General features: G+C 70.9%; 49 protein-coding genes, 3 tRNA genes and 3 pseudogenes (2 of these 55 cut by a window edge). 25 read left to right on the top strand and 30 right to left on the bottom strand.

Translation table 11 applies throughout. The annotated features are described in order from the left end of the window. On the top strand, positions 1-859 hold the 3' portion of the coding sequence (locus ACFYZQ_RS30165) for an AMP-binding protein (protein WP_389154375.1). Its footprint begins 854 nt before the window's first position; 859 of the gene's 1,713 nt are visible here — the last part of the coding sequence; its start codon lies beyond the left edge, outside the window; its stop codon occupies positions 857-859. A gap of 126 nt (positions 860-985) precedes the next feature. On the opposite strand, the gene ACFYZQ_RS30170 is transcribed toward ACFYZQ_RS30165, so the two are convergent. From ACFYZQ_RS30170 to ehuB, 6 genes are all read right to left on the bottom strand, one after another. Continuing rightward, a tRNA-Lys gene (locus ACFYZQ_RS30170) sits at positions 986-1,059 on the bottom strand. 87 nt (positions 1,060-1,146) lie between these two features. After that, a complete protein-coding gene (locus tag ACFYZQ_RS30175) occupies positions 1,147-1,905 on the bottom strand; it encodes an IclR family transcriptional regulator (protein ID WP_389154378.1) in 759 nt (252 codons plus the stop codon). A gap of 206 nt (positions 1,906-2,111) precedes the next feature. After that, positions 2,112-2,894 carry an ectoine/hydroxyectoine ABC transporter ATP-binding protein EhuA gene (gene ehuA / locus ACFYZQ_RS30180; RefSeq protein ID WP_389154381.1) on the bottom strand — a complete coding sequence of 261 codons (783 nt, stop codon included), beginning with the start codon at positions 2,892-2,894 and terminating at the stop codon, positions 2,112-2,114. 10 nt (positions 2,895-2,904) lie between these two features. Next, the gene (ehuD, locus tag ACFYZQ_RS30185; RefSeq protein ID WP_389154384.1) at positions 2,905-3,555 is read right to left on the bottom strand and encodes an ectoine/hydroxyectoine ABC transporter permease subunit EhuD; all 651 of its coding nucleotides are present in this window, start codon (positions 3,553-3,555) and stop codon (positions 2,905-2,907) included. Then, positions 3,552-4,280 (bottom strand): ectoine/hydroxyectoine ABC transporter permease subunit EhuC, encoded by a 729-nt coding sequence (gene ehuC, locus ACFYZQ_RS30190; RefSeq protein WP_389154387.1) that lies wholly within the window; start codon positions 4,278-4,280, stop codon positions 3,552-3,554. The genes ehuD and ehuC overlap by 4 nt, the downstream gene beginning before the upstream one ends. Further along, entirely contained in the window at positions 4,277-5,194 is a 918-nt protein-coding gene (gene ehuB / locus ACFYZQ_RS30195) for an ectoine/hydroxyectoine ABC transporter substrate-binding protein EhuB (protein ID WP_389154390.1), read from the bottom strand. The genes ehuC and ehuB overlap by 4 nt, the downstream gene beginning before the upstream one ends. Before the next feature lie 306 nt (positions 5,195-5,500). Between ehuB and ACFYZQ_RS30200 the strand changes: the two genes are divergently transcribed. Continuing rightward, complete coding sequence (locus ACFYZQ_RS30200) at positions 5,501-5,779, top strand: hypothetical protein (protein ID WP_389154392.1); 279 nt, start codon at positions 5,501-5,503, stop codon at positions 5,777-5,779. 195 nt (positions 5,780-5,974) lie between these two features. Here the strand turns inward: ACFYZQ_RS30200 and ACFYZQ_RS30205 are convergent, their stop codons facing one another. Continuing rightward, complete coding sequence (locus ACFYZQ_RS30205; protein ID WP_389154395.1) at positions 5,975-6,718, bottom strand: alpha/beta hydrolase family protein; 744 nt, start codon at positions 6,716-6,718, stop codon at positions 5,975-5,977. Positions 6,719-7,045: 327 nt separating this feature from the next. Here ACFYZQ_RS30205 and ACFYZQ_RS30210 point away from each other — a divergent pair, with 327 nt between their 5' ends. The 6 genes and pseudogenes from ACFYZQ_RS30210 to ACFYZQ_RS30235 all read left to right on the top strand — a co-directional run bounded on the left by ACFYZQ_RS30210 (position 7,046) and on the right by ACFYZQ_RS30235 (position 13,975). Beyond that, the gene (locus tag ACFYZQ_RS30210; protein ID WP_389154398.1) at positions 7,046-8,503 is read left to right on the top strand and encodes an NF041680 family putative transposase; all 1,458 of its coding nucleotides are present in this window, start codon (positions 7,046-7,048) and stop codon (positions 8,501-8,503) included. Between the two features lie 111 nt (positions 8,504-8,614). Next, a complete protein-coding gene (locus tag ACFYZQ_RS30215) occupies positions 8,615-9,226 on the top strand; it encodes a DUF998 domain-containing protein (protein WP_389154401.1) in 612 nt (203 codons plus the stop codon). A gap of 42 nt (positions 9,227-9,268) precedes the next feature. Beyond that, positions 9,269-10,031, top strand: a pseudogene (locus ACFYZQ_RS30220) (transposase). A gap of 197 nt (positions 10,032-10,228) precedes the next feature. Further along, positions 10,229-11,902 (top strand): IS200/IS605 family accessory protein TnpB-related protein, encoded by a 1,674-nt coding sequence (locus ACFYZQ_RS30225; RefSeq protein ID WP_389154404.1) that lies wholly within the window; start codon positions 10,229-10,231, stop codon positions 11,900-11,902. Continuing rightward, positions 11,899-12,630, top strand: coding sequence for a decarboxylase (locus tag ACFYZQ_RS30230; protein WP_389154407.1), 732 nt, complete (start codon positions 11,899-11,901; stop codon positions 12,628-12,630). Before ACFYZQ_RS30225 ends, ACFYZQ_RS30230 begins: the two co-directional genes overlap by 4 nt. 256 nt (positions 12,631-12,886) lie before the next feature. Then, entirely contained in the window at positions 12,887-13,975 is a 1,089-nt protein-coding gene (locus ACFYZQ_RS30235; protein WP_389154410.1) for an LLM class flavin-dependent oxidoreductase, read from the top strand. On the opposite strand, the gene ACFYZQ_RS30240 is transcribed toward ACFYZQ_RS30235, so the two are convergent. Further along, on the bottom strand, positions 13,954-15,843 hold the full coding sequence (locus ACFYZQ_RS30240) for a putative bifunctional diguanylate cyclase/phosphodiesterase (RefSeq protein ID WP_389154413.1): 1,890 nt from the start codon (positions 15,841-15,843) through the stop codon (positions 13,954-13,956). The two genes, ACFYZQ_RS30235 and ACFYZQ_RS30240, sit on opposite strands and share 22 nt — an antisense overlap. Positions 15,844-16,109: 266 nt before the next feature. Here ACFYZQ_RS30240 and ACFYZQ_RS30245 point away from each other — a divergent pair, with 266 nt between their 5' ends. Next, entirely contained in the window at positions 16,110-17,498 is a 1,389-nt protein-coding gene (locus ACFYZQ_RS30245) for a M6 family metalloprotease domain-containing protein (protein ID WP_389154415.1), read from the top strand. A gap of 45 nt (positions 17,499-17,543) precedes the next feature. Here ACFYZQ_RS30245 and ACFYZQ_RS30250 read toward each other — a convergent pair. The 7 genes from ACFYZQ_RS30250 to ACFYZQ_RS30280 all read right to left on the bottom strand — a co-directional run bounded on the left by ACFYZQ_RS30250 (position 17,544) and on the right by ACFYZQ_RS30280 (position 24,007). Beyond that, positions 17,544-17,617, bottom strand: a tRNA-Lys gene (locus ACFYZQ_RS30250). Beyond that, a complete protein-coding gene (locus ACFYZQ_RS30255) occupies positions 17,608-18,168 on the bottom strand; it encodes a hypothetical protein (RefSeq protein ID WP_389154418.1) in 561 nt (186 codons plus the stop codon). Before ACFYZQ_RS30255 ends, ACFYZQ_RS30250 begins: the two co-directional genes overlap by 10 nt. 121 nt (positions 18,169-18,289) lie before the next feature. Beyond that, the gene (locus ACFYZQ_RS30260) at positions 18,290-18,661 is read right to left on the bottom strand and encodes a hypothetical protein (protein WP_389154421.1); all 372 of its coding nucleotides are present in this window, start codon (positions 18,659-18,661) and stop codon (positions 18,290-18,292) included. Between the two features lie 194 nt (positions 18,662-18,855). Continuing rightward, a complete protein-coding gene (locus ACFYZQ_RS30265) occupies positions 18,856-20,205 on the bottom strand; it encodes an AAA domain-containing protein (protein ID WP_389154423.1) in 1,350 nt (449 codons plus the stop codon). A 181-nt stretch (positions 20,206-20,386) separates the two neighbouring features. Then, positions 20,387-21,982 (bottom strand): hypothetical protein, encoded by a 1,596-nt coding sequence (locus tag ACFYZQ_RS30270; protein WP_389154426.1) that lies wholly within the window; start codon positions 21,980-21,982, stop codon positions 20,387-20,389. Then, the gene (locus ACFYZQ_RS30275; protein ID WP_389154428.1) at positions 21,973-23,157 is read right to left on the bottom strand and encodes a hypothetical protein; all 1,185 of its coding nucleotides are present in this window, start codon (positions 23,155-23,157) and stop codon (positions 21,973-21,975) included. The genes ACFYZQ_RS30270 and ACFYZQ_RS30275 overlap by 10 nt, the downstream gene beginning before the upstream one ends. Continuing rightward, on the bottom strand, positions 23,054-24,007 hold the full coding sequence (locus tag ACFYZQ_RS30280) for a phosphatase PAP2 family protein (protein ID WP_389154431.1): 954 nt from the start codon (positions 24,005-24,007) through the stop codon (positions 23,054-23,056). Before ACFYZQ_RS30280 ends, ACFYZQ_RS30275 begins: the two co-directional genes overlap by 104 nt. Positions 24,008-24,217: 210 nt before the next feature. Between ACFYZQ_RS30280 and ACFYZQ_RS30285 the strand changes: the two genes are divergently transcribed. Next, entirely contained in the window at positions 24,218-24,817 is a 600-nt protein-coding gene (locus ACFYZQ_RS30285) for a histidine phosphatase family protein (RefSeq protein ID WP_389154434.1), read from the top strand. Between the two features lie 177 nt (positions 24,818-24,994). Then, on the top strand, positions 24,995-25,330 hold the full coding sequence (locus ACFYZQ_RS30290) for a hypothetical protein (protein ID WP_389154437.1): 336 nt from the start codon (positions 24,995-24,997) through the stop codon (positions 25,328-25,330). Between the two features lie 89 nt (positions 25,331-25,419). Here ACFYZQ_RS30290 and ACFYZQ_RS30295 read toward each other — a convergent pair whose 3' ends face one another. Next, positions 25,420-26,871, bottom strand: a complete 1,452-nt coding sequence (locus tag ACFYZQ_RS30295) for a hypothetical protein (RefSeq protein WP_389154439.1) — start codon at positions 26,869-26,871, stop codon at positions 25,420-25,422. Between the two features lie 242 nt (positions 26,872-27,113). Here ACFYZQ_RS30295 and ACFYZQ_RS30300 point away from each other — a divergent pair, with 242 nt between their 5' ends. Both ACFYZQ_RS30300 and ACFYZQ_RS30305 read left to right on the top strand, forming a co-directional pair. Continuing rightward, entirely contained in the window at positions 27,114-27,518 is a 405-nt protein-coding gene (locus tag ACFYZQ_RS30300) for a hypothetical protein (RefSeq protein ID WP_389154442.1), read from the top strand. Positions 27,519-27,554: 36 nt separating this feature from the next. Continuing rightward, positions 27,555-28,424 carry a spermidine synthase gene (locus tag ACFYZQ_RS30305; protein WP_389154444.1) on the top strand — a complete coding sequence of 290 codons (870 nt, stop codon included), beginning with the start codon at positions 27,555-27,557 and terminating at the stop codon, positions 28,422-28,424. 119 nt (positions 28,425-28,543) lie between these two features. On the opposite strand, the gene ACFYZQ_RS30310 is transcribed toward ACFYZQ_RS30305, so the two are convergent. The 5 genes from ACFYZQ_RS30310 to ACFYZQ_RS30330 form a co-directional block, all read right to left on the bottom strand. After that, positions 28,544-29,182: a DJ-1/PfpI family protein gene (locus ACFYZQ_RS30310; protein WP_389154447.1), complete on the bottom strand. Its 639-nt coding sequence runs from the start codon at positions 29,180-29,182 to the stop codon at positions 28,544-28,546. After that, positions 29,173-30,153, bottom strand: a complete 981-nt coding sequence (locus tag ACFYZQ_RS30315; protein WP_389154450.1) for a GlxA family transcriptional regulator — start codon at positions 30,151-30,153, stop codon at positions 29,173-29,175. Before ACFYZQ_RS30315 ends, ACFYZQ_RS30310 begins: the two co-directional genes overlap by 10 nt. A gap of 252 nt (positions 30,154-30,405) precedes the next feature. Beyond that, positions 30,406-31,014, bottom strand: coding sequence for a TetR family transcriptional regulator (locus ACFYZQ_RS30320; RefSeq protein WP_389154453.1), 609 nt, complete (start codon positions 31,012-31,014; stop codon positions 30,406-30,408). Beyond that, positions 31,011-32,564, bottom strand: coding sequence for an MFS transporter (locus tag ACFYZQ_RS30325; protein WP_389154456.1), 1,554 nt, complete (start codon positions 32,562-32,564; stop codon positions 31,011-31,013). Before ACFYZQ_RS30325 ends, ACFYZQ_RS30320 begins: the two co-directional genes overlap by 4 nt. Before the next feature lie 110 nt (positions 32,565-32,674). Next, positions 32,675-33,175: a hypothetical protein gene (locus tag ACFYZQ_RS30330; protein ID WP_389154459.1), complete on the bottom strand. Its 501-nt coding sequence runs from the start codon at positions 33,173-33,175 to the stop codon at positions 32,675-32,677. Between the two features lie 98 nt (positions 33,176-33,273). Here ACFYZQ_RS30330 and ACFYZQ_RS30335 point away from each other — a divergent pair, with 98 nt between their 5' ends. From ACFYZQ_RS30335 to ACFYZQ_RS30350, 4 genes are all read left to right on the top strand, one after another. Beyond that, a complete protein-coding gene (locus ACFYZQ_RS30335; protein ID WP_389154462.1) occupies positions 33,274-33,981 on the top strand; it encodes a response regulator transcription factor in 708 nt (235 codons plus the stop codon). Then, a complete protein-coding gene (locus ACFYZQ_RS30340; RefSeq protein ID WP_389154465.1) occupies positions 33,978-35,414 on the top strand; it encodes a sensor histidine kinase in 1,437 nt (478 codons plus the stop codon). Before ACFYZQ_RS30335 ends, ACFYZQ_RS30340 begins: the two co-directional genes overlap by 4 nt. A 107-nt stretch (positions 35,415-35,521) precedes the next feature. Then, the gene (locus ACFYZQ_RS30345) at positions 35,522-36,973 is read left to right on the top strand and encodes a cellulose binding domain-containing protein (protein ID WP_389154467.1); all 1,452 of its coding nucleotides are present in this window, start codon (positions 35,522-35,524) and stop codon (positions 36,971-36,973) included. A 69-nt stretch (positions 36,974-37,042) separates the two neighbouring features. Next, positions 37,043-37,453: a hypothetical protein gene (locus tag ACFYZQ_RS30350; RefSeq protein ID WP_389154470.1), complete on the top strand. Its 411-nt coding sequence runs from the start codon at positions 37,043-37,045 to the stop codon at positions 37,451-37,453. 51 nt (positions 37,454-37,504) lie between these two features. Here ACFYZQ_RS30350 and ACFYZQ_RS30355 read toward each other — a convergent pair whose 3' ends face one another. Then, positions 37,505-38,929, bottom strand: a complete 1,425-nt coding sequence (locus ACFYZQ_RS30355; protein WP_389154473.1) for a GH1 family beta-glucosidase — start codon at positions 38,927-38,929, stop codon at positions 37,505-37,507. Between the two features lie 591 nt (positions 38,930-39,520). Here ACFYZQ_RS30355 and ACFYZQ_RS30360 point away from each other — a divergent pair. From ACFYZQ_RS30360 to ACFYZQ_RS30380, 5 genes are all read left to right on the top strand, one after another. After that, on the top strand, positions 39,521-40,840 hold the full coding sequence (locus ACFYZQ_RS30360; protein ID WP_389154475.1) for an ABC transporter substrate-binding protein: 1,320 nt from the start codon (positions 39,521-39,523) through the stop codon (positions 40,838-40,840). 387 nt (positions 40,841-41,227) lie between these two features. Continuing rightward, the gene (locus ACFYZQ_RS30365; RefSeq protein WP_389154478.1) at positions 41,228-42,220 is read left to right on the top strand and encodes a carbohydrate ABC transporter permease; all 993 of its coding nucleotides are present in this window, start codon (positions 41,228-41,230) and stop codon (positions 42,218-42,220) included. Between the two features lie 14 nt (positions 42,221-42,234). Next, on the top strand, positions 42,235-43,155 hold the full coding sequence (locus ACFYZQ_RS30370) for a carbohydrate ABC transporter permease (protein ID WP_389154481.1): 921 nt from the start codon (positions 42,235-42,237) through the stop codon (positions 43,153-43,155). Positions 43,156-43,295: 140 nt separating this feature from the next. Beyond that, on the top strand, positions 43,296-44,750 hold the full coding sequence (locus ACFYZQ_RS30375) for a GH1 family beta-glucosidase (protein ID WP_389154484.1): 1,455 nt from the start codon (positions 43,296-43,298) through the stop codon (positions 44,748-44,750). 171 nt (positions 44,751-44,921) lie between these two features. After that, complete coding sequence (locus ACFYZQ_RS30380) at positions 44,922-45,977, top strand: LacI family DNA-binding transcriptional regulator (protein ID WP_389154487.1); 1,056 nt, start codon at positions 44,922-44,924, stop codon at positions 45,975-45,977. A 120-nt stretch (positions 45,978-46,097) separates the two neighbouring features. On the opposite strand, the gene ACFYZQ_RS30385 is transcribed toward ACFYZQ_RS30380, so the two are convergent. The 4 genes and pseudogenes from ACFYZQ_RS30385 to ACFYZQ_RS30400 all read right to left on the bottom strand — a co-directional run bounded on the left by ACFYZQ_RS30385 (position 46,098) and on the right by ACFYZQ_RS30400 (position 48,881). Next, a tRNA-His gene (locus tag ACFYZQ_RS30385) sits at positions 46,098-46,170 on the bottom strand. 117 nt (positions 46,171-46,287) lie between these two features. After that, positions 46,288-46,890, bottom strand: coding sequence for an oligoribonuclease (orn, locus tag ACFYZQ_RS30390; RefSeq protein ID WP_389154489.1), 603 nt, complete (start codon positions 46,888-46,890; stop codon positions 46,288-46,290). Between the two features lie 117 nt (positions 46,891-47,007). Then, a pseudogene (locus ACFYZQ_RS30395) lies at positions 47,008-48,179 on the bottom strand (helix-turn-helix domain-containing protein). 378 nt (positions 48,180-48,557) lie between these two features. Further along, positions 48,558-48,881 carry a hypothetical protein gene (locus tag ACFYZQ_RS30400; RefSeq protein WP_389154492.1) on the bottom strand — a complete coding sequence of 108 codons (324 nt, stop codon included), beginning with the start codon at positions 48,879-48,881 and terminating at the stop codon, positions 48,558-48,560. A gap of 344 nt (positions 48,882-49,225) precedes the next feature. Between ACFYZQ_RS30400 and ACFYZQ_RS30405 the strand changes: the two genes are divergently transcribed. Both ACFYZQ_RS30405 and ACFYZQ_RS30410 read left to right on the top strand, forming a co-directional pair. Beyond that, positions 49,226-49,753, top strand: coding sequence for a universal stress protein (locus ACFYZQ_RS30405; protein ID WP_389154495.1), 528 nt, complete (start codon positions 49,226-49,228; stop codon positions 49,751-49,753). Positions 49,754-49,889: 136 nt separating this feature from the next. Next, positions 49,890-50,453, top strand: a complete 564-nt coding sequence (locus ACFYZQ_RS30410; RefSeq protein ID WP_389154497.1) for a GPR1/FUN34/YaaH family transporter — start codon at positions 49,890-49,892, stop codon at positions 50,451-50,453. Between the two features lie 138 nt (positions 50,454-50,591). Here the strand turns inward: ACFYZQ_RS30410 and glmS are convergent, their stop codons facing one another. Together glmS and ACFYZQ_RS30420 are read right to left on the bottom strand one after the other, a co-directional pair. Then, complete coding sequence (gene glmS, locus ACFYZQ_RS30415; RefSeq protein WP_389154500.1) at positions 50,592-52,409, bottom strand: glutamine--fructose-6-phosphate transaminase (isomerizing); 1,818 nt, start codon at positions 52,407-52,409, stop codon at positions 50,592-50,594. Positions 52,410-52,433: 24 nt separating this feature from the next. Then, complete coding sequence (locus ACFYZQ_RS30420) at positions 52,434-52,691, bottom strand: hypothetical protein (RefSeq protein ID WP_389154621.1); 258 nt, start codon at positions 52,689-52,691, stop codon at positions 52,434-52,436. A 165-nt stretch (positions 52,692-52,856) separates the two neighbouring features. On the opposite strand from ACFYZQ_RS30420, the gene ACFYZQ_RS30425 reads away from it, so the two are divergent. After that, positions 52,857-54,422, top strand: a complete 1,566-nt coding sequence (locus ACFYZQ_RS30425) for a purple acid phosphatase family protein (RefSeq protein ID WP_389154502.1) — start codon at positions 52,857-52,859, stop codon at positions 54,420-54,422. 34 nt (positions 54,423-54,456) lie between these two features. Here ACFYZQ_RS30425 and ACFYZQ_RS30430 read toward each other — a convergent pair. Both ACFYZQ_RS30430 and ACFYZQ_RS30435 read right to left on the bottom strand, forming a co-directional pair. Beyond that, positions 54,457-54,711, bottom strand: a pseudogene (locus tag ACFYZQ_RS30430) (Tat pathway signal sequence domain protein); the annotation flags it as partial. 293 nt (positions 54,712-55,004) lie between these two features. After that, positions 55,005-55,568, bottom strand: partial view of an IucA/IucC family protein gene (locus ACFYZQ_RS30435; RefSeq protein ID WP_389154505.1) — the final stretch only. It continues 1,206 nt past the right edge of the window; the window shows 564 of its 1,770 coding nt (coding positions 1,207-1,770); its start codon lies off the right edge, out of view; the stop codon is at positions 55,005-55,007.

The following is a 55,568-nucleotide window of genomic DNA, read 5'->3' on the forward strand; positions in this document are numbered from 1 at the left end:
GGCCTTCGAGCGGCGGTTCGGGGTGCGGCTGGTGGAGGGGTACGGCTCCTCGGAGGGCGGGGCCGCGATCCAGTGGTCGCCGGGCACACCGTCCGGGGCGGTGGGGCGGGCGGCACCGGGACTGGTCGTCCTCGACCCGGACACCCGCGAGGAGTGCCCGCGGGCCGTCTTCGACGACGCCGGCCGGCTGCTGAACGGGGCCTCGGCCATAGGGGAGCTGGTCAACCGGGCCCCGAACCCCTTCGAGGGCTACTGGCGCAACCCGGAGGCGGAGGCCGAGCGGCGCAGGTGGGGGTACCCCCGCTCATGGGGGTCCCCCCGCGCGAGCGAAGCCGAGAGTGGGGGAGAAGCCGAGAGTGGGGGAGGCTGCTACTGGACCGGCGACCTCTTCTACCGGGACACCGACGGCTACCTCTACTTCGCCGGCCGGGCCGACGACCGTCTCCGCGTCGACAGCGAGAACCTGGCGGCCGCGGTGATCGAGAACATCCTCGCCCGGTACGAGGGTGCGCGTGCCGTCGCCGTGTACGCGGTGCCGGACCCGGTGGCCGGGGACCAGGTGATGGCGACCCTGGCGGGGCACTTCGACCCCCTGGCCTTCGCCGGGTTCCTGCTCGCCCAGCCCGACCTGGGCACCAAGATGGCGCCCCGGTTCGTGCGGGTGGTGGAGCGGATGCCGGTGACCGCCACCAACAAGATCCGGCGGGCGGGGCTCAGACGGGAGGGCTTCCGGTGCGGCGATCCGGTGTGGTGGCGGCCACCCGGGGAGGACGCGTACCGGAGGCTGACGGAGGACGACGTCGCGGGGCTGGTCGAGCAGTACCGGGAGCGGGGGCGGGAGGAACTGCTGAACCGGTGAGCCCCGGCCGCGTGAAGGAGGGGGTGTGGGTGGCGGAGCCCCCACAACGCGCGGCGAAGCCGCGCAGAAACGACGATGGCGACCCCGGTCCGCGCTTTTTGCGGACCGGGGTCGCCATCGTCATCGTGCGCCGCCAGGGACTCGAACCCCGGACCCGCTGATTAAGAGTCAGCTGCTCTAACCAACTGAGCTAGCGGCGCATGACTCCCGCCTTCCGCTTTCCGCGGTCGGCGACGAAGAAAATACTACCTGGTCCCGAGGGGTGCTCGTGACCAGGTAGGTCCGTGTTAGATCGCCAGCGACAGCAGCACCGGCGCCGCGTTCCGGTTGAGGGCGTCCGCGGCCTGGCGCAGCCGGTGGGCGTGCTCGACCGGGAGCGACAGCGCCAGGCAGCCGACCGAGGCGCCCGCCGTGATCGGGACCGCCGCGCAGACTGTGCCGACCGCGTACTCCTGGAGGTCCAGGACGGGCACCGTCGGCGGCTGGGACTCCAGACGGGAGAGCAGGAGCTTGTCGCTGGTGATGGTGCGCGAGGTGAGGCGGGCCATCTTGTGGCGGGAGAGGTGGTCGCGCCGGCCGTTGTGGTCGAGCTGGGTGAGCAGGCTCTTGCCGACCGCGGTGGCGTGGGCGGAGTAGCGGAAGTCGACCCACTCGTTGACCGCGGGCGTGGCCGGGCTGTCCGCGTACTGGGTGACCTTGACCTCTCCGTCCAGGTACCGGCTCATGTAGACGGCCGCGCCGACCGAGTCGCGCAGCCGGTCGAGGGTGTGCTGCAGTTTCTCGCGCAGCGCGCCCTCGCGGTCGTGGGCCGAGGAGAGGCGGGTGAGGGCCGCCCCGGTGACGTACGCCCCGTCGGCGACCTGCTCCACGTACCCCTCGCGGCGCAGCATGCGCAGCAGGGCGGTCAGGCGTTCGGGTCCCAGACGGGTGTGGCGGGCCAGTTCGGTGTCGGTCACCCCGGTGGTGTGGCGTGCCACGGTCTCCAGGACGCGCAGGGCGTCCTGTGCGGAGTGGTACGGGGCGGTCGGCTCGTGCTTCAGCGCCACGGTGTTCCCCCTGCGCTCGCTCTGTGGGCCGCGATCCGGACGGCGGATCCCTCTCACGATAACCGGCAAGAGCCGCAGGGGGAGCGGTTGTTGTCGAGAAAGTGGCCCGCGCGTGGCCTCCCAACTGCGGCGCAGGCTCATTGGCATATGCCACAGTCATGTCGCGACGTCGGGACCTCGGGTGATGGTGCGTTCACATCTTGTAGTCAGAGGACCGCGCTGAGAAATTCCCGGGTGCGGTCCCGCTCCGGGTCGCCGAAGATCCTCTCCGGCGGCCCGGACTCGATGATCCGTCCGCCGTCGAACATCAGCACCTGGTCGGAGATGTCCCGCGCGAAGCCCATCTCGTGGGTCACGCAGAGCATCGTGATGTCGGTGGAGTGCGCGATGTCCCTGAGCACGTCGAGCACACCCGCGACCAGCTCCGGGTCGAGCGCGGAGGTCACCTCGTCCAGGAGCAGCACCTTGGGCCGCATCGCCAGCGCGCGGGCGATCGCGACCCGCTGCTGCTGGCCGCCGGAGAGCTGCGTCGGCCGGGCGTCGCACTTGTCGGCCAGGCCCACCAGCTCCAGCAGCTCCTTGGCCCGCGCCTCCGCCTCGTCCTTGGACATGCCGAGCACGGTCACCGGGGCCTCGGTGATGTTGCGCAGCACGGTCATGTTCGGGAACAGGTTGAACTGCTGGAACACCATCCCGATCTTCTTGCGGATCTCCCGCACCTGCTTCTCGGGCGCCGGGAAGAGCTGCTCCCCGTCGACGGTGATCGTGCCCTCGTCCGGCTCGGCCAGGGTCATCAGCAGCCGCAGGATCGTGGTCTTGCCGGATCCGGACGGGCCGATCAGGGTGACGTGCTTGCCGGCGTCGACGGAGAAGTCGAGCTGGTCGAGCACGGTGTTCGTCCCGAACCGCTTGGTGATCCCTTCGAGCCTGATCAGCTCGCCCCCGTCGGCGGGCGGGTTGGCACGGGTGCCGGACTCCGGTTCTTTCATCAGAGGGGTGTCAGCGGACAAGGCGTCGCTCCAGGGTTCGCAGAAGAAGGGAGGCCAGATAGGAGACGAGGATGAAGGCCACACCGATCACGGTGAGGGGCTCGGTGAACTGGAAGTGCTGCTGGGAGTAGAGCCGCGCCTGCCCGAGCATCTCCAGCACGGTGATCACCATCAGCATCGGCGTGTCCTTGAGCATCGAGATCACGTAGTTGCCGAGGGCGGGCACGACGCGGCGGATCGCCTGCGGCAGGATCACCGCGGTCCAGGTCCGCCGCCGGGGCAGGTTCAGTGCCGTCGCGGCCTCCCACTGGCCGACGGGCACCGCCTCGATGCCGGCCCGGTAGACCTGCATCGTGTAGGTCGAGTAGTGCAGGCCGATCGCGAAGACGCCGGTGGCCAGCGCCGAGAAGGTCAGGCCCCACTCGGGCAGCACGTAGAAGAGGAAGAAGAGCTGCACCAGCAGCGGGGTGTTGCGGACGAACTCGGTGACGACCCCCACCGGCCAGCGCACCCACCGGGTCGGCGTCCGCATGAGCAGCGCCCACACCAGACCCAGCGCGAACGAGATCAGCGAGCCGAGGGCCAGCGCCTGCAGAGTGACCTGCAGGCCTTCCCAGAACTGCGGCATGAAGCCGCTCACGGCGCTCCAGTCCCACTTCATGCGGCACCTCCACTGGCGGCACCCACGCCGGTCGTCTGCGCGCGCTTGAGCTCACGCGCCTTCTTCTCCGTCCCGACGTCCTTGCCGATCCCGGCCCGCAGCCGCTTCTCCAGGGCCCGCATGAGCCGGGTGAGCACGAAGGCGATCGCGAAGTAGATGAGCAGGACGTACGTGTAGATCTCCGCGCTCTGCTGGAGCGCCAGCCGCACCAGGTTGGCGCTGAAGGTCAGATCGCCCATGCCCATGACGGAGACCAGCGCGGTCCCCTTGAGCAGCTCGATCAGCAGGTTGCAGAAGGACGGGATCGTCTCCGGCACGGCCTGCGGCAGCAGGATCAGCCGCAGCCGCTGCCACGGCGTGAAGCTGAGCGCGATCCCGCCCTCCAACTGCGCCGGGTCGACGGCTTTCAGCGCACCGCGCACGATCTCCGAGCCGTACGCCCCGTAGGTGAGTCCGAGCGCCAGGGTGCCGGCCCACATGGGCACGAGCTGCCAGCCGAAGGCGATCGGCAGCACGAAGAACACCCAGAAGATCATCACCAGGGCCGAGGTGCCGCGGAACACCTCGGTGTACAGGCCGGCGAGGAACCGGACGATCCACAGCCGGTGGGTGCGCGCGACGCCCGCGACGAAGGAGACGACGGCGGCCAGCAGTGCGCTGAACACCAGGAGCTGGACGGTGGTCCAGACGCCCTCGAGTACGAGTTTCCAGAGCCCTGTGGTCATTCGCCGCACAGCTCCTTCGCGGTGAGATCGGTCATCTCCGCCTTGGTGAAGCCGAAGGGCCGCAGGATGCGGAACAGCTCACCGCTCTTCTTCAGCTTGCGCAGCTCGACGTTGAAGGCGTCCCGGAGCCGGGTCTCGGTCGGCCGGAACGCGAACGCGCCGCCGTCCACGTGCGGTTTGCCGTCGACGAGCGGCGCGAAGGGTTTGGTGGCCTCGGCCTTGGCCGATTTCTTCACCACCTCGCGGGTGGTGAGGGCGGTACCGGCGAACACGTCGACGCGTCCGGCCTCCACCGCGTTCAGTCCCGCGACCTGGTCAGGGACGATCAGGATGTCACTCTGCTTGTACCCCGCGTCCACGGCGTACTGGATCTCGGCGTATCCGGTCCCGGTGGCGAACTTCGCCTTCTTCTCCACGCAGTCCTTGTAGTTGTGCAGGCCTTTCGGGTTGCCCTTGCGCACGATGAAGGAGTCGAGCATCTGGTAGTCGGGATCCGCGAAGATCACCTGCTTGCAGCGCTCGGCATTGACGTACATGCCGGCGGCCACGACATCGAACTGCTGGGAGTTCAGGCCGGGGATGAGCGAACCGAACTCCGTCGGCACCGGCTGCACCCGGTCCACTCCGAGCCGCTTGAAGATCACCCGGGCCAACTCCGGCGCCTCGCCGGTGAGCTGCCCGTTCTTGTCTATGTACCCGAAGGGGATCTCGCCCGCGATGCCGAGGCGTACGACGCCCTGGCCCCGGAGCCGGTCGAGCAGTTCGCCGCCGTTGGTGCCGGCCGCGGTGGCCACGCGCGTGCAGCCCGCCGCGCCCAGCGCACCGGCCGCCGCGAGGCCCGCGAGCACCGAACGGCGGGTGTGTCTGCGTTCGTATCCGCTTGTGTGATCGTCGTACCCGAGTGGTGGAGCCATGGCGGCGCGGCTACCCAGACGCAAGCCACTTATGCGCCACGGTTTTCACGCCCCGCGGCGGTACCCCGCCCCTAGGGGGTTGCGAACTGCTGCTGAACGACTGTGCGCGAACGCGTTGTGGCGAGCGTAAGTGGGGTGTGACCCAGATACGCGCCAAAGGGGCAATGAGTTGATCTTGAACTCCTGGCAGGACGCCGGACGCCGGAAGCAAAGCGACAGCGCGCTGGACGGCCCGCTTCCCCGACGCCTTGACGTGACGTGCTGCTGGTGCCGACAAAGACCGCTGAAGGCCGACGACGCTCGGCTGTGGGATCCCTGCCTGACAGCGAGCACCAGGAGCTACTCCTCCCGAGCCGTCTCGCCGGCCGCCCACGAAGCCCTGGTGGCCTGTCGGCACAGCTCGCGAAGCACGGTCTGCCCACTCTCGCGGCCCGCAACACGGCCCTGTTCGGCATGGCCGGTGAACTTTCGCCGATCATCATGTGCGACCTGTTCGGGATCCACAGGAACACCGCCACTCAATGGGCGGCGCTGGCCCAGGACAGCTGGGCCGGCTACCTCGCGGCCCTCAGAACCCGCCCTTAGTCCTTGCCGCTTTCCTGCGCCCACGGGCAGGGACAGGTACTCCGGGCCCGGGCGTGGGCGCCGCGCAGGGGCAGCCAAGGTGCTGCTGGAAGAAGGTGGCAGCTTCCCTACCGACCCGGACGCGGACGGCCGGGTCAGCAGGTTCCGGCGCGAAGAAGTCGTCGTGGCGAACGTTGGGGCCGGCCGAGCGGCCACTCACCGTAGGAATGTGCTCCAGGTACGGCTTGATGTCCACGTCGTACAGGCTGATCGTGTCCGCTCCGCCCAGCGGATGTCCACCGGAACTTGCACGGTTGCCAGGCTCTCCGGGGTTACGAGACCGCCGACGCCTGGAGCCACTTGGAAGACCGCTCGCACTCGGGGATCCGAGAGGTCTGCTGCTGCAGCGTCTAGCGCACGCCGCGACGACTCGTCCTCTGGGTACATCTTCCGCAGCGCTTCGAGTGCGCCGGGGAACTCGGGGATCTCCGGCAAAGGGACCGCACCCGTCAGCACGGCCCACAGGCTTTCCGGATCTACACGGGCTCCGGCAAGCGCCACCGCCGTGTAGCCGCCTAGGGAGAAGCCTGCGGCGCCTACTGGACCAAGGGACTGTTCCCGAGCGAGTGCGTCGAGGGCGAAGGAGACATCCCGGGGCCGTTCCCACACATGGAGGAAGCCCTCCGGTTCGTAGCCATCGACGAAGTTGTTGCCGTGGTGGTCAAGGGCCATCACTCGGAAACCTGCCTCGCGCAGCGGACGTACCAGCCATTGCATGTCGCTGCCCGAGCCCCCGGTGCCGTGCGAGACGACGACCAAGGGGGCAGGTACGGCTAGCGGATGGTCCGGCTCCCACAGGTAGAGACGGACCGGACGCGGAAGAGTCCGGTCTCGCAGGTCATGGCGGGACACGTCGTAGAGGACGCGTATCAGCGGTTGTTCCTGCCCAGAGACCGTCATGGCGACATCGTAGAGAGATCGCCTGACCTCACATCGCTGTCCGGCCTGAGCCCTTGGCCCGGTCGATCGCGAACATAAAGATCAAGATCGGAGCTAAGGGCTTGCAGAGGAACAACATGCGGGCGCGTGGTGCGCTGACCTGTGATGTCAAGTCGCAGAACCCGCAAGTTATTTCCCGGTAAGCCCTAACTTGATCTTTAACCTCTGGCCTCGAACGGCGTGTCGTACTTGATCACTCGCGTCGGTAACTGCCGTACACGCAGGCGGCCTTCGACTGACCATGTGTTCCGACCAAGGAATACACGTGATCAGCACGAAGGCCGTGGGATGAGTCTGTTGCACCAAGCCGATCCGCAGGAGCCGTTCGCGGAATTGTCACGCTTCCGGGGCGAGTTCTACTCCTGCCTGGCCAGGCGTTCGGATGCGCTGTTCGAGCTGGCCGATGCGGTGCTGTGTGCGGATGGCCCGGTCCGCTCGCTGGTGGAGCTGTCGCTGGTGGGCGAGCATCGCCGCGGACACGGCGGGCTGTATGACGCCCTGGCGGCGGGGCGGGTGGACATCGTCCGGCTGCGACGGGCACTGGCCTCGGTGCCGCTGCCACGGGCGGCGGACGGCAGGCTGGTCCTGGCCGCCGACATCACCTGCTGGCTGCGCCCTGATGCCCACACCTCACCCCAGCGGATCCTGTGTCACACCTACGGACGCGGCAAGGACCAGCACATCCCCGTGCCCGGCTGGCCCTACTCGGTGATCTGTTCGCTGGAAGCAGGCCGCAGCTCCTGGACCGCGCCGCTGGACGCCCTGCGTCTCGCGCCTGGGGACGACGCCGCCACCGTCACCGCCCGGCAGATGCGCGAGCTCATCGAGCGGCTGATCGAGGCCGGGCAGTGGACGGACGGCGATCCGGACATCCTCATCGTGGTGGACGCCGGATACGACGTGCCCCGCCTGGCCTTCCTGCTCAAGGACTTGCCGGTGCAGGTGCTGGGCCGGATGCGCTCGGACCGGGTCCTGCGCCGGGCGGCCCCGCTCCGCGAGCCGGGTACTCGGGGCCGTCCGCCGCGTCACGGCGCTGAGTTCGTCTTCGGCGACCCGGCCACCTGGAACACTCCCGATGCGGCGACGGTGACCGAGACCCGTCTGTATGGCACCGCCACCGCCAGGGCCTGGGACCGGCTCCACCCCAGGCTGACTCACCGTTCTGCGTGGGTCTCCCAGCTGGGCGCTCTGCCGGTCATCGAGGGCACTGCGATCCGTCTGCAGGTCGAGTACCTGCCCAGCGGCGCGACACCGAAGCCGGTGTGGCTGTGGTGGTCGGGCACCGATGCCACCGACACCCAGGTCGACCTGCTCTGGCAGGTCTTCCTGCGGCGCTTCGACATCGAGCACACGTTCCGCCTGTTCAAGCAGACGCTGGGCTGGACCTGCCCGAGGATCCGCACTCCTGAGGCGGCTGACCGCTGGACCTGGCTGATCCTCGCCGTCTACACCCAGCTGCGGCTGGCCCGACCCTTGGCGGCTGACCTACGCCGGCCGTGGGAGAAGCCGAGCCCGCCCAACAGGCTCACCCCGGCCCGCGTCCGCCGCGATTTTCGGCACCTGCGCCCGCAGGCCGGCTGCCCCGCCAGAGCACCAAAATCCTCCCGCCCCGGCCCAGGACGGCCACCTGGCCGCAAGAACACCCGGCCCACCCCGCGCTACGACGTCCACACAGTCCGCAAACCCGACACCGCGAAACGACGAACGAAGAAGTCAACAACCCCACGGCCCCGCCGCACAGGTTAAAGATCAAGCTAAGGGCTGTCCCGCAAATGATCTTCCGCAGATGACTGATGCCGACCCACCCTCACGTCAACGAAGGTTGACGCGACCATCTTGTCAACATAGGTTGACGTGATGGGTAATCAAACGCTGCTTGCCTGCGGGATGGCCGCCGGCCCGCTCTTCACCGTTGCGTACCTACTGGAAGGCGCCAGCCGTGTGGACTACAAGCCCTTCCGCCATCCCGTCAGCTCGCTCGCCCTTGGCCCCGCCGGGTGGGCGCAGACCGTCAACTTCCTCTTCACGGGGTTGCTGTCGCTGCTCTTCGCCGTGGGCCTGTGGCGTACTGGGCCTTCCCACTGGGGTGCACTGCTGATCGGCGTATGGGCGGTCGGTCTGCTGGGTGCAGGCGCCTTCCGCACGGATCCGGTGAGCGGTTACCCAGTCGGCACCCCCGATCAGCTTCAGCACCGCACCCGCGTCGGGGTTCTGCATGACTTGTTCTCCCTCATCGGATTCCTCGCCCTTGCCGTAGCCTGTTTCGTCTTCGCCCTGTCCAACTCGCTGGGATGGGCCCTCTACTCGATCGCCAGCGGCGTGCTCTTCGCAGCCACGATGGCGCTGGCCAGTGCCGCGTTCAGCCAGCATCAGCGCTGGGTGGATCTGGGCGGGCTGATCCAGCGCGTCTCACTCACGATCGGCTGGACCTGGCAGACGCTGCTCACCGTGGGCATTCTGCACATCTGACGGTCATCTCATATCGCTTCTCGCGGCGGAGATGATCTTTCCATGGCTGGTGTGATCACGGCGTCGGAGCCGTCTTGGATAGCCCCCTTCACCGGGCTGAGCCTGCGATGCTTCACCAAGTTGGTGAGCGCACTGCGGCGCGAGGGCGCGGACGCGGCCCGTAGAGGCCGGCCGTGGAGCCTTCCTCTGGAGGACCGCGTCCTGCTCGTGACGGCCTACTGGCGCACGAACCTGACGATGCGGCAGCTCGCTCCGCTGTTCGGCATCTCAAAGTCCGCAGCTGACCGCGTCATCGACCACCTCGGCCCCAGGCTCGCGCTCCAGGCACGCATGCGATTCCGCAAACGCCGTACTCATCGTGGACGGCACGCTCGTACCCACCCGGGACCACACCGTCGCCGAGCAGTCGAAGAATTACCGGTACTCCACCAACCACCAGTTCGTGATCGACGCCGACACCCGCCTGATCGTCATGGTCGGCCGACCACTTCCCGGTAACCGCGCCGACTGCAAGGCATGGACGGAATCCGGCGCCAAGACCGCCGTTGGCAGGACCACCACGATCGCGGACGGCGGCTATCCCGGCACAGGACTCGTCATGCCACATCGCCGGCGCAAAGGCGAAGAGCTGCCCGACTGGAAGCAGGCACACAACAAGTCCCACAAACAGGTCCGGGCCCGCGTCGAGCATGCCTTCGCCCGGATGAAGAGCTGGAAGATCCTGCGCGACTGCCGCCTCAAAGGCGACGGCGTCCACCACGCCATGCTCGGCATCGCCCGCCTGCACAACCAGCCGAACGGGTGACGGGCCGGGCGCTCAGGGCTCCAAGATCAACTCATTGCCCCTTTGGCGCGCATCTGGGGCACACCCCTAAGTGAGTATCTCGATCGCGGCGCGCGGGCAGGCCTGGGTGGGGAACGGAAGTTCCTGCATCGAATGCGTGACCTTTGCGCCGAATATTCGTTGAGCGGGGTGACGGGTTCCGGGCAGGGGGTGGGGTAATGAGCGGGTTGCGTGTGGTGGCGGCTTCGTTCGTGGTGCCGGGCCCGTCCGGAGTAGCGATCCGGGACAGCCTCAAGGGGCTGACCGTGCAGGACGAGAACGTTCTGCGCCTGGTCGGTGGCCTGCTCGGTTCTCTGGCCTCCCGGGATCTGCAGGCCCGCTGTGCGGCGGGCCTGGACCATGACGGTGATCAGTGGGCGCGGCGCAAGCGTGTTCTGACCGCGCAGTCCTCCTCGCGGTGGGCGGGCAGCATCACCAAGGCCACGCATGATCAGTGGGCGCTGGCCCGGCGCGGTCAGCTCGCCCACATGCAGGCCCTCCAGGCAGGTGTGGACGCGATCGCATACCGGCTGTCGCTGCCCATCGGGGCCAAGGGCTGCGGTGGCCGGCCGGGCGGTTACCGATCCAGGCAGGAGTGGTTCGCCAAGTCCCGGCGCCTGCACCTGCTCGAAGACCGGCTGGAAAAGGCACGTGCCCAGTGGCAGGCCGGGCGTGTGCGGGTGGTGCGGGGCGGTAAGAGGCTGCTGCGTGCCCGGCACAACCTTCAGGCCGCCAACATGACAGAGTCGGGGTGGCGCGGCCGGTGGGAGGCCGAGCGCTGGTTCTGCCAGGCCGATGGCGAGTCGGGGAAGCGGTACGGCAACGAGACCATCCGGGTCGGCCCTGACGGTGAGGTGAGCATCAAGCTCCCCGCACCGCTGGCCCACCTGGCGAACGCGTCTCACGGCCGGTACGTGCTGGCCTGCCGGGTCGGTTTCCGGCACCGGGGCGAGCAGTGGGCCGACCGTGTCTGCGCGAACCGGGCCGTGGCCTACCGCATCCACTACGACGTGGGCCGTGACCGCTGGTATCTGACGGCCTCCTGGCGGAACCCGCAGGTGCAGATGGTGCCGCTGGAGGCGGCCCGCGCCAAGGGCCTGGTCGGCGTGGACATGAACGCCGATCACCTGGCTGCCTGGCGTCTGGACGCCCACGGAAGCCCGGTCGGTGCACCGCGCAGGTTCGACTACGACCTGACCGGCAGTGCACCGCACCGCGACGCCCAGGTCCGGCATGCCCTGATCCGTCTCCTGCACTGGGCCAGACGACACCACCTGGCCATCGCGATCGAGGACCTGGACTTCACCGCGGAGAAGACCCGGGAGAAGCACGGGCGGCGCAAACGCTTCCGCCGGTTGATCTCCGGGATGCCCACGGCCAGGCTACGTGCCCGGCTGGTGTCCATGGCCGCCGAACTCGGCATCCCCCTGATCGCCGTCGACCCCGCCTACACCAGCCGCTGGGGCGCCCAGTACTGGCAGGAGCCCCTGACCACCACGACCCGCACCACCACGCGCCACGAGGCTGCCGCCGTGGCGATCGGAAGGCGCGCCCTGGGGCACCCGGTTCGGCGTCGGACGGCACCGCCCCCTGTTCACCGGAGTGATGAGCAGGGGCATCGGACCGTCCGGGCCGCATCAGGGGTCCCGGGGCGTGAGGGAACCCGCCCCCGCGTTCCCGGACCACGGACACGATCCGTCGGCGCCGGACGCGGAGCGAAAGCGGGCGACCAGCGTGCCCACAACCGTTCGGGGCACGCGGCTGAGTACGAGCCCTGGCACCAGGACTCACTCCCACTCAGTCTCCAGGAACGGTACTCGTACCGCTTGCCACCGCAGGAGGGCAGGACATGACCGCACTCGGAATCCTCTACCCGGGTCACTTCGCCGAGGACGACTACCCGCGCATCGAGCAGCTCCTCGGCAGCGACATCCGGGTGGACCTGGTCCACACCGAGACCGGGGAGGACAGCCACCGGGTGGACGCGCTGCGGGATATGGGCTCGTCGGAGCGGCTCGCACGGGGAGTGGAGGGGCTGCGGCTGTCGGGGGCGGAGGCGGTGGTGTGGGCGTCCACCAGCGGCAGCTTCGTCCTGGGCTGGGAGGGCGCCCACGAGCAGGTGCGCGCTCTGGCTCTGACGGCGGGCCTGCCGGCCTCCTCGACGGCCTTCGCCTTCGTGCACGCGGTGCGAGAGCTGGGGGTGCGGCGGGTGGCCGTCGCGGCGCCGTATCCGGACGAGGTGGCGGGGCTGTTCTCGGACTTTCTGCGGGCCGGGGACGTGGAGGTGGCCGGGGTGCGGGCCGCCGGGGCCGTGACGGCGCGGGAGGTCGCGGGGTGGGGCGAGGCGGAGACGCTTGCGCTGGCCCGGGCGGCGGACGTCCCCGGGGCGGAGGCGGTGGTGCTGCCGGACACCGCGCTGCACACCGCGGCTCATGTTCCGCTGCTCGAGAAGACCCTGGGCAAGCCGGTGCTCACGGCCAACCAGGTGACGGTGTGGGAGGGGCTGCGGCTGGCCGACCGCCGGGTCAACGCGCCGGAGCTGGGGGCGTTGTTCACCCGGGAGCCGATCGTGCAGGTCTGACATCAGCTTGCCCGACCTGGGGCTGCTCCCCAGACCCCGGGCTTTCCCACCCACCCGCCCGCCCGTGACGGCCAACTGGAAGGTACCGCCCCTGGGGCTCCGCCCCAGACCCCGGCGGCGCTTCGCCCCTGCACCCCGGCGGGGCTTCGCCCCTGCACCCCGCGGCTCGTTCTCGTGCTCCCCGCCCGGGAATAAGCGGAGCCCCCCTCCTGTTAACCTCGCGCAGGCCACCGCCGAGTAACAGGAGGCACCCACCGTGTCGGCAGACGAGATCCGGGGAACCGTGCAGGGGACCGCCCCCGTTCCCCTCTCCGTGCTGGATCTGGTGACCGTCGGTGCGGGGAGCACCGCCACCGACGCGCTGCGGACCAGCGTCGAGCTGTCGCGGCTCGCGGAGTCGCGGGGGTTCCACCGGTACTGGGTGGCCGAGCACCACTCGATGCCGGGGGTGGCCTCCTCCTCGCCGGCGGTGATCCTGGCGCATCTGGCCGCGCACACCCAGCGCATCCGGCTCGGGTCGGGCGGGGTGATGCTGCCCAACCACGCGCCGCTGGTGATCGCCGAGCAGTTCGGGACGCTGGAGGCGATGGCACCGGGGCGGATCGACCTGGGGCTCGGGCGGGCGCCGGGGACCGACGGCGCCACCGCGGCGGCGCTGCGGCGGACGGACACGCTGAACGAGGGCGCCGACGACTTCCCGCAGCAGCTCGCCGAACTCACCCGGTTCCTCGACGACGACTTTCCCGACGGGCACCCGTACCGGAAGATCCACGCCGTACCCGGCCCGGTGCAATCGACCTCCCCGGGCGGTGTCCAGTCACCTCACCGGCCGCCCGTCTGGCTCCTCGGATCGTCCGGGTTCAGCGCCCGGCTCGCCGGTCTGCTCGGACTGCCGTTCGCCTTCGCGCACCACTTCTCGGCGCACAACACCATTCCGGCCCTGGACCTGTACCGGGAGACCTTCCGGCCGTCCGCCGTGCTCGACGAGCCGTACGCCCTCATCGGGGTCTCCGCCCTCGCCGCGGACGACGAGAAGGAGGCACGCCGGCAGGTGCGCGCCACCGCGCTGAACATGGTGCGTCTGCGCACCGGTCGGCCCGGGCTCTTCCCCAGCCCGGAGGAGGCCGAGGCGCATGAGTTCAGCCCGATGGAGGAGGAGTTCGTCGCCTCCTGGGCCGGCAACATCGTGCACGGAACGGCCGACGAGGTGCGGACCGGGCTCGACGAGCTGCACAAGCGCACCGGGGCCGACGAGTTGATGCTCACCTCGCACGCGCACCGAGGTGAGCTGCGGCTGCGGTCCTACGAACTCATCGCGGACGCCTACGGGTTGCCCACCGCGTAGGCCTGGGTGCCGCCCAGCAGCTCGGAGATACGATCCGGCGGCACCGGACGGGAGTACAGCCACCCCTGGCCGGTGTCGCAGCCGATCCGGCGTAGACGGGTGGCCTGGGCGGAGGTCTCCACGCATTCGGCGGTGACCGTGAGGCCCAGGCGGTGGGCCAGTTGGACCATCGCCTCGACGATGACCTCGTCGGCCGGGTTCGGCGGGGTGGCGGTCGCGTCGCCCGACTCCTCGTACTGGAAGCCGCGCACGAAGGAGCCGTCCAGTTTCAGGCCGGACACCGGCAGGCGGCTGAGGTAGGCCAGGTTCGAGTAGCCGGTGCCGAAGTCGTCGATGGCGATGCCCACACCCATGTCGCTGAGGGCCTTCAGGGCCTGCAGCGGGCGGCCGGCCGAGCCCATCACCGCCGACTCGGTGAGCTCCAGCTGCAGCAGGTGCGGGGGGAGGCCCGTCTCCGCCAGGACCTCCGCCACGTCCGCCACCAGGTCGGAGTCCCACACCTGGCGGACGGCCACGTTGACGCTCACGAAGATCGGCGGCTCGTCGGGGTGGTCCAGCTGCCAGCGGCGGGCCTGGCGGCACGCGGTCGCCAGGGCCCAGCGGCCGAGCGGGACGATCGAGCCGTCCTCCTCGGCCAGTCCGATGAACCGATTCGGCGTCAACGTGCCGAACTGCGGGTGGTTCCAGCGGACCAGGGCCTCGACACCGCGCAGCCGCCCGTCCTCCATCGCCACCAGCGGCTGGTACTCCAGTACGAACTCGCCCCGGTCGATGGCATGGCGGAGCGTGGACGACAGGGCTTGCCGGGTCATGCGGTGCGCGTTGCGCTCCGGGTCGAACAGGGTCCAGCGGGCCTTTCCGTCGGCCTTCGCCCAGTACAGGGTCGTGTCGGCGGCCTGCATCAGGCCGGTCGCGGTGGTGCCGGCCGCGTGGCGTTCGACGACGCCGATCGAGGCGGACAACGACAGCCGCCGGCCCGCGAGATCGAAGGGTTCCTGGATGGACTCCAGCGCCGACTCGGCGAGTTCGGCGAGTTGTTCCGTCCCCGTGGAGTCCTCCACGAGGAGCGCGAACTCGTCGCCGCCGAGCCGCGCCACCAAGGGCGTGCCCGAGCGGGCGTGGCCGGCTTCGTCGGCCACCCGGGTCAGCCGATCGGCGACGGCGGCCAGCAGACGGTCGCCGACGCGGTGGCCGAGGGTGTCGTTGACCGCCTTGAAACCGTCCAGGTCCAGATAGCACAGCCCGATCCGCCCGGTGCCGCTCTGCTCGTACGACTCCGCCTCCAGCGCTGCCGACAGGCGCTCGAAGAACAGGGTGCGGTTGGGCAGCCGGGTCACCGGGTCATGCATCTGCAAGTGCCTGAGTCGGGCCTGCAGTTCGCGGCGGGCGCTGATGTCGGCGACCGACAGCAGGATGCCCGGATCGGCGCCCGGCTCGACGTCCGCGAGGGGAGCGACGGTGACCTGGACCCACAGCGAGTGGCCGTCGGGGTGCTTGAGCGGGCGGGTGCAGCGCAGTCTGGTCTGCCGGCCCTGCAGCACCTCGCGGTAGGCGTGCCGGATACGGGCGTCGGAGTCCAGGTCCACCAGGTCGGCGGCGACCCGCCCGGGCAGCGCGACCGGATCGGTGCCGAGCAGGGCGCAGAAGGCGGCGTTGGCGTCGGCGACCAGGCCCTGGCCGTCGACGACCGCCATCGCGAGCGGAGCGGTCGCGAAGACGGAGCGGTAGGAGTGCGGCGGGGGGTCGGGAGCGCGGCTACCGGCCCCGGCACGGGCCCCCGCACGGGGAGGCGCCAAATTGTCACTCTCTGTGACGGCTGACCGGTCGAGGTCTGCCGCGGGCGTCGGCCCTTCGGACGTTCCGCTCACCGCTCGCTCCCGCAGTGCACTCGATCGCTGTCCGCGCAGGAAAGTGTGCCGATCATAGAGGCTGGCCCGGGGGCCTTCCAGTCACTGTCCAGTCTCCCGGATCGCCCGACGGCTCCGACAGATCGTTTCTGCCCGTCCGTGCGCGGGTTCTCAGGCCCTCTGACCGGTTGTGACGTTCCGTGAGTGATTCGGGGTGTCGGCCATTCGTGGCACTTCCCCGGCCCTCACCCTTCTGGTGCAGGCAAACAGGGCGCAACGCGACAAACATGCACAAGCTGGGTGCGGTGTCCCGTGAACCGCACCCGGAGGTCCCAGTGCCGCGTCAGCTGCCCCTCAAGCGGCTTTCCCGTGCGGCCGTTGCGAGGCTCGGCAGGGCCGGAGCCCGGCCCCGGCTGCGCAGCACCGCCGCCGTGTGCACCACCATGTCGGCGCTCGCCGCGACCTCGATCCTCGGCGGCCCCTCGGTCGCCGAGCCGTTCACCGCGGCGCCGTGCGCCCTGAAGCGGACCGACGCGCACCACTCGGAGGGCGTGGACACCTGGAACGCCGCCTACACCCGCCCCGCCCGTCCGCTCGAGGCGGTCCTGGTGTTCCTGTCCTTCCCGGACTCCACCCCCGGCACCACACCCGCCGAACTGACCGCCGACCACTTCCCGGCCACCAGCCGGTTCTACGAACGCGCCTCCTACGGCCGGTTCACCCTGCACCCGCATCCGCTCCGGCGCTGGCTGCGCATGCCGCAGCCGTCGACGTCGTACGCCATAAGGCGGGACTGGGACCCGGAACGCAGGGCCGCCTACCTGCGCGACGCGTTCACCGTGGCCGACCCCGCGGTGGACTTCTCGCGCTACGACGTCGTGTACTTCGTCGCCGACCCGGACGCGCCCGGCGTGGACTCGGACGCGACGAAGGTGGTCAACCTGAACACGCCGCTGCGCGTCGACGGTAGGGACGTAAGGCGGGTGGTCACCGTCTTCGAGCAGCATCCGCCGGACCGCCTGGTGCTGGCGCACGAGACCGGGCACGTCTTCGACCTGCCGGACCTGTACCACCGCCCGGTGGACGGCAAGGGGGACTGGGACACGTACGTAGGGGACTGGGACCTGATGGGCAGCCAGTTCGGACTAGCCCCCGATCTCTTCGCCTGGCACAAGTGGAAGCTGGGCTGGCTGGGGCCGCGCCAGGTGGTGTGCGTGCGGGGCCGCGGGCCCACCCGGCTGACCCTGGAACCCCTGGCCGCGGGCCCGGGCACCACCGTCACGGACACCTCGGGCGCCCCCGCCTTCGGGCTCGGCGACGGCGTGAAACTGGCCCTCGTGCGCACTGGCCCCGAGTCCGTGCTGGCCTTCGAGGCGCGCGGCCCGGCCGGGAACGACCGCGCGGCCTGCCGGCCGGGCGTGCTGGTGTACCGGGTGCGCGGCGGGGCGCAGTCCGGCGACGGGCCGATCCAGGTGGTCGACGCCCACCCGCGCACCGAGGCCTGCTGGGAGAACTCCGTGTACCCGCCCCTGGCCGACGCGCCGGTCGCCCTGGGGGAGAGCTTCACGGTGCCGGGCGACGGCGTACGGGTGGAGGTGGAGGACCGGACCCCGTCCGGGGCGTGGACGGTGAAGATCACGCCGGGGGTGGAGGGAGGGGGCGCAGAAGGGATGTAACGACAGAGGGTCACGTTCTCAAGAACGTGACCCTCTGGTGTCGGGTGCGCCGCCAGGGACTCGAACCCCGGACCCGCTGATTAAGAGTCAGCTGCTCTAACCAACTGAGCTAGCGGCGCCTGCTGACGTCGTAGACCTTAGCATCCTGTTCGGCGGGAGGAAAAATCGATATCCGCACCGCCGCACGGGCCGCCCGGACGGCCGCCCACACCGCCACCTCCGGGCCGGGCAGCCAGGGATTCCGGGAGCCGGGGGCCACCAGCCACCGTGCACCACCTGGGGCCGGGCCGTCACCGTTGGTGAGCGCCGGGACGGTCACGGCGTCCCCTCTGCCGTGGCACAGCAGGGGCGGAACGGCCCAGCCCCACTCCTCCCAGGCCAGCAGGGACGGCAGCCGCTGTGCCGTACCGGGCGCGGTGAACAACAGCACCCGGCCCCGGAACACCGCCACCGGCCCGGAGCCCGGCCCTTCGCGCCAGAGCCGGTCCAGCATCCGCCGCCCGAAGATCGCCGGTGCGCTCACCACGTCGAAGGCATGCCCGCACGACAGCACCGCCGTCGCCGAGCCGCGGCGCGGATACGCCCCCGCACCGGCCAGCCATTCGGCGCCGTCGGGGGTGACGCCGGTGACCCCGGGGGCCCTGGCGAAGTCGTCCCGTGCGCTGCTCATGCCGACTATCTCTACCGTCGGTGAGCGTCCCGTTCCCCTGGGTTGCGGGAAACGAATGCGTGAGGAGACCGGAAGGGGTATCTTGCCCGCCTGGCATATGCCGGGGGAGAGACCGGAGCGGTCACAGCGGGTCCGTGGACCCCCGCCCCTCGCCGACGGCGCCCCGCATCAGGTCGCGCCCGAACTCCACCATCTTCTTGGCGTAGTCCTCGGTCCACTCCGCCCGCTCGGCGATGTCCGCCGGCGTCAGCCGGTCGAACCGCCGGGGATCGGCGAGCTGGGCCGCCGCGATGGCCTGGAACTCCACCGCCCGGTCGGTCGCCGCACGGAACGCCTGCGTCAGCTCCGTCGCCCGTGCCAGCAGCGCCCTCGGATCCTCGATCGACTCCAGGTCGAAGAAGTGCTCCGGATCGTCGACCGCCTCGGCGGGCTCGAAGAGCAGTGGCGCGGGGCGTAGCCGCGGTTCGTTCCGACGCGGCGTGGGCTCCGCCATGTCTTTGTCCTCCTCGTACGGTTCGAATCGGGCGCGGCCCTCCGGGTGGGCCATCCTCCATTGTCCCGCCTCCACGCAAGACGGCGCCGAACGTTGACGCAACAGGATCGGGCCATCCGGTGTTCCGCGGGATCCGCCGGGCCGGCGGTCACCCTTGCCCGGAGGTCGGCTGTGGGCGGCTGCCGGAGAGTCGGTCAGGGGCGCCAGGTCACCCGGTGCTCGGACAGGTGTGCCAGCACCGCGTGGTTCGCCTCCCAGCCGTCCGGAAACTTCACCACCGTCCCGAGCTGGACCGGCTCGGTCGACGGGTAGTCGTCCAGCAGTTCGCCCACGCCCGCTCGGCACACCACGATGCACGCCTGACGGTGCCGGGAGGCGAGCACGCACAGCCGGCCCGTCTCCAGGTGGAAGGCGGTGGCGTCGGGGCGGCCGGACAGGGGATGCAGGACGACCGTGACGTCGAACTCCCTGCCCTGCAGCCGGTTCGCCGTGTCCACGGTCACGTCGGCCACGCCCAGCTCGGCCAGCGCCGCCCGTACCGCCGCCGCCTGGTCACGGTGGGCGGTGCCGACCGCGATCCGGTCGGCGGTGAGCGGGGCCGGGTCCGGCGAGCGCTCCGAGGTCGCCGCGCCGCCCCGGTCCAGCAGCCGCCGGACCACCGTGGCCACCGCCCGTACCGCCTCGGGATCCGTCCTCGGCGTGTGCCGCGCGGGCAGCTCGAGCAGCCCCCAGCCCGAGACCGCCGCCTCGTCGATCACCCGGTCGGGGCCCGAACCGTCCGACGGGACGGCGAAGGCCAGACGGCGGTCACCGTGGTCCGTGCCGCTGCGGAACGGGGTGTACGGGTAGAACGCGTCCGAGACCAGGGGCGCCGCCGACGCCGGGAGCCGCCACGACACCGGCAGCCGGTGCTGCGGCAGCTCGGGGTTGTGTGCGAGCAGCGTCGTCACTGCCGAGGCGGACGGGTCGTAGGACAGACCCGCCCACTGCTCGCTGCCCACGATCGCGAACGGGTCCAGTTGCCCCGGGTCACCCACGAACAGCGCCCGTTCGAACAGCCCGGCCACGGCGAGCAGCGCGTCCGAGCGCATCTGGTACGCCTCGTCGACGATGGCGTGCCGCCACGGCTCGTCCACCTTCACGTGCGCCCACTTCGCGGCGGTGGACAGGACCACCGGGGTCCCGGCCAGGTCGGCGGCCTTCGCGGACTTCCGGACGTTCGGCAGGTCGTCCAGGGCCTTGTCGTACGGGTCGGTGTCGCTGCTGTGCAGACGGCCGACGGGCAGTTCGGGGTTCTTCTCGGCGAGCCGGAGCACCAGGTCGTCGACCTGGGCGTTGGTCTGCGCGACCACCATCAGCGGGCGCCCGGCGTCGGCGAGTTCCAGCGCCGCGCGGACGACGAGGGTCGACTTGCCGGCGCCCGGCGGGGAGTCCACGACCACGCCCCGGTGGGCGCCGTTCAGGGTGTCGCCCAGGATCGCGTCGGTGGCCCGCGCGGCCGCGGCCCCGGGGTCGAACAGGGCTTGCTCGGCGCGATCGGTCACCGTGAGTGCCCCTCGCGCGACAGATGGTGGTCTCGCGTGGTGCTGAGCGAGAGCCAAGCCGGCACAGCAGTCTCCAATCTCTGGGGCAACCGGGCTGGTGCTGATCGCGTAGGACTCGGTCGCTCGCTGAGCGATCGAGCAGCGTGAGCCAGGAGTCTCCCTCGCTCGCGAGCGGGAGGGTTCAAAGCACATCCTCCTCGGTCACGGGGTCGGGGAACTCGGCCACGGCGGTCGCCTCACCCGGCGGCCCGCCGTGCGTCCACGGCGTCTCCTCCGGGTCGGGCAGCTTCGCCCCGCCGCGCTGCTCGTGCTCGAACAGGGTGAAGCAGATCCGGTCGCCCTTCTCCGGCACCGACCCGGCCTCGGGCTCCTTGCCGCGGCCCATCTTGTCGACGATCCGCAGGACGACCAGCCCCTCGCCCTCGTCCCCTACGAACTCCGCGGCCTGCGGTTTCCCGCCCAGGGAGCGGTAGACCTTCGCCCGCTCCCCGAGGTGCGGCCGGTCGTCCGTGCGTACGGTCACCAACGGGCGCGGGCTGGGCCGCTTGCCCTCGCTGTACACCATGACGACGTCCATGACCTCCCCCGTGAACGCCTCCCCGGCGAGCCGCCGCCCCGCCATCACCAGCGGGTCGTCGAGCGCCTCCTGCGCCTCCAGCCGGGCCTGTTCCCGCTCGCGCGTGGCCAGCTTGTTGGCGGCCGTCACCGCGTCGTCACGGCGCGGCTGCGGCGGCTCCCCGGCGAGCACCCGGTCGCGGTGGCCGGTGAACGACCAGCGGTCGCGGGTCCACCGCTCCTCGACGTGCGCCCCCTCGGGCAGTTCGCGCAGCAGGTCGACACCCCGCCACACCGAGTCCCAGGTGGGCCGGGCCCGGCTCTCCACCAGGTCGCGGATCTCCCGCTCGGCCGCGGTGAGCGCGCCGAGCCGGTCGTCCGCCTGCAGGCCGTCCTCGGCGGCGGCGAGGGCCGTGCGGGCCCGGTCGTAGCGCTCCAGGGCGGGTGCGAGCAGCTTGTTGTCGAACGCCGGGTCGGTGGCCGGACCCGCGGGCGGACACAGCAACTGGCCGTCGGCGTCCCGCGCCAGCTCCGCCCGCAGCGCCTCCTCGGCGCCGGTGACGCCCTCCGGCGGGTCGATCCAGGCGAGCAGCGCACCGAGGTGCTGGTCCTCCAGGCTGGACTGCCCGGTCGCCCAGTGCCGCGACAGCACGTCCGTCAGGGCCAGCAGCAGCGAGGAACCGGGCACCCGCGCGCGCTCCCCGAAGTGCGTCAGCCAGCGCCCGAGCAACGGCACCCGGGGCGGCGCCGGATAGGGCGCCTCCGGGTCCTGCTCCGCCGTGCGCCGGAACCTCATGGAGCGCCCGAGCAGCCGTACGAACTCCACGCCCGCGCGGCTCGGCACGATCAGCTGCGGGGCGTCCGCGCACAGGTCGACCTCGACCTTGACCCGCTTGCCGGTCTCCGGGTCGGTCTCGGTGCGCTCGGCGGGCTCGACGGCGTCCGCGTACGAGTCGACGTACGGCAGGACGATGTCGGCGAGTTCGGCGAGGAACGCGAAGCGCAGGTCCCGGTCGCGGGGCTGCGGTACGACCAGCAGGCGTGGCGCGTCCCGGTCGGTGCCGACCAGTGCACCGAGCGGGGCGCCGGCCTCACCGGCGGTGGTGAGCGGCACGAACACCAGCGGCCGGTCGGACAGATGCCGGTGCCGGACGGTCGCGGTCGGCCGGGCGCGGCCGGAGCTGACGGCCTCCAACCGGGCGAGCGTGGTGATCAGGGACACGCGGCCACCTCCCGGCCGGCCAGCGCCTCCGCCCGCAGGGCCGCCGCCCTGCGCAGCGCCGCCACCGCGGGATCCTCCGGGTCGCCGAGCTCACCGCGGGCCGCCGCCAGGACGTCGTCCACCGTCGCCAGCCCGCCCAGCTCCGCGCGGACCGGGCGGCCGAGCGTGGTCACCGCGCCGGCCGCGCGGGAGCGTTCCCGGCAGTGGAAGGCCAGCTCGCAGGCGGCCAGGCACTCGGGCGCGTACGTCGCCGGGACCGACTCCACCGCCGCCGCCAACTCCTCGGCCGGCAGGCCCGGAGCGAAGCAGGTGCCCTCGGGAAGGTCGTCGGCGATGTCCTCGATACGGGTGAGCCGGGCCAGCTGACGGGCGGTGACCGCGCGCTGCTTGCGGACGTCCACGGCGGAGGCGGTGGCCAGGTTGGAGAAGTCCCGGGGGCAGACCAGCAGAATGCGGTGGCGCACACGCGGGGCGGGGGTGAGGTGCGCCGCGACCTCCTCCAGGGCCAGCACGTACACCGCGGCCTGTCGGGCGGCCGCGCCCACCTTCGCCGGGTCCGCGGAACCGTCCAGCATCGGGAAGGACTTGATCTCCACGACCGTCCAGCTGCCGTCCGGGTGCACCACCACCGCGTCCGGCTCCAGGAACGCCGGGGAGCCCGCCACCTCCAGCGCCAGCATCGGATGGTCGAGCAGCGTCCAGCCGCCCGCCTCCACGGCCTCCCGCAGCGCCAGCGCCGTACGCGCCGTACGCCCCGCCGGGCCGGGCGCGGACAGATCCGGGACGTGGGTCCGCTGCGGCGGCTCGGCACCCGGGTCCAGCCTGGCGTGCACCAGGCGCAGCAGCTCCGCGCCGCCGTCGGCCTTCACCCGCGCCTCGAACGCGTTGCCCCGGGTCAGGGCGAACTGCGACTGTCCGAAGGCGGACGGGGTGCCCAACGCGTCGGCCACGGCCGCCTTGTCGACGCCCGCGCCGTCCAGGATCGCCCGCCGTCTGCACCCCGGGTTCGCGGCGAGCGCCGCGAGGGCGCGCGCGTCCAGTGCCTTGGCCGGTACGTCGGGGCCGCGCAGTTCAGCGAGCCGCTGCCGGAGCGCCGTCCCCCGCTTCGCTGGGGGCGGCGTCCGGTTCGGCTCCGGATCCGAGCCGCGGCTTACGCTGCCGTGGAATTCGCTCACCCGGGGAAGTCTGGCATCCGCCACTGACAATCGGGGCCGCTGCGTCCTGCGAGCCCGCCGTGACCACCGAGGTGCCGGGCACCAGCCGTGCCCGCAGCCGGTCCACGCCACGCGTCACGTACGGGGCCAGCAGCAGTCCGGCGCCCATCACGACCGCGCCCGCCACCGCGTCCAGGAAGTAGTGGTTGGCGGTGCCCATCACCACGATCGCGGTCAGCAGCGGATAGGCGACGGCGGCGGTCTTGGTGATGCGTGTGCCGCCGTGCCGCCACAGCATCACTCCGCACCACAGCGCCCAGCCCACATGCAGGCTCGGCATGGCCGCGTACTGGTTCGTCATGCCGCCCATGCCCCGCGGGGCGCTGGCTTCGGCGCCCCACCAGCCGTACGAGCTGTACTCGGCCATCGTGTCCACGAAGCCGTGGCCCGCCGAGAGGAGGCGGGGCGGGCAGGTGGGCAGCAGGGTGAAGCCGATCAGTCCTATGAACGTGGACGTCCACAGCCAGGTGCGGGCCGCCCGGTAGATGTTTTTGTGGGAGCGGAACAGCCAGACCATGACCGCGGGCGTGACCACGTAGTGCAGCGACGCGTACCAGAAGTCGGCCGGGACGCCGAGCCACGGTTCGCGTGTGAACAGGCGGTTGAGCGGGTGCTCGGCGTTGAGGTGCAGGGCCTTCTCGAAGCGCAGGATCGCCAGGCCGTGGTCGACGGCGCCGGAGACGTCGGTCCGCGCGATCAGCCGGCCGGCCGTGTAGCAGCAGTACACCAGCAGGATCAGCGGAACTTCGGTCCACCACCGCAGCCGGGTCCGCGAGGACACCTCGGTTCCCGGTGTCTCGGTCTGCGGCATCCGATCGCCCTCCCCCTTCTGGTCTGCGGCGCCCCTTGGGCCGGGCGTGCCACTCTACGGCGTACCGCTTCGTGTTAGGGCGGCGCTCCAGCCGTGATAGACGCCGGGATCGCCCGCCGGGTTGCCCGGAAACAGGGTGCGCGATGATGGAGGGGCCACGCATCGGGTTTCTCCCCGAGTGCTCCCCGACATCTCCCGGAAAGGTCCCCCATGGCACCGCGCATCCTGCTGGCCCGGCACGGACAGACGGCCTGGTCGCTGTCCGGCAAGCACACCGGCAGGACCGACGTGCCCCTCCTGGAGGAGGGTCGCAGCGGCGCGAAACTGCTCGGCGAACGCCTCCACCGCGCGCCCTTCGACGGCCTGGCCGACGTCGAGGTCCGCACCAGCCCGCTGGCACGCGCGCGTGAGACGTGTGAACTCGCCGGGTTCGGCGAGCGGGCGGCCACCTGGGACGCGTTGCTGGAGTGGGACTACGGCGCCTACGAGGGCATGACCCCCGAGGAGATACAGGCCGTCCGCCCCGGCTGGCTGATCTGGCGGGACGGCGTCCCCGAGGGGGAGACACTCGCCGAGGTCATGGCCCGCGCGGACGAGGTGGTGTCCTGGGCGCGGGCCGAGGACCGGGACGTCCTCGTGTTCGCCCACGGCCACATCCTGCGGTCCGTGGGCGCCCGGTGGCTGGGCCTGCCGCTGGACTTCGCCGCGCGGATCCGCCTCAACCCGACGTCCCTGTCCGTCCTCGGCTGGGCGTACGGGGAACCGGCGATCGAGAGCTGGAACGACCTGGGGCATCTTGCACTCGGCTGACCACCTCGTCCGGTTGCGGTGCGGGTGAGATCAACGACTGCGCCCTGCGTGGGTTACGACGCCCGGTGCACTTCAGCTATTTCACAAGGGTGCGCGTGTTTTATCGACACCGCCCCCATGGGTGATCTTCATCATGGTTGCTACCGATTTGTCCCTTTCTCTCGGAGGCAAACCCACATGAAGGCTCTTGTTCCCCTGGCCGCCGCCGCGGTGGTCCTCGGTTCCCAGGCGTTGGGCGGGGTGGCGGTTGCCGCGCCGGCCCTCGGCAATGGGAGCCACCGCAGCGTCGCGCACGTCAGGACTGTCGCCCCCAAGCCGCATGCGTCCGGGAAGATCGTCTCCTGCAACAACCAGTCGACCTTCAACCTCATCGCCGTGCCCGCGCCGCTGGCGGCGGCCGCCGCTGCCGTCACCCCGACTTTCGTCGGGGCCGCTGCCGCCGGCTCCGGTCCGTCCAACGTCAGCAACGTCAACGCCCCATCGAACAACCCGTCGGGCAACAGCTGCTCGTAGCCGTTCACCCCGCCGACTGGCCGCATGCCCGCTCCGGTGTGCGGCCAGTGGTCTCCGGGCTGGAGCTTCGTAGGCCGCGGCGGTTGACCTCATGTCGTACGCGGTGACGAGGCGTGCCGGTCCAGGAACTCCGACACCCCCGAAGCCCCCCGGTGCGGCAGCAGTACGCGGGTCGTCCCCGCGAGCATCGTCTGGATCCGCGACGACTGCACCTGGTCCAGCAGGTCCAGCACCCGCATCCCGGCCGACGCCGCCTCGTCCGGCCGGCCCCCGCGCGCGAGGTCGTCCGCGAGTTCGGCCGTGTACAGCGCGATGTTCCGGGTGAAGTGGGGGTCCTGCAGCTGCGCCGCCCGCCGCGCGTGCCGGGCCGCCCGCGTCCAGTCGCCCAGCGTCGACCAGCACTGCGCCTCCAGCCCCTCCAGCTCGGCCTCGCCGTAGAAGCTCATCCACTCGGGGTCGGTGTCCGAGCGGCCCCGCACGTACAGGGCCTGCGCCCGGGCGAGCGCCTGTGCGCAGCCGGTACGGTCGGCGAGCCCGGCCCAGCCGCCCGCCTCGCGCAGCGCGAGCAGCGACATCAGGCGCGCGGATCCCAGCGTCCGCCCCACCCGCTGTGCGGCCTGCGCCGCCCGGACCGCTTCACGGGGCCGTCCCGTGTCCCGGGCGAGGAAGGCCGTGTTGCAGAACGCGTGCGCCTCCAAGGCCGGGTCCCCGGTCATACGAGCGGTCGCGAGCGCCTCCGCGTAATGCGAGCGGGCGTCGTCGAAGCGGCCGGAGTCGTGGGCCAGCCAGCCCACCGAGATGGCGAGTTCACCGGCGCCCGAGTGCAGCCGGTTGGCGGTCGTCTGCCGGGTCGCGCCGGCGTCGAGCAGCTCGTACGCGGCGCGCAGCGGAGCCGCCGCGCGCCGGTAGAGCCCGTCCGCGCCGTGCCGGTCGTCGAGTAGCCGGATGCGGCGGACGGCCTCCTCGAGAGCGGCCGCCTCCGAGGACCCGGCGCGGCGCACCGGCCGGCCCGCCGCCGCGGCCTCGATGGTGAACCCCAGGGGGCCCAGCGTGGCGGCGGCCACCGTGGCGCCCCCGCCCGTCATGAATGCGCGACGCAGCACGTCGCTCTCCTCGTGGATCTCGTCGTTCTCGTGCGTGTCGTACGGGTCCTGCGTGTCATGCGGCTCGAACGCCGCCCGCGTCTCGCGCGTGGCGAACGCCGGACGCGGTGCGCGCGCGAGCAGTGCTTCCCCCGGCGGGCGCGCCCCGCGGCCGCGGACCGACGAGCGGGGCGCGAAGCCCAGGTCGGCGAGCGTGCGGCCGGGGAACATGTGCAGGAACACCCGTTCGTACGCGTAGTTCGGGCAGCGGATCTCGCCCGCCTCGACCCGGCCGATGTAGCGCGCGTCACAGCTCACCCGCTCGCCGATCTCACGGGCGGCCCGCCGTACCAGTGCGGCGAACTCGGCCGGTGAGTGCCGGCCGCGCAGCTGCCGGAAGGCGAGGTTCGGCCGTGGTGGCCGTTCGTGCTGCGACGAGGTCACGGTTGACGACGCCATGGCCGGGTCCTCTCGTGCGAACCGTCGAACCATGCCGGATCGGGTGCGAGTTGTCCGAGTGGTGCCCCCGGTTCCGGCGGGCAAGAACGTACCTGCTGTGTCGGACCCGACACGCTGTGTTTGGCTACAAACCGGATATCTCATACACGATCTGCCATGAAGTGCCATCCTTTGCGGCCAACTTGTGCCGTAGCCGTTGACGCCGTGCCGCGTTGGACAGGGCGGACCTGTAAGAGGGCTGCGTGGTGGAGGCCGGGATGGAGACCAGCCGGAGCAACGATCCTTGTACGCCGTCGCCGACCGCGTGCGATGTGGTGACCGTGCCAACCCGACAGGGTCTGGAGGCGGTCGACATCCTGCGGCGGGGTGCGGCCGGGGACGGCGTGGGGCCCGTACTGCTCGACGACGGGTGCGACACGCTCGGCTTCCTGGTCCCGCCGGGCACCGCGGCCGCGTGGGACGTACCGGGCAGCACCTGTACGGAGACCGACGGACGCGGTCTGAGTTTCCCCCCGCAACCCTCGGTCGAGGGCTCGGACTGGCTGGTGCCGCCGGGGGAGGCCGACCCCGCCACGGACCCCGCGGTCCTCAGACGGGCCCTGGGGGAGGCGGCACGGCTGCTCAGGGCGGCGGACAACTGCCGCTGAGCGGTACCACCCGGTGGGCCCTGCGAAAATGGCCCCATGGGCAAGTCCAGGAACCCCCGGCGCAGGCAGGCCGGCGCCGAAGCGGTCGTCGAGGACGTCGACGGCGGTCTCGCCCAGCTGATACCCGACCGGGACCGCCGGCGGGCCTGGACCCTGCTGATCGACGGGGCCCCGCAGTCGCACGTCGACCTCGACGACCCGGCGTACCTCTCCTTCGAGTACCAGCGGCGGTTCGGGCACGTCGTCGACCTCGTCGCACCGCCCGGCCGACCGGTGCACGCCGTGCATCTCGGCGGCGGCGCGTTCACCCTGGCCCGCTATGTGGCCGCCACCCGCCCCCGGTCCACCCAGCAGGTCGTCGAGCGGGACGCGAAACTCGTCGAACTGGTCCGGCGCGAACTGCCGTTGGACCCCGGTGCCCGGATCCGGGTGCGGTCGGCGGACGCCCGCGCAGGCCTGGCCAAGGTGCCGGACGGCTGGGCCGACCTGGTCGTCGCCGACGTGTTCAGCGGCGCCCGGACCCCCGCCCACCTCACCTCCACCGAGTTCCTCGACGAGGTCCGCAGGGCCCTGAATCCCGACGGGATCTACGCCGCCAACCTCGCCGACGGTCCGCCGCTGGCCCATCTGCGGGGCCAGATCGCCACCGCCGCCGCCCGCTTTCCCGAACTCGCGCTGGTCGCCGACCCGGCCATGCTGCGCGGCAAGCGGTTCGGCAACGCGGTGCTGGTCGCCGCCGACCGCCCGCTCCCGGTCGCCGAACTGACCCGCCGCGCCGCCTCCGACCCGCACCCCGGGCGGGTCGAGCACGGCCCCGCGCTCCTCGCCTTCACCGGAGGGGCCGTACCGGTCACGGACGGGGCGGCGGTGGCCTCACCGGCCCCGCCGCCTTCGGTGTTCCGCTGACGAGGGCCGGCTGGTGCCGGGGCACTGTTGAAGGCGTCCTGTCGTTCCTGCTCTGAGCGGTAGGGGCGGGTGCGGGCCAGGGTCCCGCCGGCCGGCGGCGATCTCCACGTCGAGCAATGTCAGGCGGTGTCGACGACGAGGTCGCTCGCGCGCAGGGCGGCGACGAGAGCGGGCGGGGCGGTGGCGGTGGAGCCCGCGTTGTAAGGGGGTTGAGGGTCGTACTCGGTCACGAGCTGGATGGCCTCGGCGATGTCGTCACCGGCCATGCGGCCGGTCAGATTCAGGGCGAGATCGATGCCGGCCGAGACCCCGGCGGCGGTGGCGTACTTGCCGTCGATGACGACCCGTTCCGCCGCGGGGACGGCGCCGAGTGCCGACAGGTGCTCGAGACAGATCCAGTGCGAGGTGGCCCGGCGGCCGGCGAGCAGGCCGGCGGCTGCCAGCAGCAGAGAGCCTGAGCAGACCGAGGTTGTCCAGGTGGAGGTCTCATCGACACGGCGGAGCCAGTCGAGCGTGGGTAAGTCCGCGAGGAGGTCAGCGGTTCCCGGACCGCCGGGGACGAGGAGGACATCGGGTGCGGCCAGGTCGGAGAGTGCGGCATCGGCGGTGAGGGCGAGGCTGTTCATGTCCGTGCGGACCGGGCCGGGCCGGGCCGCGGTGAAAACGACCTCGGCGCCAGGGATGCGGGAGAGGATCTCATAGGGGCCGACGGCGTCCAGTGCCGTGAAGCGGTCGTACAGCAGGATGGCTATCTGCATCGGTTTTCTCCGGTTCGGTAGGTACGAAAGCGGTGACGGTATTCGGTCGGCGGCACGGCAAGGGCGCGGATGAAGGCGCGTCGCATCGATTCCGGGGTGCCATAGCCCGAGGACCGGGCTATCTCCTCGATCCCGTCGTCGGTGTCCTCCAGCCGTCGGCGGGCGGCCTCCAGCCGGACGCCGTCCACATACCGCCCCGGTGTCACCCCGACCTCTGCGGCGAAGGCGCGGGCGAAGTGACGGGGCGACAGCGCGCAGCGTTCGGCAAGCGCGTCCACGGAGAGGTCGCCATCGGGGTGCTCGGCGATCCAGCGCTGGACTTCGCGCAGCGGACGCCGTTCGGCGAGCTGAGCGGCGAGCTGGGTACTGAACTGCGCCTGGCCGCCTGGCCTGCGCAGGAACACCACCAGGTGTCTGGCCACCTGCAGCGCGGCGTCCCGGCCGAGATCCTCCTCGACCAGCGCCAGGGCGAGGTCGATGCCTGCTGTGACACCGGCCGAGCTGGCGATGTTCCCATCCCTGACGTAGATCGGTTCGGGATCGACCCCGATGTCCGGGAAACGCTGCGCGAGCGTGTCGCAGTACGCCCAGTGCGTGGTGGCACGTCGTCCGGACAGCAGCCCGGCCTCGGCGAGCAGGAAGGCGCCGGTGCACACCGACACCACGCGCTCGGCCCCGGCCGCCAGTTGGCCGATCCGGCGTACCACCGCCGGGTCGGGACGGGCCGTGCCCGCGCCGCCGGGCACCAGGAGCGTGTGGGCCGGTCCGACGCGGTCGAGGTCGTCGTCGGCCAGCAGCCCTAGCCCGCTGGACGTTCGCACCGGCCCGCCACCGGGCGCAGCGGTCGTGATCCGGTACATCTGCGGCTGCCCCACGGCGGCACCCGCCCCGGTGAACACCTCCAGGGGGCCGGTCACGTCAAGGCTCTGCACACCCTCGTAGAGGACGATGAGCACACTGATGGGCCTCATGCGGCTCAGCCTGGCAGTGTGCGGACGTGGCAGCAATGACGCACTTCCCACCTTTCCTGCCGTGGTCGGCTTGGCTGCCGGTTTCGAACCCCCGCCCGTCGGGGCCGTTGTCGAAGCTCCACCACAGCGCCGACGCGACCGCGCAGATGCGGGCCGTGACCTGCTCCGACCGGGCACAGTCGTTGACCATGGGTCAGCTCAAGACGACGCACCACGAGCAGGCCAACGCACCGACCACTTCGCGGGCACGACCTAGAAGTCCAAGCCCCGTGACAGCAAAGGCAGATGGCGCTCGTACAGCGCCGCCAGGTCCTCCCGGCCGTCGCCCTCCACCCAGTGCCGTACGAGCGTGGTGAAGACGGCGATGATCGCCGCCGCCGCGCACTTCACCTCCAGGTCGGACGCGTCGCGCCCGGCGCGTTCGGCGATGACCTCGGCGATGGCCCGCTCGCTGCGCTCCTGCTCGGCGACGGTGCGGGCGCGGATGGCCGGGTCGGTGAAGGAGATTCGGGTCCGCAGCAGAAGGTCGTCGCGGTCCTGCCGGATCATCTCCCCGACGGGGCCCTTCAGGGAGTTGAGCACCGCCTCGACGATGGGCTCGTCGGCGGGGCGGGAGCGCAGGGCGGCGGCGAGGGCCGGGTCGTACTCGTCCTGGAGGACCACGTCCTCCTTGGTGGGGAAGTACCGGAAGAAGGTACTGGGCGAGACCTCCGCCGCCTCCGCGATCTGGTCGACCGTGGTGGCCTCGTACCCGTGCTCGGCGAAGAGGCGGTAGGCCTCCCGGCGGATGCGCTCGCGGGTCTGCTGCTTCTTGCGCTCGCGCAGGCCGAGGGGGGCGGCGGGGGTCTCGTGCATCGTCATGCGACCGATTCTGCGGGCTGGGCGGCGGACCGGGCCACCGTCCGGGAGCAGGGGGCGGTGCCGGGCAGGAAGACGGCCGCCAGGACGGCACCCAGCAGGGCGATCGCGCCGCAGGCCGTCAGGACCAGGTTCATACCGTGGATGAACGCCTCGTGCGCGTGGACCGCCAGTCCGGCGTCGTGCAGCCCCGCGGCCACCGCGTCGGCACCGGACACGGAGTCGCGGGCCGCGTCCGCCGCGGGCTTCGGCAGGGCGCCGGTGTGCAGGCGGGCGAGGTAGCCGTAGCTGAGGAGGCTGCCCAGCCCGGCCACGCCGAGGACCGAGCCGAGCTGCTGGACGGTCTCCAGCAGGCTGGTGCCCGACCCGGTGTTGTCCTCGGGCAGGGCGGCCATCACGAGGCTGGTGGCCGGGACCACGGCCAGCCCGAAGCCGAGGCCGGTCAGGCCCAGCCACAGCGCGGTGAAGCCGTAGCCGTCCGAGACGCCGGTGGTCGCTCCGAGCAGCACGCCGGCGCCGAGCACCAGCAGGCCCGTCGGCACGACCGTCCGCGCGCCCAGCCGCGGGACCAGGGGCTCGCTCGCGGCGGCCGCCGCCATCAGGCCCCCGATCAGGGGCAGGACGCGCAGACCGGTGCCGAACGCGTCGTTGCCGAGCACGGACTGGAGGTACTGCGGGACGACGAACAGGATGCCCATCACCGCGAAGTTGACGAAGACCGCGATCAGCGTGCCCCACAGGAAACGGCGGTCGGCGAACAGGCTCAGGTCGACGATCGGATGGGCGTACCGGCGCTCGCGCAGTACGAAGGCGGCCAGGAGTACGGCCGCGGCGGCGAGCGGGACGAGGGCCGAGGGCGAGGTCCAGCCTTCACGGGGGATCAGGATGGTGCCGTAGACCAGCGCGGTGATGCCGAGACCGCCCAGGACGCTGCCGAGGGTGTCGAACGGCGCGGAGGTGCGGACGGCGGTGTCACGGGGCAGCAGCCAGGTGCCCGCGAGGACGGCGAGTGCGGCGACCGGCGCGTTGAACAGGAACACCGAGCCCCACCAGAAGTGGTCGAGCAGCCAGCCGCCGACCACGGGTCCGACCGGCATGCCGAGCGCGGTGGCCGCGGTCCACACGGCGATGGCCTTGGGCAGTTCCTCCTTGGCGAAGACGCGGGGCAGGATCGCCATGGACAGCGGCATGATCGCGGCGGCGCCGAGACCGAGGACGGCCCGGGCGGCGATGACCGCCGACGGCGAGTGGGCGAGCGCGCCGCCTAACGAGGCGAGGCCGAAGAGCGTGATGCCGGACAGCAGCAGCCGCTTGTGCCCGTACCGGTCGCCGAGCAGGCCGACCGGGAGCATCGCCACGGACAGGGACAGCAGGTAGCCGCCGCCGATCCACTGCAACTGGGCGCTGTCGGCGTGCAGTTCGCCGGCGATGGTGGGCAGCGCGACGTTGATGACGGTGCCGTCGAGGCCGACGATCAGCACGCTCAGGGTGAGCGCGGCCAGGGCGAGCCAGCGGCGGGGGGAGTCGGAGAGGCGGGGCGCGGACTTGGACATGGGGACCTCCCATTCGGAGCAACTGTTGAGAGCTTACTGCCAAATGCGAGTCGACTGTCAATATCTAGTTGTCTTTCACTTCGGGTGGCTCGGCAAGCCTCCGCAACCGCTCAGTAGACCTCCACATGCGGCGGCCCGTCGTGCCAGGTGCAGAAGACCGTCAGCCGGTTCGCGCCCGAGGCGAACTCCACCCGGATCCACGCCTCCGTCTTCCACACCTGCATCGACCAGCCCGTCCCCGGCGTCGCCGAGACGAGCGTCGCGTCCGTCTTCCCGAGGTCGAAGACCACCCGGCCGCCGTCGGTGTCATAGCTCCTGACCTGACCGGAGGGGGTCAGTGACGGGGACGGGGTGGAGGTGGTCGTCACGGTCCGCGAGGGCGTCGGGGTGCTGGATGTCGAGGGTGTCCTGCGTGCCGCCCGGGACGGCGAGGGCCCCGGCGGACGGGAACGCCGCGTGTCCGTGTCCGTGTCCGCCGCCGTGATCGGCAGGGCGCGCGGCGGGTCGTACGCGGTGCCCGCCAGCACCGAGTGCACGCCCCACCACGACAGCGTGGCCGCCGCGCCGGTGGCGAGCATCCACGCCAGTACGTGTACGAGTCCTCTGCGCATGGCGGGCCATACTGCCCCAGGGCGATCGTGAGTTGCACATGCCCGGAGTTGTCCACAGGCCCGCACCCGGCTGTTCGACATGGCGTACGGTGCCGCGCATGGCAAGTGTGCTCGTGGTCGAGGACGACCAGTTCGTACGCTCGGCGCTGATCCGGCACCTCACCGACGCCTCGCACACCGTACGCAGCGTCGGTACGGCACTGGAGGCGCTGCGCGAGGTCGCCCATTTCCGCTTCGACGTCGTCATCCTGGACCTCGGCCTGCCCGATCTGGACGGGTCCGAGGCGCTGAAGATGCTGCGCGGCATCACGGACGTGCCCGTCATCATCGCCACCGCGCGGGACGACGAGACGGAGATCGTCCGGCTGCTGAACGCCGGTGCGGACGACTACCTGACCAAGCCGTTCTCCGTCGAGCACCTCTCCGCGCGGATCGCCGCCGTGCTGAGGCGCTCGCGGGCCTCCGCCGGGGAGGCCCCTCCGTCGAGTGTCCTGCGCGTCGGCGGTCTGACCGTCGATCCGCTGCGCCGCCAAGCCGAGTTGGACGGGGCCCGCCTCGACCTCACCCGCCGCGAGTTCGACCTGCTCGCCTTCCTGGCGGGCCGCCCCGGGGTCGTCGTCCCGCGCCGGGAACTGCTCGCCGAGGTGTGGCAGCAGTCGTACGGCGACGACCAGACCATCGACGTCCACCTGTCCTGGCTGCGACGCAAGTTGGGGGAGACGGCGGCCCGGCCGCGCTATCTGCACACCCTGCGCGGCGTCGGCGTGAAACTCGAACCACCCGGGGAAGCGGAGCCGGTGCGATGAGATGGGCACTGGTGAGGGTCTGCCTCGCGGTCACCGCCATGGTCGTGGTCGCCTTCGCGGTCCCCCTCGGACTGGTCGTGAAGGAGATGGCCCGCGACCGCGCCTTCTCCAATGCCGAGCGGGTGGCGGCCGCGATCGCGCCCGCGCTGTCCATCACCACCGACCGCGACAAACTCGAGCGCGTGGTGGCCTCGGCGGGCTCGGACACCGACTTGGCGGTGCACATACCGGCCGCCGCTGCGGGCGGATCCGGCGGCGACGGCCGGGCGGCCGTCGACATCGGCCGGCAGCGCGCGGCCGACCGGGACATCGCGACCGTACGGAAGCTGGGCCGGGCCTCCACCACCGAGGTGGCGGGCGGCTCCACCCTGCTCCAGCCGGTCGCGCTGAGCTCCGGCGCGATCGCGGTGGTCGAGGTGTACGTCCCCGAGGCCGAGATGAGCAACGGCGTCGGCACGGCCTGGGCGGTGCTGGCCGCCGTCGGCATCGCGCTGATCGTGGGCTCCGTGGCCGTCGCCGACCGGCTCGGCGTACGGATGGTCCGCCCCGCGCGGCGGCTGGTCGAGGGCGCGCACGAACTGGGGGAGGGCAAGCTGGGCGCACGGGTGCCGGAGGAGGGGCCGAACGAACTGCGGCTGGCGGCGGTCGCGTTCAACTCCATGGCCGACCAGGTCGTACAACTCCTGGCGAACGAGCGTGAGCTGGCCGCCGACCTCTCGCACCGCCTGCGCACCCCGCTGACCGTGCTCCGGCTCAACGCGGCCTCGCTCGGTGAGGGGCCCGCCGCCGAGCAGACCCGGGCCGCCGTCGCGCAGCTCGAGCGCGAGGTCGACACCATCATCCGCACCGCTCGCGAGGCCAAGCCCCAGACCGCGGCGGCCGGGCCGGGTGCCGGGTGCGACGCGGCCGAAGTCGTCCGGGAGCGGATGGAGTTCTGGTCCGCGCTCGCCGAGGACGAGGGCCGCAAGTGGCGGGTGGCCGGGGCCGACCGGCCGGTGCGGATACCGGTGGCCCGCGCCGACCTGGCCGCCGCGCTCGACGCCCTGCTCGGCAACGTCTTCAGGCACACCGCCGAGGGCACGGCCTTCGCGGTCGACGTGCACAACGCCGAGGACGCGGTGATCGTCCTGGTCTCCGACGCGGGCCCGGGCATACCCGACCCCGAGGCGGCCATGGCGCGCGGCCGGGGCTCGGGCACCGACGGCTCGACCGGCCTCGGTCTGGACATCGTGCGCCGGCTCGCCGAGTCGACCGGCGGTGACGTACGGATCGGCTCGTCCGTGCTGGGCGGCACGGAGGTCCGCGTCTGGATCCAGTTGGGGGACGGGCGGGAGCCGTTGCGTGGCGGACACGGCCACCGGGGCGGGGCCGTGCGCCGCCGCCGGCCACGGAAATTGGTCTCTACCTTTAACCGCCTCCGATCCCTCCCTTAAGCGCACCCTAAGATCCCCAACCGCCGTCCCTATCAACCCTTTTACCCGGTTCCGCATCGCTAGCGTGCTGCCGCACCTCACCGTGAACAGCAAAGGCAGGCACCCGCATGAGCACGCACCGGCGCAGGATCAGCGGCAGGAACAAGGCGATAGGCGCTCTCGTCGCCGCGGCGGTCGCCGGTGGCGGCGCGGTGCTGCTCACCGGCGTCGCGCAGGCGGCCGGCATCGGCGCCGCGTACACCAGGACCAGCGACTGGTCGACGGGTTACACCGCGCAGTACGTCGTCACGAACAACAGCGGCCGGACGGAGAAGACCTGGTCCCTGGAGTTCGACCTCCCGTCGGGCACCAGGCTCGGCTCGCTGTGGAACGGCGAGTCGAGCGTCAGCGGGCAGCACGTCACGGTGAAGCCCGCGAAGTGGGACACCGACGGCCTTGCGCCGGGCAAGTCCGTCACCGTCGGCTTCGTGGCGAACGGCACCGGAAACCCGACCGGTTGCCGCATCGACGGCACGGCGTGTTCCGCCGACGGCACCGCGACCCCGGAGCCGGGCGGCCGCCCGACACAGTCACCGACGGCGACACCGACCGCGACGCCGACGGCCACCGCTTCCCCGTCTTCCGCTTCCCCCTCTCCCACGAACAGCACCGGCAGCGGAACGACGACTGCCGCCGGCTTCGCGCCCTACGTCGACACCTCCCTCTACCCCGCCTTCGACCTCCTGGCGAGCGCCGACGCCACCGGCGTGAAGAACTACAACCTCGCCTTCGTCACGGACGGCGGCGGCTGCACGCCCAAGTGGGGCGGCGTGACGGACCTGGCGAGCGACGGCGTGGCCGCCCAGATCGGCTCCCTGCGCGCCAAGGGCGGCGACGTCCGCGTCTCCTTCGGCGGAGCGTCCGGCTCCGAACTGGCGACGACCTGCTCCTCGGCGGACGCGCTGGCCGCGGCGTACGGCAAGGCCGTGGACCAGTTCAAGCTCACCAAGGTCGACTTCGACGTCGAGGGCGGCGCCCTGCCCAACACGGCCGCGAACACGCGCCGAGCGCAGGCCATCGCCAAGCTCCAGGCCCAGCACCCGAACCTGGACGTCTCCTTCACCCTCCCGGTGATGCCCGAGGGCCTGACCCAGGACGGCGTCGACCTCCTCTCCGACGCCAAGTCGAACGGCGTGAAGATCAGCACCGTCAACATCATGGCCATGGACTACGGCCCCGCGTACAGCGGCGACATGGGCACCTACGCCGAACAGGCGGCCACGGCCACACAGGCCCAGGTGAAGAGCGTCCTCGGCCTGTCCGACTCCGCCGCCTGGAAAACGGTCGCCGTCACCCCGATGATCGGCGTCAACGACGTCTCCTCCGAGGTCTTCAAGACCGACGACGCCACCCAACTGGTGAACTTCGCCAAGTCCAAGGGCCTCGGCCGGCTGTCGATGTGGTCGGCCACCCGCGACAAGCAGTGCCCGGGCGGCACGAAGCCCACCGCCGACGCCACGTGCAGCTCGATCACCCAGGACCCGTTCGCGTTCTCGAAGGCCTTCGGGAACTTCGGCTGAGGTGCGAAACCCGGGGGCGGGGTGAGCTGGGCGCCGGTTGGGTGGTCGAACTCGGACGGCAGGGACGGCATGGGCCAGAGGCACCTTCACTCCTACGGCTGGGATCCGGGTCTGCCCGCGATACTGGATGCGCTGGCGGCGGCACTGGCCAACACCGGCGGCGAGACCGCGAAGCGCTGGGCGGAATTCACCGAAGTCGGCCTGGGCGACACCCCGGCCCGTGCACTGTGGAGGCAACTGATGGCCACGTACACACCCCGTTTCCCAGGCCGCGGCACCCTCATCGAGGAGACCCTCATCGAGGGCGAGGCCAAGGGGCGCGCCGCTGACGTCCTCCGTATTCTCGACCGGCGGGGCATTGAGGTTCCCGAGGCCGTCCGGGAACGGGTCACGTCCTGCACCGATCTGGAGACCCTGGGCGTCTGGTTCGACCGGGCGCTCACCGCCACCGACACCGAGGAGCTCTTCGCGGGCACGTGACCCGCCCGTCCGGAGCGCGGCACCCCCCTCAAAGTGCCGCGCCCCGGGGTCTCAGGCGGCCGGGGCCGCCGGCGGGAGCGTGCCCGTGCGGGCCGCCTGGGCGTACCAGTGGGCGCTCGACTTCGGGGTGCGGGCGAGGGTGGCGTAGTCGACGTACACCGCGCCGAAGCGCTTGCCGTAGCCGTAGGCCCACTCGAAGTTGTCCATCAGGGACCACAGGTAGTAGCCGCGTACGTCCGCGCCGTCCTCGATGGCCCGGTGGACCGCCGAGAGGTGGCCGTGGAGGTAGGCGATGCGCTCGGGGTCGTGGACGCGGCCGTCGTCGTCGACCTTGTCGTCGTACGCCGCGCCGTTCTCCGTCACGTACAGCGGAAGACCGGGGGCCTCCCGGGTGTAGCGCATGATCAGCTCGTGCAGGCCGGTCGGGTCGATCGTCCAGCCCATCTCCGTGCGGTCGCCGGGGGTCTGGTGGAAGGCCACGTCGTCCGCGCCCGGCCAGGGGGAGTGGTCGCTCGTGCCGTGTCCGTCGGCGCGCGGGCCGCGAAGCTCCGATGCCGCCGACGAGACCAGTGTCGGCGTGTAGTAGTTCAGCCCCAGCGCGTCCAGCGGCTGGTTGGCGGTGGTCAGGTCGCCGTCCTGGACGTGGGACCAGTCGGTGAGCGACGACGTCGCCTCCAGCAGGGTCTCCGGGTAGGCGCCGTGCAGCATCGGGCCGTGGAAGACGCCGTTGGCCAGGTCGTCGATGCGGCGGCCGGCCGCCAGGTCCGCCGGGTCCTGGGAGAGCGGGCGGACGACCGAGGAGTTGAGGCTCACCGCGACCGCGTTGCGGGCCGGCATCACCGAGCGCAGGGCGGAGGCGCCCAGGCCGTGCGCCAGGTTCAGGTGGTGGGCCGCGCGCAATGCCGCCCCCGGTTCCGTGCGGCCGGGGGCGTGCACTCCCGAGCCGTACCCGAGGAAGGCGCTGCACCACGGCTCGTTGAGTGTGATCCACTGCTCCACCCGGTCGCCGAGCGCCTCGCCGACGATCTGTGCGTACTCGGCGAAGCGGTACGCGGTGTCCCGCTCCGGCCAGCCGCCGGCGTCCTCCAGCTCCTGCGGCAGGTCCCAGTGGTAGAGGGTGATCGCCGGCTTGATGCCGTGCGCGAGCAGCTCGTCCACCAGGTGGCGGTAGAAGTCCAGGCCCACCTGGACGGCGGGGCCCCGGCCCGTGGGCTGCACCCGCGACCAGGAGACGGAGAACCGGTACGCCTTCAGGCCCAGCTCCGCCATCAGCGCGACGTCCTCGCGGTAGCGGTGGTAGTGGTCGACGGCGATGTCACCGGTGTCGCCGCCGTGCGTCTTGCCCGGCGTATGGCTGAAGGTGTCCCAGATCGAGGGCGTGCGGCCGTCCTCCCGTACCGCCCCCTCGATCTGGTACGCGGAGGTCGCGGCGCCCCAGAGGAAGCCGGGAGGGAAAGTCACGGACGTCTCGGGCATGGAAGCGCTCCCATGAGTCGGGGGCCCCATTATGCATGGGAGCGCTCCCATGGCAAAAGGTGGGTGGGTCCCGCGACGACTGTCCGGTCCAACTCACCGTTCACCTCTCGGCGTTCGGCGGTTGGAGGCTTCCATTCCGGTCCGGAAATCCGCGGCATGGCCCCGACAGGCCGATCGGGCACCCCGCGGCGGCGGTCGCCATGAGGCTGAGCTGCGGAAACGCGGCGACGGAACCGGGTGACGCCCGCCCCGAGACCCCCGGCGGTGCGACACATTCCCGTGACGTACGGAACACGCTTGCGCAACAACGCCGATTTCAAGTCTTGACACCTGGCCCGGCAGGAACGAGTCTTCCGGCAAGCCGCGTGGGAGCGGTCCCACGGTCAACCGGGGGGTGCCTCCCGTGTGGACCGCACCACCAACGGCCCTTCCCTCTGTCTCGCATCGCACACCGTTGACCAGCAGTTTCCTCACCGCACGCCGAGTGCTGCGGGCTGGCCGCCGCCCGAACCGAGAGGGCAGGTCGGGGCTGCCGAAATCCGGCGGTCCGATTCCTGAGATCCCGTTCCCACTGGAACAAGGAGTAGTGGAATGCGCATCACCCGTACCGGCGGCGGTCGCGGCCGCAGAGCAGCGGCCCTGACCACCTCGGTCCTGACGGCCTCTGCCCTGCTGCTGACCGGCTGCAGCGACGACAGCGACTCGGACGCCTCGGACTCCAACGGGAACATCACTCTCACGGTGGCCGACTTCGGCCAGTTCGGTTACAAGGAAGCCGGACTGTTCGCCCAGTACCACAAGCTGCACCCGAAGATCACGGTGAAGGAAGACACCACCACCAACGAGCAGGACTACTACCCGAAGCTCCTTCAGCAGCTGAACACGGGCAGCGGCCTGGCGGACGTCACCGGCATCGAAGTCGGCCGCATCAAGGAGGTCGTCGACACCCAGGCGGCGAAGTACACCGACCTGAGCAAGACGATCAACGTGAGCGACTGGGTCTCCTGGAAGGAGAAGCAGGCGACCGCCAAGGACGGCACGGTCATCGGCGCCGGCACCGACATCGGCCCGATGTCGCTGTGCTACCGCAGGGACCTCTTCCAGAAGGCGGGCCTGCCGACCGACCGCGAAGCCGTCGCCAAGGCGGTCAAGGGCGGCTGGGAGGACTACCTCAAGCTCGGTGAGCAGTACAAGAAGAAGGCTCCCTCCGGCACCTACTTCATGGACTCCGCGAGCGCAATGTACAACGCGGTCGTCAGCTCCTCCCCGAAGCAGTACTACGACGCCGACGGCAAGCCGATCTACAAGGACAGCCCCGCCGTGCAGCAGGGCTGGAACCTGGCCGCCGAGGCCGCGTCGAAGAAGCTGACCCAGGGCCTGCCCGAGTTCACCGACCCCTGGACTGCCGCGCTGCGCAAGGGCAGCGTCGCCACCGTGGTGTGCCCCGCCTGGATGGCCGGTCAGATCTCCGTCAACTCCGGTGACGCCTACAAGGGCAAGTGGGACATCGCCCGTGCGCCCGGTACGACCGCGGCCGCCTGGGGTGGCTCGTTCCTGGCCGTGCCCAAGAGCGGCAAGCACGTCAAGGAAGCCACCGACCTGGTCAAGTGGCTGACCGCCCCCGAGCAGCAGGCCGCCGTGTTCAAGGCGATCGGTGTCTTCCCGTCCAACAAGGGCGCCTACGAGCTTCCCGGTGTGAAGGACGCGAAGCTCCCCTACTTCAACAACGCCCCGATCGGGCAGATCTACGCCGAGGAGGCCGCGGCCATCCCCGAGGCGGTGCTCGGTGCGAAGGACGCCACGATCAAGGACACCATCTCCACGCAGATCAACAACATGGAGAAGCGGGGCACCAAGCCCGCTGACGCGTGGAAGGCGGCGACCGACACGATCGACAAGGTGATCGGCTGACACCCGCGGTGCGGGCGGCCTCACGGCTGCCCGCACCGCACTGCGGCGTGCGGGTCCGTGCGGGACCTCTCGGCCGAGGTGCCGGGGGCCGTCCGTGCGAGGCCTCTCGCCAAGGCGCGCGGGAGCCGCGCGGGACCCGCGCGGCTCCCGGCCAAGGCGCGGGAGCCCTTCGCACGAGCCCGGTCGTCGAACGCCGGCCGGCTTCGCGGCGTCCGGGAGCAACTCACCGGTCGCCGCACCACCGCGTCCCCGAGGCCGGGGGCCGGGCGCGCTCCGCGGACCGCTCGTCACCGTTCCGATCCGGGCCGGCCGGCCGGGTGCCCGGCCCGCCCGAACCCGCCGCCTGCTCCCCACCCGGCCTGAGATCCCCAGGGAAGGACTTCCCCCGTGGCAACGACAACTCCCACACGGGGCGCCCACACCCCGCCACCCGGCGGCTCCGGCGCCGTGTCGGACCGACGCAGCCGGTGGCGTACCCGGCTGTGGCGGTTCGACGACATCGCGTCCCCGTACGCGTACATCGCTCCTTTCTTCCTCGTCTTCGGCGCCTTCGGGCTCTACCCGATGCTCTACACCGGCTGGATCGCCCTGCACCGGGTGGAGATGACGAGTCTCAACCAGTCCGAGTGGGTCGGGTTCGACAACTTCACCAAGATCCTCCAGGACTCGGAGTTCTGGACGGCCGTCACGAACACCTTCGTGATCGGCGTCATCTCGACTGTCCCGCAACTGCTCGTGGCCCTGGGCCTGGCCCACCTGCTCAACTACAAGCTGCGCGCCAGCACGTTCTGGCGGACCGTCATCCTCACCCCGTACGCCACCTCCGTGGCGACCGCCGCCCTGGTCTTCGCCCTGGTCTTCCGGGCCGACGGAGGCATCCTCAACTGGGTGCTGCACTTCTTCGGCGCCGGTAACACCGACTGGGGCGACGGGGAGTGGACCTCCAAGATCGCCATCTCGGTCATCATCATCTGGCGCTGGACCGGCTACAACGCACTGATCTACCTGGCGGCCATGCAGGCCGTGCCGACCGACCTGTACGAAGCGGCCTCGATCGACGGTGCGACGCGCTGGCAGCAGTTCCGCAAGGTGACCATTCCCTCGCTGCGGCCGACGATCCTGTTCACCATCGTCATCTCGACCATCGGCTCCATGCAGCTGTTCGGTGAGCCGCTGCTGCTGCAGGGCGGCACGCTCGGCTCCATCGGCGGCAGCGAGCACCAGTACGAGACCCTCAGCATCTACCTCTTCAACTACGGCTGGAAGCTGCAACATCTCGGCCCGGCCGCCGCCGTGGCCTGGGCCATGCTCGTCCTGCTGCTGCTCATCGCCCTGATCAACTGGATCGTCGGCCGGTTCGTGCGCAAGAGCGCGGCCTGACGGGAGCGACATCGATGACCACGACCAGCCCCACCAAGACCGCGCCGGACCTCGCCCCGGCACCGCCGACCGCCTCCGGGCCGAAGAAGGGCAGCCGTTTCAAGCTCGGCGCCGGCCAGCAGCTCAGGGGCGGCCCGTTCACCTACGTCGCCCTGATCGTCGTCGGCCTGGGCTCGATCTTCCCGCTGTACTGGACGCTGGTGGCCGCCTCGCACGACCAGCAGCGGGTCCTGGACAGCCCACCGCCGCTCATCCCGGGCGGCCGGCTGTTCAGCAACCTCCAGGCGGCCTGGGATCAGGCCCATCTGGGGAAGGCCATCGTCAACAGCGTCATCGTGGCCGGCTGCATCACCGCGGCCACCCTGTTCTTCTGCACCCTCGCCGGCTACGCCTTCGCCAAGATGCGCTTCCGCGGCCGCGGCGCCCTGATGACCGCGGTCATCGCCACGCTGACGATTCCGCCGCAGCTCAGCGTCGTCCCGCTGTTCATGATGATGGCGGACATCGGGTGGGGCGGAAAACTGGAGTCGGTGATCTTCCCGACGCTGGTCGGTGCCTTCGGTGTCTTCTTCATGCGCCAGTACCTGCTGGAGGCCCTGCCCTACGAGCTCATCGAGGCCGCCAAGGTGGACGGGGCGAACAACATCCGCATCGTGTGGAACGTGGTCCTGCCCGCGGCCCGGCCCGCGATGATGGTGCTCGGCATGCTCACCTTCGTGCAGGCGTGGAACGACTTCTTCTGGCCCTTCCTCGCACTGAACCAGGAGAACCCCACCCTCCAGGTGGCCCTCGGCCAGCTCAGCGCCTCCTACACCCCCGACCAGAGCATCGTCATGGCCGGAGCGCTGATCAGCACCCTGCCGCTGCTCCTGGTCTTCGTGATCTTCGGCAAGCAGATCGTCGGAGGGATCATGGCGGGCGCCGTCAAGGGCTGAGGCCCAACGGGCTGACGCCGGGCCGGCGCCCGCGGGCGCCGCTCACCCCACCGCGGCCGGGTCACTGTCCGCCCCCTTCTCCACCGCGGCCGGGTCACTGTCCGACTTTTTCCCCACCCCACTTCGGGAGCTCTCTCACCATGACCGCCGTACGAACCGAGACCACCGCCCAGTCGGCCTCAGACACGTCCTTTCCGCCGGGCTTCGTCTGGGGGGCCGCCACCGCGGCGTACCAGGTGGAGGGTGCCGCCACCGAGGACGGCCGCACCCCGTCCATCTGGGACACCTTCAGCCACACCCCCGGCAAGGTCCTCAACGGCGACACCGGTGACATCGCTGCCGACCACTACCACCGGTACCGCGACGACGTGGCGCTGATGAAGGACCTCGGCCTCAAGGCCTACCGGTTCTCCGTCTCCTGGTCCCGGGTGCAGCCCACCGGCCGGGGGCCCGCCGTCGAGCGGGGCCTGGACTTCTACCGGCGCCTCACCGACGAACTCCTGGAAGCGGGCATCACGCCGGTCGCCACCCTTTACCACTGGGACCTGCCCCAGGAACTGGAGGACGCGGGCGGCTGGCCGCACCGGGACACCGCGCACCGCTTCGCCGACTACGCCGAGATCATGGGCCGTGCCCTGGGCGACCGCGTCGGGGTGTGGACCACCCTCAACGAGCCCTGGTGCTCGGCCTTCCTGGGCTACGGCTCCGGCGTGCACGCCCCGGGGCGCACCGACCCCGCCGCCACCCTGCGCGCCGCGCACCACCTCAACCTGGCCCACGGGCAGGCGATCGGGGCGCTGCGGCCGCTCCTGCCGTCAACCGCACAGATCTCCCTCACCCTCAACCTGCACCAGGTGCGCCCGCTCACCGACAGCGCCCGGGACGCCGAGGCCGCACGCCGGATCGACGCGGTCGGCAACCGGATCTTCACCGGCCCCGTCCTGGACGGCGCCTACCCGGAGGACCTGCTCGCCGACACCGCGCACATCGTCGACTGGGCGGAGCTGGTGCACGACGGCGACCTGGCCGAGATCTCCCGTCCCATCGACATGCTGGGCGTCAACTACTACTCGCCGACCGTCGTCTCCGCGCCCGTCGACGGTGTCGGCACCACCAGGAACGACGGCCACGGGGCGAGCGAGCACTCCCCGTGGACCGGCTCCGACGACGTCGCCTTCCACCTGGCCAACGACGAGGTCACGGCGATGAACTGGGCCATCGACGCCGGCGGGCTGCACACCCTGCTCACCGGCCTGGCGGCCTCGCACCCGGAGCTGCCGCTGATGGTCACCGAGAACGGCGCCGCCTTCGACGACTACATCTCGCCCGAGGGCCGGGTGAACGACCCGCGGCGGATCGCCTACCTGCACTCGCACCTGGACGCCGTCCGACGGGCCGTCGCCGACGGAGCGGACGTGCGCGGCTACTTCCTGTGGTCCCTGCTGGACAACTTCGAGTGGGGTTACGGCTACTCGAAGCGCTTCGGCGCCGTCTACGTCGACTACTCCACCCAGCGCCGCATCCCCAAGGCGAGCGCCCACTGGTACGCCGAGGTGATCCGGAGGAACGCGCTGCCGGCCGGTGAGCAGGGCTGAGGCACCGACCCGGACCGAGGGGGCGCCGCCGTCGCACCGGCCGCGTCCCCTCGGCGGGTTCTCCGGCACCGGGGGAGAAGGCCCGGTCGGGCGAGGGACGATGGGGTCGGGGCGGCCGGGCCACGGCTGTTACATTCCTGGCCTGAAGGCTGCGAACGGAAGGCGGCGACCATGGCGGTCAAGGGTGAGCGGAGCCGGGGCATTCGGCGGCCGACCCTGGAGGAGGTCGCCGCCCGGGCCGGTGTCGGCCGCGGCACGGTGTCCCGGGTGATCAACGGTTCCCCCCGGGTCAGCGACGCGACCCGCGCGGCCGTGGAGGCGGCGGTCGCCGAACTCGGCTACGTCCCGAACACCGCCGCCCGTGCCCTGGCCGCCAACCGTACGGACGCGATCGCCCTGGTCGTGCCCGAGCCGGAGACCCGGTTCTTCTCGGAGCCGTACTTCTCCGACATTCTGCGGGGCGTCGGTGCCGAGCTGTCCGACACGGAGATGCAGTTGCTGCTGATCTTCGCGGGCAGCGACCGCGAGCGGCAGCGGCTCGCCCAGTACCTCGCCGCGCACCGGGTGGACGGCGTCCTGCTGGTCTCGGTCCACGCCGACGACCCGCTGCCCGACCTGCTCGCCCAGCTGGAGATCCCGGCCGTGATCAGTGGCCCGCGTTCGGCGGCGGAGGCCCTCACCTCGGTGGACTCGGACAACTACGGCGGCGGCCGTTCGGCCGTGGAGCACCTGCTGGCCCGCGGCTGCCGCACGATCGCCCACATCACCGGCCGCCTCGACGTGTACGGCGCCCAGCGTCGCGTGGACGGCTACCGGGACGCGCTCCGCGACGCGGGCCGTCCCGTGGACGAACTGCTCATCGAGCCGGGCGACTTCACCGAGGAGGGCGGTCGCCGTGCGATGACCCGGCTGCTGGAGCGCAGACCGGCGCTGGACGCGGTCTTCGCCGGCTCGGACGTCATGGCGGCCGGTGCCCGGCAGGTGCTGCGCGAAGTGGGCCGGCGTATCCCTGACGACGTGGCCCTGGTGGGCTACGACGACTCGGCCATCGCCCGCCACATGGACCCGCCGCTCACCAGCGTGCGCCAGCCCATCGAGGAGATGGGCCGCGCGATGCTCGACCTGCTCCTCGCGGAGATCGCGGACCGCCGCCCCTCCGTGTCCCCGGGACTGGAGCGGCGGCAGGTCGTGCTGCCCACGGAACTGGTGCCGCGGGCCTCGTCCTGAGGCCGGGGGCGGGGACACGGCGGGGGGACCGCGGAGACGGGGCGGGGGCGGGGCCGCGACCGGGGAAAACGAAGCAGCCGGTGACCCGTCTTGCGACGGAGTCACCGGCTGACTACGCAGGGTGAGTGACGGGACTCGAACCCGCGGCATCCTGGACCACAACCAGGTGCTCTACCAGCTGAGCTACACCCACCATGACCGGCAGTTCGAGGAGTGTTTTCCCCGACCGGCCGAGAAAAAGTGTACAGGGTCCGAAGGGGTGCTCGCGCCAGGCTTTCGCGGCGCCCCTCCGCCGGCCCCCGCGGACCGCCTACTGAGCGGGCAGGACGTGCTTGGCGGCGATCGCCTTCGCCGTGTCGGAGTCGGGGCCGGGCTGCGGCACGAAGACGGCCTCGCGGTAGTAGCGCAGCTCGGCGATCGACTCGCGGATGTCGGCCAGGGCGCGGTGGTTGCCGTTCTTCTCCGGGCTGTTGAAGTAGGCGCGCGGGTACCAGCGGCGGGCCAGCTCCTTGATGCTCGACACGTCGACGATCCGGTAGTGGAGGTATTCCTCCACCTTCGGCATGTCCCGGAGCAGGAAGCCGCGGTCGGTGCCCACGGAGTTGCCGCACAGCGGCGCCTTGCCGGGCTCCTTCACGTGCTCCCGTACGTACGCCAGGACCTGCTCCTCGGCGTCCGCCAGCGTGGTCCCGCCGGGGAGCTCCGCGAGCAGCCCGGACGCGGTGTGCATCCGACGCACCACTTCCGGCATCGTCTCCAGCGCCTGGTCCGGCGGACGGATGACGATGTCCACCCCTTCGCCGAGTACGTTCAGCTCGGAGTCGGTGACGAGGGCGGCCACCTCGATGAGCGCGTCGTCGGACAGCGAGAGGCCGGTCATCTCGCAGTCGATCCACACCATGCGATCGTTCATGTGTCTAACCTTACGCGGCGGTAGGGCATCCGGCGCCTGTCCAGCCGGGCTCTGCTGGGGGGCTGCCGCCCCTGGTGAAGGAAAGCGGGCCGGGGCGTGAGCCCCGGCCCGTCCTCGTCACATCCCGCTGCGCGGCCCCGGCACGCTGGCCGACAGGCTGCGCCGTGCCTGGATCGGCACGCCGGCCTCAGGGTGCAGCAAAGCCGGTACCGGGCCCATCGGCCCGCCCGGTGCGGGCAGCGCCGGCTCGGCGTCGGCGGGCTTGTCGCCCTGGGGGCGACGGGCGCGGTAGGCGGCCCGGTAGGCGGCGGGCGAGGAGCCCGCCGACGCCGGAAGTGACCCCGCAGGGCCACGGGTGAGCGGAAGCCGCAGCGGCCCGCGACCTCGTCCACCGAGTAGTCCGACGTCTCCAGCAGCCGCTGCGCCTGCAGCACCCGCTGGGTGATCAGCCACTGCAGCGGGGCACTCCCGGTGAGTGACCGGAAACGGCGGTCGAAGGTGCGACGGCTCATGTACGCCCTCGCCGCCAGCGTCTCCACGTCGAACTGCTCGTGGAGGTGCTCCAGCGCCCAGGCGACGACCTCCGCGAGCGGGTCGGCGCCGATCTCCTCTGGTAAAGATCGATCGAGATAGCGCTCCTGGCCGCCCGATCGGCGCGGCGGGACCACCAGACGCCTGGCCAGCGCGCCCGCCGCCTCGTTGCCGTGGTCCGACCGCACGATGTGCAGGCACAGATCGATTCCGGCCGCCGTCCCCGCCGATGTCAGCACATCGCCGTCGTCGACGAACAGCTCGCGCGGATCGACGTGCACGGACGGATAGCGCTTGGCCAGCGTCGGCGCGTACATCCAGTGCGTGGTGGCCGGGCGGCCGTCCAGCAGGCCCGCGGCCGCCAGCACGAACGCGCCGGTGCACAGGCCCACGATGCGTGCGCCCTCCTCGTGCGCCCGGCGCAGTGCGTCGAGCGCCTCCTCCGGTGGCGGAGAAGTGATGGAACGCCAGGCGGGCACGACGACCGTGCCCGCGCGTGAGATGGCCTCCAGGCCATGCGGTGCGGTGAGTTCCAGGCCCCCTGTGGTCCGCAGTGGGCCTTCCTCGCCGGCGCACACCAGCAATCGGTAGCGCGGCACTCCGGCGTCCTGGCGGTCGATCCCGAACACCGAAAGCGGTATGGAACTCTCGAAGATGGGCCCGCCGCTGAACAGCAGCACGGCGACGATCTCCTTGCGACGTCGCCCGGACAGCTTCCGGGCCGCGGCTTCCGGCGCGGCAGTGGAGTCGTGGCTCATCCTGCTAAGCCCCCCTCGGTGGTCGCGGCTCCTCGGTTGTGTCGCTCCTGCACGTTTCCCCTCGGTCCTGCACGAGTCCCCCGCCGTAAGACAGTCAAGATCGAATCTACTGCGTCCCGCGCCGCCGCGGTGACCAGATCGACACCCGGCGCATTGTCGACATGACAACTTGGCGTGAAGCATTCGATCACGAAGCGTTGCACTCGTGGGCCGTACAGGGAAGTACGCCTCGTCGCAGTGGCCAAACCGCGTAGGGTGCGCAGGGCCCCGTGGGCCCTTTCCGTGCAGGTCGAACGGGGGTTGAGGGGTGGTTCGGACCCTCCCTGCCCGGTGGCCGGAAGTTGGCTGAAAAGCTACGGTCCTGTGCGCGGAAACCGGTCAGTCGACCGGTGTGCCGCCCTTGGTGTGACGTCCGCCTCCCCGCCCCTTTTCCCGTCCGCTCTCCCGTCCGCCTCCCCGGGGTGCCGAACGTGGTGAACGCGCCGAACGTACCGCGCAGCGCTCCGAGCGGCGCAGCAGGATCCGGCACACGCCGGTGACGGCGGCCAGGCCCAGGGCGGTGCCGGCCGCGCCGGCGAGGGAGGTGCCGTACCAGAGCAGGACCACGGGGACGAGGACGCAGCTGAAGGCCGCCCAGCGGACCACGTCACCGGCGGTGTCGGGGGCGGGGCGGGGGTCGCTCGTGGGTCGTGGTCGGGACATCTCGTACTCCCTGGTCGCACTCCTTGCCGCGGTGGCTCAGGGGGTTAAACGCCGGTTCGGCCAGTCGGTCACTGTGCGTGTCGGCCGGATGGCGTCCGGCTGTCCGAATCCTGCGCAAACCGCCTGTACGGGGCAGCAACCATTGCGTTACGGGCGTCGCTCGTGCATGCTCCGGGGAACCCCTGCGGACTCCGGGGGGACCCCTTACGGAGCCTGCCCAGGACTCTGGGCCGAGGAAGCTTGCCGCCGTACCCTTGGGGGTATGGGGTTGGGAAGGTGTTTCCCGGACACAGCTCCGCCGCACAGTGTCGTCCCACCCGAAGGATCACAACGCCGAGACAGCCATGGCCGGTCACGAATTCTCTGAACCCGCGGACCGCAAGCGGCCGGTCGCCGATCCCACGGCGACCGATCCCCTGGCGGCGGAAGAGTCACGCGCTTCCTGCGACCCAGCCTTCAAGCACGGAGTGGTCGTCGGCTTCGACGGCTCCACGTCCAGCGAGCGGGCCCTCGCCTACGCCATCGGCATGGCGCACCGCTCCCGCTCGGGCCTGATCATCGTCCACGTGGCCAACCGGCTGCCCACCACCGTGTGGGCGGGGTGCGAGCCTCCCGTCTTCGTGGACGTGCCCGACCACCGCACCGAGGTGCTGGGGCTGGAGCTGGCCTGTGCGGACTACCTGGCCGAGGTGCCCTGGATCCTGGTCGAGCGCGGTGGCGACATCTGCCACGAGCTCGAAGAGGTGGGGCGCGAGTACGAGGCCGACGCGATCGTGGTGGGCTCCACGCACGGGGTCGTCGGACGGATCTTCGGTTCCGTCGCCGGGCGGCTCGCCAAGCGGGCGAAGCGGCCCGTGGTGGTCATTCCGTAACACCTGTCACGCCGTCAACTCCCTTTGTGCGGCGCGGTACGCCGCGTCAACCTACTTGTGCGTAGGTGTGTTTGTGCCTTTGTGAAGGGCATATATCGCTCACCGCGCAACCGCACATGCACGAAGGGAGCCCGCCGTGGACAACGACGTCTCTGCGGGAAGCACCACCACGATCGTCGGCCGACTCGCCCTGGGGATCACCCTGTTGGCGTTCGGACTCGGCGTCACCGGCGTGATCGACGGCGTGTCGGCATCCGATGCCGTATCACTGGCCCACTACGTAGGCGGCGTTGCGCTCTTCGCCGCCGGACTCCTCGCCCTCCGCGACCGTGACACGGTCAACGGTACGGCCTTCTCGGCGCTCGGTGCCCTGTGGTTCACCTGGGCCGTCTCCGCCGCAGACCACACTTCGGCCAACGGGGCCGGACTCTTCCTGCTCCTGTTCGCCCTCGTGGCGCTCACGTTGACCCTGGCGGGCGGAGACCCCCTCGGGCAGGCCGTGCACGGGCTGCTGTTCCTGGCGATGCTCGTGCTCGCCGTGGCGGACTTCGCCGACAGTTCCGCTCTCGCGAAGGCCGGCGGCTGGGTCGCCGTCGCCTCTGGCGCGGTGGCCTGGTACGCGGCCACCGCGGTCCTCGCGCACTGGCCGACGGTGCTTCCGAGGCGTGCTGCCGGCCGGGGGGTGACGGCCGCCGGCTGATGGCAGCCGGCCGGGATGTCGGGCGGTCCCGGCATGCGGAGCGGACCCCCTGTGTGCGGTGGCGCATGCGGGGGTCCGTTCCGTCCGTTCAGGAGCGTTGTGTTTGCTCGCGCAGTCCCCGCGCCCCTTTCGGGGCGCTTACTCCACCGTCACCGACTTGGCGAGGTTCCGCGGCTTGTCGATGTCCCGGCCCAGGGCCAGCGCCGTGTGGTAGGCGAGGAGCTGCAGCGGGATGCCCATCAGGATGGGGTCCAGCTCGTCCTCGTTCTTGGGCACGACGATCGTCTGGTCGGCCTTCTCCTGCTCCTGGTGGGCGACCGCGAGGATCTTGCCGCTGCGGGCCTTGATCTCCTCCAGGGCCGCGCGGTTCTTCTCCAGCAGGTCGTCGTCCGGCACGATCGCGACGGTCGGCAGGGCAGGCTCGATCAGCGCGAGCGGGCCGTGCTTGAGCTCGGAGGCGGGGTAGGCCTCGGCGTGGATGTAGGAGACCTCCTTGAGCTTCAGGGAGGCCTCGCGGGCGACCGGGTAACCCCGTACGCGGCCGATGAAGAGCATCGAGCGGGCCTCGGCGTAACTCTCGGCCAGCTTCTTGACCTCGTCCTCCTGCTCGAGGATCTCGGAGATCTGCGCGGGCAGCCTGCGCAGGCCTTCGATGATCCGCTTGCCGTCGCGCACGGAGAGGTCGCGGGTGCGGCCCAGGTGCAGGGCGAGCAGGGCGAAGGCGACCGTGGTGTTGGTGAAGCACTTGGTGGACACCACGCACACCTCGGGACCGGCGTGCACGTAGATGCCGCCGTCGGCCTCGCGGGCGATCGCGGAGCCGACCACGTTGACCACGCCGAGCACCCGGGCGCCCTTGCGCTTGAGCTCCTGCACGGCGGCCAGCACGTCGTACGTCTCACCGGACTGCGACACCGCGACGTACAGCGTGTCGGGGTCCACGACGGCGTTGCGGTAGCGGAACTCGGAGGCGGGCTCGGCGTCGGCCGGGATGCGGGCCAGCTCCTCGATCATCTGGGCGCCGATCATGCCCGCGTGGTAGGAGGTGCCGCAGCCGAGGATCTTCACGCGGCGGATCCGGCGTGCCTCGCGGGCGTCCAGGTTCAGGCCGCCGAGGTGCACGGTGGAGAAGCGGTCGTCGATACGGCCGCGCAGCACGCGGTCCACGGCGTCGGCCTGCTCGTGGATCTCCTTGTGCATGTAGGTGTCGTGGCCGCCCATGTCGTACGACTCGGCCTCCCACTCGACGGTGGTCGGCTCGGCGGTCGTGCGCGTGCCCTCGGTGGTGTACGTCCGGAAGTCGTCGGCCTTCAGCGTCGCCATCTCGCCGTCGTCCAGCGTCACTATCTGCCGGGTGTGGGCGACCAGCGCGGCCACGTCGGAGGCGACGAACATCTCCTTCTCGCCGATGCCGAGGACCACCGGGGAACCGTTTCGGGCCACCACGATGCGGTCCGAGAAGTCGGCGTGCATCACCGCGATGCCGTAGGTGCCCTCGACGATCCGCAGGGTCTCGCGGACCTTGTCCTCGAGCTTCTCGGCCTGCGAACGGGCGATCAGGTGGGTGAGGACCTCGGTGTCGGTCTCGGACAGGAACTCGACGCCGTCCGCCTCCAGCTTGCGGCGGAGGTCCGCGGCGTTGTCGATGATGCCGTTGTGCACGACGGCGACCTTGTGGTCGGTCGACATGTGCGGGTGCGCGTTCACGTCGGAGGGGGCGCCGTGGGTGGCCCAGCGGGTGTGGGCGATGCCGGTGGTGCCCTTGAACCGTGCCGGGACCTTGGCCTCCAGGTCGCGGACCCGGCCCTTGGCCTTGACCATCTTCAGTCCGGCCGACTTCGGGGAGGTGACGACGATGCCCGCCGAGTCGTAGCCGCGGTACTCCAGGCGCTGCAGGCCCTCCAGGAGCAGCGGGGCGACGTCACGCTTCCCGATGTATCCGACGATTCCGCACATATACAGGTATCCCCAAGCTTCCGTTCAGCCGTAGACGATGCGCCGCAGTTGCCGGAGCGTAAGCTCGGGCGGGGCCACCGCACGGTATTTCAGGTCCGCCTCGATCCGTTCGAAGATCGCCGCGTTCACCAGGCCCTGCGCCTGGAGCTCGCGGTGGCGGCGACGGACGTAGTCCTCGGTCGTCTCGTCGAAGAAGGCGAGCACGTCCTGGATCACCCGCAGTGCCTCGCCCCGGTTCAGGGTCGTGGACCTCGTCAGATGATCAACCAGTTCGTCGTGCACCCGGTAGATCCTGAGGTACCGGCGACGGTTTCGCAAGAATCCTGCCCGATTTCGGGCAACAGCTTGTTGAATCTCTTATGGTGCTCTGTTCGCAAGCTGTCCATCCTGTGTCTTGCGTCTCGTCGCCCGGACACACGAGTTTCAGACGCCATGGACATTCCTCGCATGGGAGTACCCGAGCAGCTGGCCGAGCGCATGAGCATGGCCGAGCAGCACGAATACCTGCGCTCCAGATTCTCTCGGCGCAACATGATCAGAGGCGGCGCCGTCACGCTGGGCGCCGTCGCGGGTGGCGCGTTCGTGCCGGGCGCCACCGCCCAGGCCGCCGTCCCCACCCAGTCGACCGCCCCCGCCACCGAGTACGTCAACGGCGCCTTCGTCGCCCCGTTCGGCCGTCACCTCGCCTTCGGCAACGACGCCGGCACGGAGATGACGATCTCCTGGCAGGTCCCGGTCCCGGTGAAGAAGCCCTTCGTCCGGATCGGCACCCACGCCTCGCACCTCTCCGTCAAGATCGACGCCGAGATCCGCTCCCTCTACACCCCGGCCGGCGTCGGCGCGAGCGGCGACCACACCCAGTACTACGTGCACGCCAAGCTGGCCAACCTCAAGCCGGGCAAGACGTACTTCTACGGCGTCGGCCACGACGGCTTCGACCCGGCATCCCCGCAGTTCGCCAGTACCATCGGTACCTTCACCACGGCCCCCCGCAACAAGGCGCCGTTCACCTTCACCGCCTTCGGCGACCAGGGTGTGAGCTACCACGGCCTGGCCAACGACAGCCTGATCCTCGGCCAGAACCCGTCCTTCCACCTGCACGCCGGCGACATCGCCTACGCCGACCCGTCCGGCGCCGGCAAGACCGCCGACACCGGCTTCGACTCGCGCGTGTGGGACCAGTTCCTCGCCCAGACCGAGTCGGTCGCCAAGTCCGTCCCGTGGATGGTCTCCTACGGCAACCACGACATGGAGGCCTGGTACTCGCCCAACGGCTACGGCGGCGAGGAGGCCCGCTTCACCCTGCCCGACAACGGGCCGGACAAGAAGCACCTGCCGGGCGTCTACTCCTTCGTCTACGGCAACACGGCGGTCATCTCCCTCGATCCCAACGACGTCTCCTTCGAGATCCCGGCGAACCTGGGCATCTCGGGCGGCACCCAGACCAAGTGGTTCGAGGCCCAGCTGAAGAAGTTCCGCGCCTCGAAGGACGTCGACTTCATCGTCGTGTTCTTCCACCACTGCGCGTACTGCACCTCCACGGCGCACGCCTCGGAGGGGGGCGTGCGACAGGAGTGGGTGCCGCTGTTCGAGAAGTACACGGTGGACCTCGTCATCAACGGCCACAACCACCAGTACGAGCGCACCGACGTCATCAAGGGCAACGCGGTCACCAAGAAGCTGCCGATCGGCGGCACGGCGTACCCCGAGTCCGAGGGTGTCGTGTACGTCACGGCGGGCGCCGCGGGCCGCAGCCTGTACGCCTTCTCCGCGCCGGACTCCTACGAGGGGCACCTGAACGAGGTCGACTCCGTCGCCTCCTTCATCAACACCAAGGACGGCAAGGTAAACGAGACCGTCGCCTGGTCCCGGGTGCGCTACCTCAACTACTCGTTCCTGCGTGTGGACGTCGAGCCCGCGGCCCGGGGTCACTACGCCAAGCTGAAGGTCTCCGGCATCGCCGAGACCGGTGACCGCATCGACCACTTCACCGTGGCGCGCAAGGCCAAGTAGTCCAAGTCCGCACCACACCCGGCACAGGCGGTCCTCACATCCTTCTGAGGACCGCCTGTTTGGCCATTGTGAACTCCTCGCCCGTGAGCACCCCTTCGCGGTGCAGCCCACCCAGCTCCCGCAACCTCCGCAGCAGGGTGTCGTGGTCGTCCTCGGCGGGGGAGGACGTCGGCTGCCGGGGGAGCCGGGGCGCGTCAGGGCGTACGTCCGCCCCGTCGGCCGCCGACGGATGCGGCAGCCGCGCCTGCACCGCCGCCGCGACCAGTGCCATCAGCGGGTCCTTCTTGAAGTCTTTCGCGCAGGGTGCCCGGGCCTTCAGGGTCGGGGTGAATGCGCGTTCCCGCGGAGCGGGGCAGGGAGGGGCGAGTCGCCGTCAGGGCGGTTCGTCGTCTTCATCCACCAGCCCGAGGACGACCTCAAGCAGTCGGTGATGACGGCCAGTTGAGGGCCCCGTGGTCGGGTGGCCCTGAAAGGCAGGGGTGTAAGAGGGGGAGGATGTCAATCGACGCCCGTGATCTCGTCGACGGGGATCGCACGGTGCCGGCCGCGGCCTTGGCGTCCTCCGTCTTCCAGTTCCATCGGTCAGAACCTCGCCACGGGGTTCTCCAGGCTGCCGACGAGCTGCAGCGCCCCCGATGGGTCCGCCAGGTCCACCATCTGCTTGTTGTTCCGCAACTGGAGGCGGTTGAGGCAGGACAGGGCGAACCGGGGGGCGAACATGTCGTACTGGCGGAACCTGTCGGCGAGTTCGGGCGTCGCCTCCTGGTACTCGCGGGTGACCTCGGCGACCGTGCGCCAGAAGGTGTCCTCCTCCAGGATTCCCTCACCGGCCAGGACGGCGGACAGGAAGCGGAAGAAGCAGTCGAAGACGTCCGTGAAGACGGACAGGAGCCTCTTGTCCTCGGGGACCTCGACACGGATGCGCCGGACCTCGGGCGGCAGCACCGCGTCCGGGTCCATGACGGCTATCTCCTCCGCGATGTCCTTGTAGATCGCGCGCTGTACGACACCGTCCTTCAGGACGAGGATCACGTTCTCGCCGTGCGGCATGAACACCAGGTCGTAGGCGTAGAAGCTGTGCAGGAGCGGGACGTAGTACGCGCGGAGGTAGCGGCGCAGCCACTGGGCCGGGGACAGCCCGGACCG

Origin of the sequence: Streptomyces sp. NPDC001843, from assembly GCF_042891955.1 — a bacterium.
In the GTDB taxonomy this organism is placed as follows: Bacteria; Actinomycetota; Actinomycetes; order Streptomycetales; family Streptomycetaceae; genus Streptomyces.

What these genes read in the sequence shown, in the direction of transcription:
- ACFYZQ_RS30260 (WP_389154421.1), bottom strand. Translation starts at nt 18,661, where the DNA reads ATGGCGGAGCCCACGCCGCGTCGGAACGAACCGCGGCTACGCCCCGCG.
- ACFYZQ_RS30355 (WP_389154473.1), bottom strand. Translation starts at nt 38,929, where the DNA reads ATGCCCGAGACGTCCGTGACTTTCCCTCCCGGCTTCCTCTGGGGCGCC.
- ACFYZQ_RS30425 (WP_389154502.1), top strand. Translation starts at nt 52,857, where the DNA reads ATGGGAGTACCCGAGCAGCTGGCCGAGCGCATGAGCATGGCCGAGCAG.
- ACFYZQ_RS30340 (WP_389154465.1), top strand. Translation starts at nt 33,978, where the DNA reads ATGAGATGGGCACTGGTGAGGGTCTGCCTCGCGGTCACCGCCATGGTC.
- ACFYZQ_RS30370 (WP_389154481.1), top strand. Translation starts at nt 42,235, where the DNA reads ATGACCACGACCAGCCCCACCAAGACCGCGCCGGACCTCGCCCCGGCA.
- ACFYZQ_RS30285 (WP_389154434.1), top strand. Translation starts at nt 24,218, where the DNA reads ATGGCACCGCGCATCCTGCTGGCCCGGCACGGACAGACGGCCTGGTCG.
- ACFYZQ_RS30310 (WP_389154447.1), bottom strand. Translation starts at nt 29,182, where the DNA reads ATGCAGATAGCCATCCTGCTGTACGACCGCTTCACGGCACTGGACGCC.
- ehuB (WP_389154390.1), bottom strand. Translation starts at nt 5,194, where the DNA reads ATGGCTCCACCACTCGGGTACGACGATCACACAAGCGGATACGAACGC.
- ACFYZQ_RS30400 (WP_389154492.1), bottom strand. Translation starts at nt 48,881, where the DNA reads ATGTCCCGACCACGACCCACGAGCGACCCCCGCCCCGCCCCCGACACC.
- ACFYZQ_RS30230 (WP_389154407.1), top strand. Translation starts at nt 11,899, where the DNA reads ATGACCGCACTCGGAATCCTCTACCCGGGTCACTTCGCCGAGGACGAC.
- ACFYZQ_RS30325 (WP_389154456.1), bottom strand. Translation starts at nt 32,564, where the DNA reads ATGTCCAAGTCCGCGCCCCGCCTCTCCGACTCCCCCCGCCGCTGGCTC.
- ehuC (WP_389154387.1), bottom strand. Translation starts at nt 4,280, where the DNA reads ATGACCACAGGGCTCTGGAAACTCGTACTCGAGGGCGTCTGGACCACC.
- ACFYZQ_RS30210 (WP_389154398.1), top strand. Translation starts at nt 7,046, where the DNA reads ATGAGTCTGTTGCACCAAGCCGATCCGCAGGAGCCGTTCGCGGAATTG.
- ACFYZQ_RS30320 (WP_389154453.1), bottom strand. Translation starts at nt 31,014, where the DNA reads ATGACGATGCACGAGACCCCCGCCGCCCCCCTCGGCCTGCGCGAGCGC.
- ACFYZQ_RS30295 (WP_389154439.1), bottom strand. Translation starts at nt 26,871, where the DNA reads ATGGCGTCGTCAACCGTGACCTCGTCGCAGCACGAACGGCCACCACGG.
- ACFYZQ_RS30305 (WP_389154444.1), top strand. Translation starts at nt 27,555, where the DNA reads ATGGGCAAGTCCAGGAACCCCCGGCGCAGGCAGGCCGGCGCCGAAGCG.
- ACFYZQ_RS30315 (WP_389154450.1), bottom strand. Translation starts at nt 30,153, where the DNA reads ATGAGGCCCATCAGTGTGCTCATCGTCCTCTACGAGGGTGTGCAGAGC.
- ehuD (WP_389154384.1), bottom strand. Translation starts at nt 3,555, where the DNA reads ATGAAGTGGGACTGGAGCGCCGTGAGCGGCTTCATGCCGCAGTTCTGG.
- ACFYZQ_RS30345 (WP_389154467.1), top strand. Translation starts at nt 35,522, where the DNA reads ATGAGCACGCACCGGCGCAGGATCAGCGGCAGGAACAAGGCGATAGGC.
- glmS (WP_389154500.1), bottom strand. Translation starts at nt 52,409, where the DNA reads ATGTGCGGAATCGTCGGATACATCGGGAAGCGTGACGTCGCCCCGCTG.
- ACFYZQ_RS30205 (WP_389154395.1), bottom strand. Translation starts at nt 6,718, where the DNA reads ATGACGGTCTCTGGGCAGGAACAACCGCTGATACGCGTCCTCTACGAC.
- ehuA (WP_389154381.1), bottom strand. Translation starts at nt 2,894, where the DNA reads ATGAAAGAACCGGAGTCCGGCACCCGTGCCAACCCGCCCGCCGACGGG.
- ACFYZQ_RS30255 (WP_389154418.1), bottom strand. Translation starts at nt 18,168, where the DNA reads ATGAGCAGCGCACGGGACGACTTCGCCAGGGCCCCCGGGGTCACCGGC.
- orn (WP_389154489.1), bottom strand. Translation starts at nt 46,890, where the DNA reads ATGAACGATCGCATGGTGTGGATCGACTGCGAGATGACCGGCCTCTCG.
- ACFYZQ_RS30245 (WP_389154415.1), top strand. Translation starts at nt 16,110, where the DNA reads ATGCACAAGCTGGGTGCGGTGTCCCGTGAACCGCACCCGGAGGTCCCA.
- ACFYZQ_RS30225 (WP_389154404.1), top strand. Translation starts at nt 10,229, where the DNA reads ATGAGCGGGTTGCGTGTGGTGGCGGCTTCGTTCGTGGTGCCGGGCCCG.
- ACFYZQ_RS30335 (WP_389154462.1), top strand. Translation starts at nt 33,274, where the DNA reads ATGGCAAGTGTGCTCGTGGTCGAGGACGACCAGTTCGTACGCTCGGCG.
- ACFYZQ_RS30215 (WP_389154401.1), top strand. Translation starts at nt 8,615, where the DNA reads ATGGGTAATCAAACGCTGCTTGCCTGCGGGATGGCCGCCGGCCCGCTC.
- ACFYZQ_RS30405 (WP_389154495.1), top strand. Translation starts at nt 49,226, where the DNA reads ATGGCCGGTCACGAATTCTCTGAACCCGCGGACCGCAAGCGGCCGGTC.
- ACFYZQ_RS30360 (WP_389154475.1), top strand. Translation starts at nt 39,521, where the DNA reads ATGCGCATCACCCGTACCGGCGGCGGTCGCGGCCGCAGAGCAGCGGCC.
- ACFYZQ_RS30350 (WP_389154470.1), top strand. Translation starts at nt 37,043, where the DNA reads ATGGGCCAGAGGCACCTTCACTCCTACGGCTGGGATCCGGGTCTGCCC.
- ACFYZQ_RS30375 (WP_389154484.1), top strand. Translation starts at nt 43,296, where the DNA reads ATGACCGCCGTACGAACCGAGACCACCGCCCAGTCGGCCTCAGACACG.
- ACFYZQ_RS30380 (WP_389154487.1), top strand. Translation starts at nt 44,922, where the DNA reads ATGGCGGTCAAGGGTGAGCGGAGCCGGGGCATTCGGCGGCCGACCCTG.
- ACFYZQ_RS30330 (WP_389154459.1), bottom strand. Translation starts at nt 33,175, where the DNA reads ATGCGCAGAGGACTCGTACACGTACTGGCGTGGATGCTCGCCACCGGC.
- ACFYZQ_RS30290 (WP_389154437.1), top strand. Translation starts at nt 24,995, where the DNA reads ATGAAGGCTCTTGTTCCCCTGGCCGCCGCCGCGGTGGTCCTCGGTTCC.
- ACFYZQ_RS30280 (WP_389154431.1), bottom strand. Translation starts at nt 24,007, where the DNA reads ATGCCGCAGACCGAGACACCGGGAACCGAGGTGTCCTCGCGGACCCGG.